Origin of the sequence: Curvibacter sp. APW13 (genome assembly GCF_032337135.1) — a bacterium.
Taxonomy (GTDB): Bacteria; Pseudomonadota; Gammaproteobacteria; order Burkholderiales; family Burkholderiaceae_C; genus Allorhodoferax.
In genome coordinates, this window is record NZ_JAVXZZ010000005.1 from 53,572 (window position 1) to 106,938 (window position 53,367).

The 53,367-nt window shown below is 58.1% G+C and carries 75 protein-coding genes (1 of these 75 only partly in view); 70 read left to right on the plus strand and 5 right to left on the minus strand.

Annotation, left to right across the window (positions count from 1 at the left end):
• From RQP54_RS17955 to RQP54_RS18095, 29 genes are all read left to right on the plus strand, one after another.
• Positions 1-305, plus strand: partial view of a hypothetical protein gene (locus tag RQP54_RS17955; RefSeq protein ID WP_315679816.1) — the 3' portion only. It extends 22 nt beyond the left edge of the window; 305 of the gene's 327 nt are visible here — the last part of the coding sequence; the start codon falls outside the window, past its left edge; its stop codon occupies positions 303-305.
• Between the two features lie 89 nt (positions 306-394).
• A complete protein-coding gene (locus tag RQP54_RS17960) occupies positions 395-913 on the plus strand; it encodes a hypothetical protein (protein WP_315679817.1) in 519 nt (172 codons plus the stop codon).
• Positions 914-1,197: 284 nt separating this feature from the next.
• Complete coding sequence (locus RQP54_RS17965) at positions 1,198-2,058, plus strand: hypothetical protein (protein WP_315679818.1); 861 nt, start codon at positions 1,198-1,200, stop codon at positions 2,056-2,058.
• A 259-nt stretch (positions 2,059-2,317) separates the two neighbouring features.
• Positions 2,318-2,656, plus strand: a complete 339-nt coding sequence (locus RQP54_RS17970; RefSeq protein WP_315679819.1) for a hypothetical protein — start codon at positions 2,318-2,320, stop codon at positions 2,654-2,656.
• Positions 2,657-2,729: 73 nt separating this feature from the next.
• Positions 2,730-3,233: a hypothetical protein gene (locus tag RQP54_RS17975; protein ID WP_315679820.1), complete on the plus strand. Its 504-nt coding sequence runs from the start codon at positions 2,730-2,732 to the stop codon at positions 3,231-3,233.
• A 73-nt stretch (positions 3,234-3,306) separates the two neighbouring features.
• Complete coding sequence (locus RQP54_RS17980) at positions 3,307-3,519, plus strand: hypothetical protein (protein WP_315679821.1); 213 nt, start codon at positions 3,307-3,309, stop codon at positions 3,517-3,519.
• 86 nt (positions 3,520-3,605) lie between these two features.
• On the plus strand, positions 3,606-3,935 hold the full coding sequence (locus tag RQP54_RS17985) for a hypothetical protein (RefSeq protein WP_315679822.1): 330 nt from the start codon (positions 3,606-3,608) through the stop codon (positions 3,933-3,935).
• A 307-nt stretch (positions 3,936-4,242) separates the two neighbouring features.
• The gene (locus tag RQP54_RS17990; RefSeq protein WP_315679823.1) at positions 4,243-4,470 is read left to right on the plus strand and encodes a hypothetical protein; all 228 of its coding nucleotides are present in this window, start codon (positions 4,243-4,245) and stop codon (positions 4,468-4,470) included.
• Positions 4,412-4,906: a hypothetical protein gene (locus RQP54_RS17995; RefSeq protein ID WP_315679824.1), complete on the plus strand. Its 495-nt coding sequence runs from the start codon at positions 4,412-4,414 to the stop codon at positions 4,904-4,906. The genes RQP54_RS17990 and RQP54_RS17995 overlap by 59 nt, the downstream gene beginning before the upstream one ends.
• Positions 4,907-5,058: 152 nt before the next feature.
• Positions 5,059-5,400: a hypothetical protein gene (locus RQP54_RS18000; RefSeq protein ID WP_315679825.1), complete on the plus strand. Its 342-nt coding sequence runs from the start codon at positions 5,059-5,061 to the stop codon at positions 5,398-5,400.
• Positions 5,394-5,813, plus strand: a complete 420-nt coding sequence (locus RQP54_RS18005; protein ID WP_315679826.1) for a hypothetical protein — start codon at positions 5,394-5,396, stop codon at positions 5,811-5,813. Before RQP54_RS18000 ends, RQP54_RS18005 begins: the two co-directional genes overlap by 7 nt.
• 84 nt (positions 5,814-5,897) lie before the next feature.
• A complete protein-coding gene (locus RQP54_RS18010; protein WP_315679827.1) occupies positions 5,898-6,701 on the plus strand; it encodes a hypothetical protein in 804 nt (267 codons plus the stop codon).
• A complete protein-coding gene (locus tag RQP54_RS18015) occupies positions 6,695-6,943 on the plus strand; it encodes a hypothetical protein (protein WP_315679828.1) in 249 nt (82 codons plus the stop codon). Before RQP54_RS18010 ends, RQP54_RS18015 begins: the two co-directional genes overlap by 7 nt.
• The gene (locus RQP54_RS18020; protein ID WP_315679829.1) at positions 6,940-7,224 is read left to right on the plus strand and encodes a hypothetical protein; all 285 of its coding nucleotides are present in this window, start codon (positions 6,940-6,942) and stop codon (positions 7,222-7,224) included. The genes RQP54_RS18015 and RQP54_RS18020 overlap by 4 nt, the downstream gene beginning before the upstream one ends.
• A 245-nt stretch (positions 7,225-7,469) precedes the next feature.
• Entirely contained in the window at positions 7,470-7,850 is a 381-nt protein-coding gene (locus RQP54_RS18025; RefSeq protein WP_315679830.1) for a hypothetical protein, read from the plus strand.
• Between the two features lie 85 nt (positions 7,851-7,935).
• The gene (locus RQP54_RS18030; protein ID WP_315679831.1) at positions 7,936-8,595 is read left to right on the plus strand and encodes a hypothetical protein; all 660 of its coding nucleotides are present in this window, start codon (positions 7,936-7,938) and stop codon (positions 8,593-8,595) included.
• Positions 8,592-9,578: a hypothetical protein gene (locus RQP54_RS18035; protein ID WP_315679832.1), complete on the plus strand. Its 987-nt coding sequence runs from the start codon at positions 8,592-8,594 to the stop codon at positions 9,576-9,578. Before RQP54_RS18030 ends, RQP54_RS18035 begins: the two co-directional genes overlap by 4 nt.
• Positions 9,579-10,342: 764 nt before the next feature.
• Complete coding sequence (locus tag RQP54_RS18040; protein ID WP_315679833.1) at positions 10,343-10,645, plus strand: hypothetical protein; 303 nt, start codon at positions 10,343-10,345, stop codon at positions 10,643-10,645.
• 1 nt (position 10,646) lies between these two features.
• Complete coding sequence (locus RQP54_RS18045) at positions 10,647-11,177, plus strand: hypothetical protein (protein ID WP_315679834.1); 531 nt, start codon at positions 10,647-10,649, stop codon at positions 11,175-11,177.
• Between the two features lie 19 nt (positions 11,178-11,196).
• Positions 11,197-11,466, plus strand: coding sequence for a hypothetical protein (locus tag RQP54_RS18050; RefSeq protein WP_315679835.1), 270 nt, complete (start codon positions 11,197-11,199; stop codon positions 11,464-11,466).
• Positions 11,463-11,642, plus strand: a complete 180-nt coding sequence (locus tag RQP54_RS18055; RefSeq protein WP_315679836.1) for a hypothetical protein — start codon at positions 11,463-11,465, stop codon at positions 11,640-11,642. Before RQP54_RS18050 ends, RQP54_RS18055 begins: the two co-directional genes overlap by 4 nt.
• Before the next feature lie 102 nt (positions 11,643-11,744).
• Positions 11,745-12,215, plus strand: coding sequence for a hypothetical protein (locus RQP54_RS18060; protein ID WP_315679837.1), 471 nt, complete (start codon positions 11,745-11,747; stop codon positions 12,213-12,215).
• Between the two features lie 256 nt (positions 12,216-12,471).
• The gene (locus RQP54_RS18065) at positions 12,472-14,361 is read left to right on the plus strand and encodes a DUF4942 domain-containing protein (protein ID WP_315679838.1); all 1,890 of its coding nucleotides are present in this window, start codon (positions 12,472-12,474) and stop codon (positions 14,359-14,361) included.
• Positions 14,362-14,585: 224 nt separating this feature from the next.
• Positions 14,586-14,978, plus strand: a complete 393-nt coding sequence (locus RQP54_RS18070) for a hypothetical protein (RefSeq protein WP_315679839.1) — start codon at positions 14,586-14,588, stop codon at positions 14,976-14,978.
• Positions 14,979-15,254, plus strand: a complete 276-nt coding sequence (locus tag RQP54_RS18075) for a hypothetical protein (protein ID WP_315679840.1) — start codon at positions 14,979-14,981, stop codon at positions 15,252-15,254.
• Positions 15,255-15,427: 173 nt separating this feature from the next.
• The gene (locus tag RQP54_RS18080; RefSeq protein ID WP_315679841.1) at positions 15,428-16,252 is read left to right on the plus strand and encodes a hypothetical protein; all 825 of its coding nucleotides are present in this window, start codon (positions 15,428-15,430) and stop codon (positions 16,250-16,252) included.
• A gap of 78 nt (positions 16,253-16,330) precedes the next feature.
• On the plus strand, positions 16,331-16,501 hold the full coding sequence (locus RQP54_RS18085; RefSeq protein WP_315679842.1) for a hypothetical protein: 171 nt from the start codon (positions 16,331-16,333) through the stop codon (positions 16,499-16,501).
• A 56-nt stretch (positions 16,502-16,557) separates the two neighbouring features.
• Positions 16,558-17,511, plus strand: coding sequence for a hypothetical protein (locus RQP54_RS18090; protein ID WP_315679843.1), 954 nt, complete (start codon positions 16,558-16,560; stop codon positions 17,509-17,511).
• A gap of 252 nt (positions 17,512-17,763) precedes the next feature.
• Positions 17,764-19,287: a glyoxalase superfamily protein gene (locus tag RQP54_RS18095; RefSeq protein WP_315679844.1), complete on the plus strand. Its 1,524-nt coding sequence runs from the start codon at positions 17,764-17,766 to the stop codon at positions 19,285-19,287.
• Positions 19,288-19,315: 28 nt separating this feature from the next.
• Here the strand turns inward: RQP54_RS18095 and RQP54_RS18100 are convergent, their stop codons facing one another.
• Genes RQP54_RS18100 through RQP54_RS18110 form a run of 3 tightly spaced genes read right to left on the minus strand, consistent with a single transcriptional unit; the run spans position 19,316 to position 21,725 of the window.
• Positions 19,316-20,395, minus strand: a complete 1,080-nt coding sequence (locus tag RQP54_RS18100) for a hypothetical protein (RefSeq protein WP_315679845.1) — start codon at positions 20,393-20,395, stop codon at positions 19,316-19,318.
• The gene (locus tag RQP54_RS18105; protein ID WP_315679846.1) at positions 20,392-20,676 is read right to left on the minus strand and encodes a hypothetical protein; all 285 of its coding nucleotides are present in this window, start codon (positions 20,674-20,676) and stop codon (positions 20,392-20,394) included. Before RQP54_RS18105 ends, RQP54_RS18100 begins: the two co-directional genes overlap by 4 nt.
• Entirely contained in the window at positions 20,673-21,725 is a 1,053-nt protein-coding gene (locus tag RQP54_RS18110; RefSeq protein ID WP_315679847.1) for a hypothetical protein, read from the minus strand. The genes RQP54_RS18105 and RQP54_RS18110 overlap by 4 nt, the downstream gene beginning before the upstream one ends.
• Positions 21,726-21,991: 266 nt before the next feature.
• On the opposite strand from RQP54_RS18110, the gene RQP54_RS18115 reads away from it, so the two are divergent.
• From RQP54_RS18115 to RQP54_RS18255, 29 genes are all read left to right on the plus strand, one after another.
• Positions 21,992-22,522 (plus strand): hypothetical protein, encoded by a 531-nt coding sequence (locus RQP54_RS18115; RefSeq protein WP_315679848.1) that lies wholly within the window; start codon positions 21,992-21,994, stop codon positions 22,520-22,522.
• Between the two features lie 3 nt (positions 22,523-22,525).
• Positions 22,526-22,804 (plus strand): hypothetical protein, encoded by a 279-nt coding sequence (locus RQP54_RS18120; protein WP_315679849.1) that lies wholly within the window; start codon positions 22,526-22,528, stop codon positions 22,802-22,804.
• Between the two features lie 28 nt (positions 22,805-22,832).
• The gene (locus tag RQP54_RS18125) at positions 22,833-23,111 is read left to right on the plus strand and encodes a DUF1294 domain-containing protein (protein ID WP_315679850.1); all 279 of its coding nucleotides are present in this window, start codon (positions 22,833-22,835) and stop codon (positions 23,109-23,111) included.
• Positions 23,108-23,767: a CFI-box-CTERM domain-containing protein gene (locus tag RQP54_RS18130; protein ID WP_315679851.1), complete on the plus strand. Its 660-nt coding sequence runs from the start codon at positions 23,108-23,110 to the stop codon at positions 23,765-23,767. Before RQP54_RS18125 ends, RQP54_RS18130 begins: the two co-directional genes overlap by 4 nt.
• A gap of 18 nt (positions 23,768-23,785) precedes the next feature.
• On the plus strand, positions 23,786-24,319 hold the full coding sequence (locus RQP54_RS18135; RefSeq protein WP_315679852.1) for a hypothetical protein: 534 nt from the start codon (positions 23,786-23,788) through the stop codon (positions 24,317-24,319).
• Positions 24,316-24,630: a hypothetical protein gene (locus tag RQP54_RS18140; RefSeq protein ID WP_315679853.1), complete on the plus strand. Its 315-nt coding sequence runs from the start codon at positions 24,316-24,318 to the stop codon at positions 24,628-24,630. Before RQP54_RS18135 ends, RQP54_RS18140 begins: the two co-directional genes overlap by 4 nt.
• Positions 24,627-25,130 (plus strand): hypothetical protein, encoded by a 504-nt coding sequence (locus RQP54_RS18145; RefSeq protein WP_315679854.1) that lies wholly within the window; start codon positions 24,627-24,629, stop codon positions 25,128-25,130. Before RQP54_RS18140 ends, RQP54_RS18145 begins: the two co-directional genes overlap by 4 nt.
• Before the next feature lie 106 nt (positions 25,131-25,236).
• A complete protein-coding gene (locus tag RQP54_RS18150; protein ID WP_315679855.1) occupies positions 25,237-26,046 on the plus strand; it encodes a hypothetical protein in 810 nt (269 codons plus the stop codon).
• A gap of 69 nt (positions 26,047-26,115) precedes the next feature.
• On the plus strand, positions 26,116-26,766 hold the full coding sequence (locus RQP54_RS18155; RefSeq protein WP_315679856.1) for a phospholipase D family protein: 651 nt from the start codon (positions 26,116-26,118) through the stop codon (positions 26,764-26,766).
• 29 nt (positions 26,767-26,795) lie between these two features.
• Positions 26,796-27,533 carry a hypothetical protein gene (locus tag RQP54_RS18160; RefSeq protein WP_315679857.1) on the plus strand — a complete coding sequence of 246 codons (738 nt, stop codon included), beginning with the start codon at positions 26,796-26,798 and terminating at the stop codon, positions 27,531-27,533.
• Between the two features lie 258 nt (positions 27,534-27,791).
• Entirely contained in the window at positions 27,792-28,070 is a 279-nt protein-coding gene (locus tag RQP54_RS18165) for a hypothetical protein (protein WP_315679858.1), read from the plus strand.
• Positions 28,071-28,246: 176 nt separating this feature from the next.
• Positions 28,247-28,519 (plus strand): hypothetical protein, encoded by a 273-nt coding sequence (locus RQP54_RS18170; protein WP_315679859.1) that lies wholly within the window; start codon positions 28,247-28,249, stop codon positions 28,517-28,519.
• A gap of 17 nt (positions 28,520-28,536) precedes the next feature.
• Positions 28,537-29,016, plus strand: a complete 480-nt coding sequence (locus RQP54_RS18175) for a hypothetical protein (RefSeq protein ID WP_315679860.1) — start codon at positions 28,537-28,539, stop codon at positions 29,014-29,016.
• A 5-nt stretch (positions 29,017-29,021) separates the two neighbouring features.
• A complete protein-coding gene (locus RQP54_RS18180; protein WP_315679861.1) occupies positions 29,022-29,423 on the plus strand; it encodes a hypothetical protein in 402 nt (133 codons plus the stop codon).
• Positions 29,420-30,544, plus strand: coding sequence for a competence protein CoiA family protein (locus tag RQP54_RS18185; protein WP_315679862.1), 1,125 nt, complete (start codon positions 29,420-29,422; stop codon positions 30,542-30,544). Before RQP54_RS18180 ends, RQP54_RS18185 begins: the two co-directional genes overlap by 4 nt.
• A 180-nt stretch (positions 30,545-30,724) precedes the next feature.
• Complete coding sequence (locus RQP54_RS18190; RefSeq protein ID WP_315679863.1) at positions 30,725-31,192, plus strand: hypothetical protein; 468 nt, start codon at positions 30,725-30,727, stop codon at positions 31,190-31,192.
• 87 nt (positions 31,193-31,279) lie between these two features.
• On the plus strand, positions 31,280-31,537 hold the full coding sequence (locus RQP54_RS18195) for a hypothetical protein (RefSeq protein ID WP_315679864.1): 258 nt from the start codon (positions 31,280-31,282) through the stop codon (positions 31,535-31,537).
• A gap of 204 nt (positions 31,538-31,741) precedes the next feature.
• A complete protein-coding gene (locus tag RQP54_RS18200; RefSeq protein ID WP_315679865.1) occupies positions 31,742-31,969 on the plus strand; it encodes a hypothetical protein in 228 nt (75 codons plus the stop codon).
• 220 nt (positions 31,970-32,189) lie between these two features.
• On the plus strand, positions 32,190-32,879 hold the full coding sequence (locus tag RQP54_RS18205; protein ID WP_315679866.1) for a thermonuclease family protein: 690 nt from the start codon (positions 32,190-32,192) through the stop codon (positions 32,877-32,879).
• A 68-nt stretch (positions 32,880-32,947) separates the two neighbouring features.
• Positions 32,948-33,793 carry a DUF932 domain-containing protein gene (locus RQP54_RS18210; protein WP_315679867.1) on the plus strand — a complete coding sequence of 282 codons (846 nt, stop codon included), beginning with the start codon at positions 32,948-32,950 and terminating at the stop codon, positions 33,791-33,793.
• 64 nt (positions 33,794-33,857) lie between these two features.
• Complete coding sequence (locus RQP54_RS18215) at positions 33,858-34,490, plus strand: hypothetical protein (RefSeq protein WP_315679868.1); 633 nt, start codon at positions 33,858-33,860, stop codon at positions 34,488-34,490.
• Complete coding sequence (locus RQP54_RS18220) at positions 34,487-35,563, plus strand: phosphoadenosine phosphosulfate reductase family protein (protein WP_315679869.1); 1,077 nt, start codon at positions 34,487-34,489, stop codon at positions 35,561-35,563. Before RQP54_RS18215 ends, RQP54_RS18220 begins: the two co-directional genes overlap by 4 nt.
• A gap of 523 nt (positions 35,564-36,086) precedes the next feature.
• The gene (locus RQP54_RS18225) at positions 36,087-36,314 is read left to right on the plus strand and encodes a hypothetical protein (RefSeq protein WP_315679870.1); all 228 of its coding nucleotides are present in this window, start codon (positions 36,087-36,089) and stop codon (positions 36,312-36,314) included.
• 135 nt (positions 36,315-36,449) lie between these two features.
• A complete protein-coding gene (locus RQP54_RS18230; protein WP_315679871.1) occupies positions 36,450-36,974 on the plus strand; it encodes a PRTRC system protein E in 525 nt (174 codons plus the stop codon).
• A gap of 8 nt (positions 36,975-36,982) precedes the next feature.
• Positions 36,983-37,180 carry a PRTRC system protein C gene (locus RQP54_RS18235; RefSeq protein ID WP_315679872.1) on the plus strand — a complete coding sequence of 66 codons (198 nt, stop codon included), beginning with the start codon at positions 36,983-36,985 and terminating at the stop codon, positions 37,178-37,180.
• Between the two features lie 179 nt (positions 37,181-37,359).
• On the plus strand, positions 37,360-38,712 hold the full coding sequence (locus RQP54_RS18240) for a hypothetical protein (RefSeq protein ID WP_315679873.1): 1,353 nt from the start codon (positions 37,360-37,362) through the stop codon (positions 38,710-38,712).
• Positions 38,705-39,439, plus strand: coding sequence for a hypothetical protein (locus RQP54_RS18245; RefSeq protein ID WP_315679874.1), 735 nt, complete (start codon positions 38,705-38,707; stop codon positions 39,437-39,439). The genes RQP54_RS18240 and RQP54_RS18245 overlap by 8 nt, the downstream gene beginning before the upstream one ends.
• Positions 39,439-40,083 carry a PRTRC system protein A gene (locus tag RQP54_RS18250; protein ID WP_315679875.1) on the plus strand — a complete coding sequence of 215 codons (645 nt, stop codon included), beginning with the start codon at positions 39,439-39,441 and terminating at the stop codon, positions 40,081-40,083. The genes RQP54_RS18245 and RQP54_RS18250 overlap by 1 nt, the downstream gene beginning before the upstream one ends.
• Before the next feature lie 9 nt (positions 40,084-40,092).
• Complete coding sequence (locus RQP54_RS18255; protein WP_315679876.1) at positions 40,093-40,908, plus strand: PRTRC system ThiF family protein; 816 nt, start codon at positions 40,093-40,095, stop codon at positions 40,906-40,908.
• Between the two features lie 56 nt (positions 40,909-40,964).
• Here RQP54_RS18255 and RQP54_RS18260 read toward each other — a convergent pair whose 3' ends face one another.
• The gene (locus RQP54_RS18260; RefSeq protein ID WP_315679877.1) at positions 40,965-41,261 is read right to left on the minus strand and encodes a helix-turn-helix transcriptional regulator; all 297 of its coding nucleotides are present in this window, start codon (positions 41,259-41,261) and stop codon (positions 40,965-40,967) included.
• Positions 41,262-41,685: 424 nt separating this feature from the next.
• Between RQP54_RS18260 and RQP54_RS18265 the strand changes: the two genes are divergently transcribed.
• The 8 genes from RQP54_RS18265 (at position 41,686) to RQP54_RS18300 (ending at position 48,175) form a co-directional block, all read left to right on the plus strand.
• The gene (locus RQP54_RS18265; RefSeq protein ID WP_315679878.1) at positions 41,686-42,333 is read left to right on the plus strand and encodes a helix-turn-helix transcriptional regulator; all 648 of its coding nucleotides are present in this window, start codon (positions 41,686-41,688) and stop codon (positions 42,331-42,333) included.
• A 152-nt stretch (positions 42,334-42,485) separates the two neighbouring features.
• Positions 42,486-42,824 (plus strand): hypothetical protein, encoded by a 339-nt coding sequence (locus RQP54_RS18270; protein WP_315679879.1) that lies wholly within the window; start codon positions 42,486-42,488, stop codon positions 42,822-42,824.
• A gap of 147 nt (positions 42,825-42,971) precedes the next feature.
• Complete coding sequence (locus RQP54_RS18275) at positions 42,972-43,319, plus strand: hypothetical protein (RefSeq protein ID WP_315679880.1); 348 nt, start codon at positions 42,972-42,974, stop codon at positions 43,317-43,319.
• Positions 43,320-43,672: 353 nt separating this feature from the next.
• Positions 43,673-45,862 carry a phage integrase family protein gene (locus RQP54_RS18280; RefSeq protein WP_315679881.1) on the plus strand — a complete coding sequence of 730 codons (2,190 nt, stop codon included), beginning with the start codon at positions 43,673-43,675 and terminating at the stop codon, positions 45,860-45,862.
• 182 nt (positions 45,863-46,044) lie between these two features.
• Entirely contained in the window at positions 46,045-46,440 is a 396-nt protein-coding gene (locus tag RQP54_RS18285; RefSeq protein WP_315679882.1) for a hypothetical protein, read from the plus strand.
• A gap of 79 nt (positions 46,441-46,519) precedes the next feature.
• Complete coding sequence (locus RQP54_RS18290; RefSeq protein ID WP_315679883.1) at positions 46,520-47,173, plus strand: hypothetical protein; 654 nt, start codon at positions 46,520-46,522, stop codon at positions 47,171-47,173.
• Positions 47,174-47,230: 57 nt separating this feature from the next.
• Entirely contained in the window at positions 47,231-47,500 is a 270-nt protein-coding gene (locus RQP54_RS18295) for a hypothetical protein (protein WP_315679884.1), read from the plus strand.
• Positions 47,501-47,512: 12 nt separating this feature from the next.
• Positions 47,513-48,175: a hypothetical protein gene (locus tag RQP54_RS18300; RefSeq protein WP_315679885.1), complete on the plus strand. Its 663-nt coding sequence runs from the start codon at positions 47,513-47,515 to the stop codon at positions 48,173-48,175.
• Between the two features lie 73 nt (positions 48,176-48,248).
• Here the strand turns inward: RQP54_RS18300 and RQP54_RS18305 are convergent, their stop codons facing one another.
• Positions 48,249-48,509, minus strand: coding sequence for a helix-turn-helix transcriptional regulator (locus RQP54_RS18305; protein ID WP_315679886.1), 261 nt, complete (start codon positions 48,507-48,509; stop codon positions 48,249-48,251).
• An 81-nt stretch (positions 48,510-48,590) separates the two neighbouring features.
• On the opposite strand from RQP54_RS18305, the gene RQP54_RS18310 reads away from it, so the two are divergent.
• The 4 genes from RQP54_RS18310 (at position 48,591) to RQP54_RS18325 (ending at position 52,560) form a co-directional block, all read left to right on the plus strand.
• Positions 48,591-49,232: a hypothetical protein gene (locus RQP54_RS18310; RefSeq protein WP_315679887.1), complete on the plus strand. Its 642-nt coding sequence runs from the start codon at positions 48,591-48,593 to the stop codon at positions 49,230-49,232.
• A gap of 12 nt (positions 49,233-49,244) precedes the next feature.
• Positions 49,245-50,204 carry a hypothetical protein gene (locus RQP54_RS18315; RefSeq protein ID WP_315679888.1) on the plus strand — a complete coding sequence of 320 codons (960 nt, stop codon included), beginning with the start codon at positions 49,245-49,247 and terminating at the stop codon, positions 50,202-50,204.
• A gap of 722 nt (positions 50,205-50,926) precedes the next feature.
• Positions 50,927-51,586: a ParA family protein gene (locus RQP54_RS18320; protein ID WP_315679889.1), complete on the plus strand. Its 660-nt coding sequence runs from the start codon at positions 50,927-50,929 to the stop codon at positions 51,584-51,586.
• A 191-nt stretch (positions 51,587-51,777) separates the two neighbouring features.
• A complete protein-coding gene (locus RQP54_RS18325; RefSeq protein ID WP_315679890.1) occupies positions 51,778-52,560 on the plus strand; it encodes a chromosome partitioning protein ParB in 783 nt (260 codons plus the stop codon).
• Positions 52,561-53,367: the final 807 nt, after the last annotated feature.

Sequence of the window (53,367 nt, forward strand, 5' to 3'; positions counted from 1 at the left end):
TCGTGCTGGCTCTGTCGTGCTGCTTTGCTGCAGCACAGGAGCCCGAATACAAACCGTACTTCGTCTCAGCCATCCTGAGGCTCACCGGCTCAGAAAACACCCTGCGCATCGTGCAGGGGATGGTGGTTGCGTCGGACACTGCCAATGCCCAGATCGTGTTCACCGTCATGGCCACCAAGCAGTTCCCGCAATACATCGTGATTGATGTGCTGCCCAGCACGTTCGAGCAGCTGTTCAAGACCCTCAGTCCTGAGCAGAAGTCGCTTGTTACCCCGCCTGCCAAAGATGGAGGCAAGCCCTCTTGAGTAGCGACCTTCTTTGGGACGCTTCAACCACCAACCCGGACGGGCCCAGCCCTCCGGGGCTGGGTCTGTTCATCAATCGAAAGAACACCATGAACAGTACCACTGTCGAAACCTCTGAAGACGTGTGCGCGAACATCGTTCGGTCGGCCTTGCAGCACTATGGCTGGGCCCCGTGCGATGGCGTAGCTATTGCCAGCAAGACGTTTGCGACGGCCGTGGGCCCCAAAGTGGCCTTGGCCTATCTGCAGAACTACGGCAAGGACACCCAGAACTACCATCTGGCCGGCGACTACCAAAGCGAAGGCAGCAACATCCTGGAAGCGCAGTTCGTCTTGCTGCCAAAGACCGCGAGCGAAAGCACGCTGAAGGATCTGGCCAAGCAGTTTGCAACCAACGTCGCCAAGACCGTCGCCGCGTCTTACGCGGGGCGTTTGCTTCATCCGTCCCTCAAACCAGGAAAATTCGGTACCGGCCCCAACGGTCTGCCAGCCATCGAATGGTGGCGCTACGGCGAAGCTGCGGTAGGGGAACCTTCCGTGGTCACCGTCGTGCGCGAGTACCCCACTGATTCAGAACGACTGCAAGCGCTGGAAGGTACTGCCTTCTGAAGTCGCTCATCCAAAAAAGCCACCCGATTGAAACCGGGTGGCTTTTTTGCTTTGTACGCGCTGAATCGATGGCATCAAGCGTTGTTTGCCTATTTTGTAGGCATCGCCACCAAAACGTTGTGTGACATAGGGTTTGCGCTATTTGCAGCCTAGTTATCCCCACCGACAGTGGATATCTTCGCTAGAATTTGTGCGCTTTCCATCCCTTCGCGGGACACTCATATCTTTCAACCCTTCGGGACCAGTTCCCGGTGGGACAAGGTTCCGTTTTTTGTGGAGCCTTTATGGAAACCATTCTCACAATTCTCGAAGCCAGCACCATGGTGCTTGGTTTCATGGCTGTGCCGGTAGTCGTCATGTTCCTGCTCGACTTGGGCGGGTGGCGTGACTTCTTCACTGGCGCGTCATTCAAAGCCAGTTCCTACATGATGGGGATTTCGCTCAAAGCACTGCGTGCCACAGGGCCCATTGCTTTGGTGGTTTCCACCATGATTGAGCAGGGAACCAAGCTCAACCAGATCCGCGCGCTGAACTGGCATTACCGACCCATCGAAGTCACCTGGTGGCTGGACGCGTTCGGGTTCATGGTGCTGGGTCTGGCCGCTTGTGCCTACGTCGTCATCCGTCGGCGTACACCGTGTCTGAAAGTGGGCAATATGGCTGTTGAATTTCATCGCGCCGATGCCTCTAAGGTGGAGGTGCATGTCAAACGCAAAAGCTGGTGGTCTTTTCATGCTCTCGGGCAGATGGCACCAGCCAATGCCGTGAACTTGTTGCCGCAGCAACTATGGAAACATCAGCTTGCACCAGCGTTGGGCGCCGCACTGCATCCGACCACTTTGTTCGACTTGCAGAATCTCGGGATCAAGCGCATTGAGATCTATTCGCCGCTCCTGAATTCACCTCGATACAAGGATCTCCAAAAGCACTTGGGGATCGTTGTAAACGGGTTCGGGGTCAGCTATGAGACATTCCGGCTTGCCCTCACGGAGTCCGTGATTCTGCTCGTTGTGTGGCCGTTGACGCGGTTTGCCTGGTTGCAAGAACACGTTCGCTGGATCAAGGACCAGTCCTTGCTTGTGGATCGGGTCAGCTTCGCCAAAGGGATTCGTCCCCAATGCAACGGGCTCGTCGTCAGACTCTGACGCCACTGGATTTCTGGTGACGCATCTGGTAAATTTGAGTTTCTTTCAGCGACTTCTGTCGCCCGCTCTCACGCAGAGCAACTCATACTTTCCCTAGGCCATAGGTTTCTATTGCCTGTCACATGCAGCCGGTTCCCCGACTGCTTCCCCTGACCACGCCTGTTCGATTCACTTCGAGCTGCCGCATGGTTTCTTCAACCCGGATGGGCATCACGTGCCCACCGGGCATTGGTGTCTTTCCATTTTTTTGGACTACACCATGACCACAGTCATCGAAATCGGTACCGTGCCGAGCAACGAAATGTCCCCAACCGGGGACATTCAGGCAGCGATCGTTGCTGGCGTATTCATGCGCCAGCTCAATCGCCAAGTTCCCCTGCAAGGCGGGATGCGCTACGTGGTCATGCAACGCATGGCCAAGAAACCCTGGCTCTCGGTGGTGTTGACGTCCAACGTCAACTCCTGGGAGTCCGCTGACATCACTATGGAAAAAGCTTCTGCTGCTTCCATGGTCGAGAAATGGGACGAAGAAGCGCTGCTGGAACTCCAACAGCACGGATTCGCCCCAAGCCCCGCTCAGACTGCAATCGCAGCCTGATTTCACCCCCCCCCGCCTTCACCCGACTCCCCGGTCGACAAGGCGGTTTTTCACCCTCGAAAGGAACCTCACCATGAAAACCGCAAAGTCTGTCATTTCCAACATCGTTTTGATGGCATTGTTCTGTATCCCGGCGCTCAGCTGGGCGCAGAACATCAGCCTCAACAGCGTGTTCGACTCTGACAACCGTCAGAGCGGCGTTTATCGCCGTAACGACGCCATGAACGAAGGGCAGATGGAAATCTGCCGAGTCGTCAAGGCCCGGACGGTGCAGCTCGAAGCCGGTAACACGGCCAAGGCAATCGCAACCGGCGCTGGTGGCATCCTCGGGGGTGCCATTGGCAGTCGCAGTGCCAATGGAATGACACCCGAGGCAACTTTGGGTGCCATTTTTGGCGCTGTCGTCGCAAACGCTGCCGTCAACAAGATCTCTTCTTCGGAAGGGCAGGAGTTCTTCCTCAACTGCAACGGTCGTGCAACGACTGTCGTACAGGAGGCTGACGGCACACCGCTGCCCGAACGCGGCACGGAAGTCTTCATCCAACGTGTTGGTGGTCGCTCCCGCGTCGTGATCTAACTACTTCATCCACCTCTGGCCCGTTACCTCATCGCAAGATGGGGGCGGGCCATTTTTTTGTCCAAACACACCCATGAAAAACCACATCGCCTACATGCTGCTGGTGGCCTTCGCGGTCAGCGCTGCAGCCCAAACCACCACGTACACCGAAGAGGGTGGCGCGGTGATCGTCATCAACCAAACCACTGGAGCCCTGGTCAGCGAAAGCAATAGCACGCGGACGGCCGCCAGCATTTGCCCACGCAAGCCAGCCGAAGACAACCACCCTGGACATCGCCCTGTGTAGACTCGGCATCCGATCAAACCCGCTATGCGGGTTTTTTTTCGTCTGTACGGTGTTTACTGTATATTCGTACAGTGCTATTCGACATGATGCGAGCGAGGCAAGATGGGGTGGTGGTGCCGCGGCATAACGCCGGCATGCTGCGTGCTGTGCGCGGCACATTCCTGCTGCGCGATGTGCGTGATACGCGGCTCAATCGGCATGTCCGTACCGCCATGTTCCATTGTCAGGATGGACAGATCCTGCGCCTGAGCGACGCTTGTCTGGTACACGCCAGCGCCGAAATGCTCGTCATCAATGGCTTTGAGCAGGGCACCAATGCGGGATGCCAGGTCGTTGACTACGCCCAGTCATGGATTTTGATGGAAGTGGAAGGGGAGGGTGCGCAGCCGTCGATGGGGCCTGCTTTCCCGAGATAGTGTGCGCGGATTTACAGCGATGCCGCGGCTCGGTAGAATCAAGTCTCTTTCAGGCGCAAAGCCTACGGCACCACACGGTGCAACTCATACAGCCGATTTGCTGGTCCTGCGCCAGCTGCGCATCGACCGACCAACGGTCTTCCCCATAACCTCTGCCCAGGGCGAACAAACGCCCACCGGGCCTGCGTTCATCTCCTTGGGCCTCACCAGGAGAAAAAATGCTGTGAAAGGCAAACAACGACCCCCATGGGTCACTGCTGCAAGGGCAACACTGGAATCTTTGTCTTCACGCGCGTATCATTGGCGCATGGAGTCCAAGATCATCCGAGCCCAACGCGGTAAACCCGCAACCAAGCACACGACCACCGACGGTGTCGTGGGCTATGTAGCGCCCGACGTGCCCACTGCGGCACTGGAAGGCCTGCTCGGCAAGCTGCTCGCAAAGGCAGTTGATCTGAAACCACAAGGAAGCTCCAATGACCACGCAACCACAGCTGGTGCGGGGTGCACTCCTAAAGTGTCTGTTTCCATTTGAGGACAAGCCGGATCTTCCCGGCAAAAGCCCTCACTACTGCCTGCTGGTTGAAAGCTACGAACACGAAGGCAAGACCTTCCTGATCGTGGCCTATGGGACATCCAAGCTCGATGCTGCGCTCCAACGCGCCCATCCTGTGCTGGACATCCCGACCAACCTGCTCAGCGGTAGCGCCATCGACGCGAACCAAGGGGTCATCCACATCCTGTGCGACCACCTGGCCATCATTCCGTTCGATAGCAAATGGGTGTACATGAACTTCAGTGCACGCCTGGGCGTTTTCAAGCCCGAACACGCGATGCAGCCTGCCCGACGAAACTTGCGTGAGCGTTTCGAAAGAGCCGAGCCTGTCATCCGTGCTGCTGCGATCAGTCTGTTGCGTGAGTTCCTTGCCACGCGCAAGGTAGGGCTCAAACCCGGCGCACGACTTCGCTGACCACTACAACCCGCCTCGCGCGGGTTTTCAATTGGGCTGCAGCTCAACCACAGGACCGAACTTCCGGTCCCCATACAACCACTGCCTGGGGCAAACACATCGCCCCACAGGCATGTGATCATTTGCCTCGGGCTTCAACACGGAGTCCTTCCATGAGCAGAACATGGATTACCCCCACCGAGAAGATCGCGCACTTGTCCAAATGCGACGGCCACCTCTACCTTGAGTTCACGCAGCATGGGGTTCCCATGACCTATGTGGCACCCGAGAAAACGGAGGAGCTGTCGCCCCAACTTCTGGAACAACAACTGCGCGAATTCGAACTGGCATGCCGCGCCGCCTCACTGGTGCTGAACGAGCAACAAACCGCCCATATGGTCGGTCTACTCAACCAAGCAGCGAAGGCCCATGAATACCGCATGGAGACGTACCGTCGTCGCGCAAACCAACTGGCGACGGAGGACATGTTCCGGAAAGCGAGTCAGGCATGCTGAATGAACACGACCTTCTTGGAGCGCTCGATCATCCAGCCTACCACCAGCAGATCAAGCTGCGCTGGTACAACGGCCGGATCAACGTCTTCCAGGCGGTGACGCCGACCGATGCCGCCAAGGTGTTGCGTCGGCTGAAACCGACATGGACCAAAGACGAACACGCGTCGTTGGCACAGCAGCATGCAGATGCCGCTGACCAGCATGAGCGTGCCTGGAGCCAACTGGTTGACCAGGCTGCCATCGAAACGTTCGGGCGCCCCTACCACATTACCGACTACCGCATCTCCGGCATCGCCTGTGATGAGTTCTCGGAGCCAATGAAGCAGGCCTTGCGTTTCGCCGCCCACGCGCGGACGTACCATCGCCAGCTGAGCGGCGCGCACGCCTGCGCTTCAGGCCAGCGCCGTCGCTGAATTGCGATAGCGACACATCAACTTCAACCCGAATGGGCACCTCTGCCCACTGGGGGATGTGCCCCTCTCTCCCCAAGGACCAACATGAACAACAAAATCCACCCAGGCCTGGGCGTGAAGACGCTCCAAGGCGAACTGGACACGGATGACCACGGCGCCGAGCGGCACACGCCGCCTGGCACCTGGGGCCACATCCAAGCCCACAACCATGGCGACCATTGGGACATCACGTTCTCCAACGGCGCATGGGTGGTGGTGACTGAGGCTGAACTGGCCGACACCACCCAGTACGTGCTGCGCCAGCCCCAAACGCTGGAAGAGTGCGCGCTGGCGCTGCAGTACGGCAACGACGTACTGCAGCTGACGATCCTCGACGATTGGATGATGCCGTTCACCCAGGAAGTCGCCGGCAACCCGCAGCAGGTGCTTTCGCTCATTCGTGAACTGAACGACACCAAGCAGCAACTGCAATCCCTGCAGGCCGCCACCGATGGCAGCGCCCAACCCGTAGAGGGCTCGGCGAATGCGTCGATGGCGCCTGCGCAGGGCAAGGCCAAGGTCAAGACCGACATGGTGTTTGCAGACCAGCCCGGCGAACACGGCATGCTGTGGGTCAACCTCTGCCTACTGGAAAACGAACTCGCCAAGCTGCTTGCTGCATCACCAGAAGGAACCCGAGCCATCAATGGGCACGAGGTCTGGTTCCTGAAGGAAGTCGATGGCGAACTCGTTCTGATGCACGGCATGCTCGATGGCGACGAGCCCAAGGAAATCACCTCCCGATTCGATTTCGATCTGGAGTGGGTGGACTATGGCGTTGACGAGCTGCAGGCCTACAACCGGGCGCTATCGGAGACGATCACGCATTTTGCCCCTCAGCCATGCTGACCAAGGAGCAAGCCCACGCGATCGCGCAGCAGTTGAAGGAGTGCCCGTTCTGCGGCCTCAAGCCGACCCCACGAATCCATGGGGCAGGTGACAAGGCCGTCAACCCTTCGGCACGCTGCGTGACACCGGACTGCATGGGTGCAAAGATGCCGTCGATCAATCTGGACGTCCCCAATGATGTGCACGGGTGGAACACCCGCACACCCCCCAACGGAGCAGGCCACCGGCCTGAATCACAATGACCTACGACGAAGCCAAAAAGCAAGCCGACGGGCTCTGGACAAGCTGTCGCGCGACCGGCAAGAGCCTCAACGATTTTCTGGCGAAGCATCCCAAAGGCCCCATGGGGCTGACACCGGATGCGGTCAAAAAGTTGCCCGAGTACATCGAGCTCAAAGCGGCCTACGACCGGGCGGCCCAGGCACTGCGCGCGTTCAACACGGTCTACCCCAAGCGGTTTGCCAAGGAGATCCGTGCAGAGCGTCGAGCCAAAGCCGAATCGGCGGCAAGTGTTCCCGCCTGAGACCTCCCACCACCCCAAGGCTCCCCATTCGGGGAGCTTTTTTTTTTGCCTGTTTACTGCCCGTGGGGGGCTGGCTACAATCAAGGCTCTTTCGGGTGCAATGCCCACTCCCCATTGGGGAACTCATATTTTTCCGGTCGCGCTTTTAGCCGACCATTCACCAACTGCCCAGGGCGACATGCTTGCCCTTGCGGCCAGTAGTCTGACTTGGGCCTTTTTCTTCAATGCAAGGACCTCGTACAGTCATGAAATCGCTGTTCAAAACGCCTTTTGGCACCTACGCTTTTCACTTCAACGGGACACCCATCACCGGGTTCCTCAACAGTGAAAACACCACGCAGCAGTACAACCCGAACGACCACGCGTCTGCCAAGATTCCCGAAAGCTACGGCTTTACGGTGGTAGACACAGGGGGGCAGTGCACCGCCTGGCACCAACCGTTCGACCTCGACGGTCGCCAGGTCTACATGCGCATCACCGATATGGATGGTCTGACCCATGCCATCGAGCCCACGGAGCGTGTACTGGTTGGCGTGTATGACCAAGACGGGCAGGAAATCGCCGGATGGGACCAGGTCAACTGGCCGCTTGACGAGCAAAACCCGCCGCGCATCTGCCACTTCTAAGCGACCCAGTCGCATTCTCTCAACCGCCCTGGGCGCAACGTCCTGAGCGGACGCGCGCCTTGGGCCTCTTCTTTTTGAAAGCCCTATGAAAGCAACAAACCCAAACCCCTGGCGTGTCATGACACGCATGGGGGCGTCTGCACAAGACTGCTGGCACACGGACGGAGATCAGGCCGCGACTTTTGCCAGTGAAGTGCTTGCATGCACCGCAGTCATTGACCATGTCGCCCGAAGCGCACGGGCCGTTGCCAAAGGCATGATGGCCGATGCGCCAGGTCTACAGGACTTCTATCTGGCACACGAAGACGGTACGGAGATCGAGGTGCTTTCCCCTGCGATGCCACACGCATCCTTCAAGGAATACACGTACTTCAATGCCGCTGGTGGAACCACGCGCGTATCTGCGTCTATCACTGCCACTCTCTACAAGGCGTTCCATGACGACGAAATAGGCTGGGTGTTCCATGGCTACCCAGTTAGTGCACAGGAGCAAGCCTTACTGCGCGAAGGCACCAACCAAGCTGCCGTGCTGTTACTCACTGAGCATGCTCTGCTGCAAAACGACGCCGGCGCACTGGTGTTGCAACTTGCACAAGCAGCGCAAGTCATCACAACACCTGACGGATTCACGTTCAAGCGAAGCGGCAAGGGGTGGAGCGATGGCGACATCACGGTAAACATCGATCTGGCAGAGTTGCAAGCCTTGGGGGCGGAAATCGACTTGCTGCAAGGGGAAGTACGGTGAACGCCGTCGTCGCAGCACATGCCCATAGGTCAATGCCGATCGGGCAGAGCAACGCAAGTCTTGCCGACGGCATGGTGATGCGTGCTGGCATTCCACAATCCGGGGGACGCCTGACGTTTCACGCCTTTGACGAAGGCTATCCGGTGATGGTCTCTGCCAGTGCATTCTGGAATCCGTCCAAGGGGTGTTTCCGCATCCCGGAGGCAACCAATTTGTACGAGCTCGACCTGGCACTGGATTCGGCCGGATTCACCGCCATGAAGCTTTGGAAGGAGAAGGGCTCGACCAATGGCATCGGCAACGTGTTCCCGTGGTCGTTCAGTCAGTACATCGAATTGGCCTGTTCAGTAGGTGCCAATTGGTGGTCCCAGCCCGACCTGTGCTGTGAGCCCGAGATAGCCTGCAGTCAGGAAGAGATTGACTACCGCGTCAATGCCACAGCAACCCTGCTTGAAGGGGCGTTGCGCGTGGTTTACCACTGGCAAAACGAGTTGGCCAAGACGTGTTCACCTTCGGTGGTTGGCAACATGATTCGCCCGCCCGTTCCTATCATCCAAGGATGGAGCGTATCGGACTACCAGCGCAGTCTGGATCTGCTCATGCAGGTTTGGAGCCGCTGGGAGCCTTGGCTTGCAACGCCGAAGCTCATCGGAATTGGCTCGGTATGCCGGCGCAGCCTCAAACATCCCACCCATGGACTGCACGCGATCCTGGCCGGTCTGGAAGGCCAGTTACCAACTGGTTCACGGCTTCATCTTTTCGGGGTGAAGGGTTCATGCCTGTCGGAGTTGAAGATGCTTGACTGGGTGGCCAGCGCAGATTCAATGGCTTACGACTTTGGCGCGCGGGTCCAAGCCCACCGGGGCGGGTTTTCGAACTCGGTGCAACTGCGTACCCAAGCGATGACGCGATGGATGCAAACGGCGGCCGACAAGTTGTTGCCCGCAGCGGGTGATCAATTCCGGCTCCCAATGTTCAACTGAACCAGTAGGTTCGACATCAAACGCAAAAGCCACCATTCCCTGCAAGGGGAGCGGTGGCTTTTCGCATTTCTTGGCTTTGCGGAAACGCGTCTATGCCACTGGTCAGCAGAACGTGGCGTCGCTACAATGAAGCTTCTTTCGGGCGCAATGCCCAATCCCCATAGGGGAACTCATATTTTTCGGTCGAGCGCTAGCCGACCATTCACCAACTGCCCAGGGCGAAACAGTCGCCCGCCGGGCCTGTTTCATTCCTTGGGCTTCTTCCAACAGGAGAACCAAGATGTTTCAACGTCTAATTCGCAAGGTGTTCGCCACCCACTGCCAAGAATGTCACGAAGTGGCAGTTCCTTTGTGGCGGCCAACATGCGCGTTCTGTGACCATGGAGAAGGGCGCATTCAGCAATGATTCCCCGTATTCAACAGTCCAGAGAGCCGATGCCGGACTGCGCACACATCGGGGAACTTCCCGGCGTCTATCTAAGACCTGAACGGCATTCCGCAGTTCAGTTCCCCTCCATGTTGCTCAGCCAGCGGTGTTTGCACCAGGCGGCAAACGCATTGGAGGCCGCACTGAGCCAGCTATACGCCAAACACAGCATCGCAAGTGTTGATTGGTATATCGAGCGCAGCCTTGGGCTCGATGTGCAGGGCCGAATCGCCTGGTGCAACCAGGACATCACGGACGCCGTAGTCCCATAACCATCAACCCATGAGGGGCCACGCTGCCCTCTGGGCAGGGCTCTTCGAACTATGAAAGCACTGAAATGGAATCAATCCAAGAAACACCTCGCCGCATTGAAAGTGGCATGAAATCGCGCTGCCCGCAGCGTGGTCAAGTTGAACGTTTGTACGCTGAACGGGAGCGCTATATCGATAGTTGCGATGCGCGCGGGCACTTCAGCCTTGAGAACATTCACGAACTCGATCGTCTGGGCCGCGTCAAAGTGGCTAGCGACCATTGGGAGCTTTGCTCGGAGGATGCTCGCGCCGCTTTGCGCAACGATCCCCACCATCAGGTGCGGTCAAGCGCCTTGATCAGCGCCAGCTCCAAAAGCGGAGGCCAATGACATGAACCGGTACAGCTATCTCATCTTGGTCGAAGTGCCTGCCATGGGAACAATGCAAGACATCGTGGCAGCCCTGCAAAGAGGCTACGACGACGGGCATGCAGAAGGGCAGTTCGAGGTCATTGTGACTCACGAACCGGGCTATCTGGTTACCTTCCTGCGTTCAACCGCAGAAGATGACATGAAATACCTGCAAGATCGCATGCGCGAAGGCGCTGAGAACTTGAGCCAGGCCGCTATGCGCCAACTCGGTGCCGAGCTCAATGGGACGGTGGGAGACTCTGCCAAACCGATTGTGGAGGCGTTGCTCGAAGGGGATGCGCAGATCATCGACTTCAATGGCGTCTTGAAGCGCGTGCCGATCGTCAGCATCTGTGGCGCCAAGTCGATCAGTGACGATGATCTGTGCGCGACCTGCAGCCACTGCACCTATCGCCCTGGTGAATTGAGCTCCTGCGCCTTGAACTGGCCAGGGTTCGAAAATAGTGATGGGTATGTGGAAGAATGCCCATCCGCTGACCCAAAGGGATAAAGGGAGAGATAGAGCAACGATGAGCAATCACAACGACAAGACCTGGTGGAAGCCCATTGTCCATTTCGTGACCCATACGTTCGTCGGCTCAGTGATCTTCGTGATCATTGCATTGCCGGCCTATGGATTGGGTGAGTTGGTCCATTGGCTCAAAGCCCATGGATCGTCGGAATACGTCGTGGGTGTACTCACTCTACTAGAGTATGGTATCGTCACTATAGACGCGATCCTGCTGTTGTGGCACTTGGTCACCACAGGGATTACTGCCATGAAGGAGGCTGATCAATGAGCAAGTTTCTGCGAGAAGTCCAGTTGGCGGCCCGCGAGGCGCCGCGCGTGTATTTTGCGCCGCTGGTAGGCGCGGCCAAGGAAATGCAGCGCCAGGTACGCCTGATGTCCGCTGCGCGTCGCCTGCCGACACACCCCAACCAAACGCGAAAGAACGTGACGCACAGTCACGGCTGACACACTGTCTGAAAAGCCTCCGCACCGAAAGGGCGGAGGCTTTTTTTTTGCCTGTTTACTGCCCGTGGGGGGCTGGCTACAATCAAGGCTCTTTCGGGTGCAATGCCCACTCCCCATTGGGGAACTCATATTTTTCTGGTCGCGCTTTCAGCCGACCATTCACCAACTGCCCAGGGCGAACATTCGCCCATCGGGCTTGCGTTCGTTGCTTGGGCTTCTTCAACAGGAGCAAGAACAGTGGACCTCAACTCAAAACAGTCACTGGCATATTGCCATCTGGACTGGCCCAAACGATTGGCGATCATGAATGATCTGGAATCCGTCAATTCGGTCATGTATCAAGGATTCGTCGGCGATGGGTTTACCGCCGCCATCGGAAGAGGGGCGTTGGCTAAAACGAATGAGCTGATGGAGAAGCACGGCTTTGCGCCGCGCCATGCCGTCACATTTCCGCTTGGCAGCGACCAACCAGCACAGCATCTGCGCCATGACGGAGTGCATGCCAAGGCCTGCAACTGGCTGCTGTGCACCTACACACCAATTTCCTCTGCGTTGCCAATCACCGATCGGTGATGCGGTAGGGGGAGTCATCAAATCCGCCCTGAGGGTGAACATTGCCCAACTCGGGTGTGGTTCATACCTTGTACTCGCAATACAGGATCACTATGAGACTCAAGAAATTCGAGCTGACTTGACTCGCGAAGCCGCCGCCTAGCGCCGCCCGCATCACGGCGAACTCTTTGACGCACGCCGTTCGGCGCGCGCCGACTTATCACCCCAACGGGACCAGCATCCCGAGGGGTACTGGTCCCATTTTTCCAATGGAACCATGGACTATCAACACTACCCAACAGGCGAGCACACGGCCGCCAGAATGTGGGCCAAGTTTCAGCGCCCAGTGCGCCATCTTTGTGACCCCAGCGCAGGCAGGGGCAACCTGATCCGTTACGCCCGCGACGGTTTCAGTGGTCTCAGCGACGAGCAAATTCCTTGGGTTGCAGCGACTGAGGACACTGAAATCTCAGTGGGCCGCTATCGTGAACGGATTCGCACCTACGCGAGGCAAAAATTTGCAAACCTCGACGAAGTGTCCGCAATCGAAATTGATGTGCAGCATCACCCGGCACTGAACGAGCTGGGCCTAAAGATTCTGGGCTACGACTTCATGGATGTCCGTTCACTGGCCACAGTGAGCCACGTCATCATGAATCCACCGTTCGCCTATGGCGCAGCCCATGTGCTGCATGCTTGGGATTTGGTGTATGACGCAGAGATTGCGGCCATCATCAATGCTGAGACCATTCGCAATCCCTACAGCCAAGAGCGCCAGCGCCTTGTCAAACTCATTGAAAAGCACGGCTCGGTCGAGTTCCTGCAGGACCAGTTTGTTGACGATGTGGAGCGCACTACCACTGTAGAAGTCGCGCTGATCTACCTGGACAAGACACCGGTGCGCTACATCGACATCGAAAGCATGACGGCGGGTCTGCGCGAAGGCGACAACCAGTTTGAGGCGATCGATGCTGGAATGTGCACAGCCTTGGCGTTGCCATCCAACTTCATCGAAGACACCTGCTTTCGTTTCAAGGAAGCGGTCGTTGCAGCACGGCAGGCCAGTGAGGCGCAAGCCCTGGCCGACCGTCTACGCGAAGGCCTGGGCATGACATTGGAGGATATGCAAGCCAAGGGCGTAGGCAACGATGTCCGCAAGGAGATCGCCACCGTACGCGATGCGGCCAACAAAGACTTCAAGACACGCTATGACGATCTGAAGAAGAGAGCGTGGGCGCAGATCATCCGCTCGTCCTTGCTCACCGACAAGCTCAGCAATCAGGCACGCAAGAAGCTTGAAGCCTCTGCGCAGGACATCTACAAGTTGGAGTTCAGCGCGGCCAACATACACGGCTTCCTGCGTGGCGTGATTGAGTCCATGGGGGCGATCTACACCGATATGGTGTGCGACCTCTTCGACACCATCATGGAGCGATCTTCCGACAACGTGGTGTTCTACCGCAGCTGGAAGTCCAATCAGAAGCACAAGATCGGCATGCGCATCCGCAAGACGCGCTTCATCATCCCGAGAATGCGCGTCGGCTTCGGCGGTGGTCTGGATTACGACAATGAGCGATTCCTCGCTGACGTGGACAAGGTGTTTGGCTACCTCCATGGGATCAATGGTCCCTACATGGATGGCCTGGTGCCTGCGCTGCGACAAGCAGAGTTGCGACGCAGTGATCGCATCCAGTCGCGCTTCTTTGATGTGCGCTACTACAGCGGAACCCAAACCATGCATTTCTACCCGAAGTCAGCCGAGGTGGTCGAAAAGATCAACCTCTTCGTGGGGCGGATTCGGCAATGGCTGCCACACGATGCGCAGGAGGCCAACGAAGACTTTCAGCGACAGTATGACCAAGGCGAGCAATTGACCAAGGAGTACATGGAAGCCTACCGAAATCGGCGCGGTCAGGATTGCCCAGCATGGAAGCTCCTCAAGGAGATCAGGGGCACAGATGATGGTGATCACTTTGACCTCGACAAGTTCGATGCAGCAATGGCCAACATCCATGCAGCGAAGAACATCCACTGTGGGGCGGCCATTGGGACCAACACCAACAAGCACCTTCCGATGATTGCTCTGCAGCCGCACACCGAACCAGCATCGATTCCAGAAGCTCAAACACACTTTGTGTACGACATTGAGCCTTTGGAGATGAGCTGAAGCCACTCCAAATGGGCCCCCACGGGGGCCCATTTTTTTTGGCTGTTTACTGGCTGCAGGGGGCTGGCTACAATCAAGGCTCTTTCGGGTGCAAAGCCCACTCCCCATTGGGGAACTCATATTTCATCGGTCGAGCGACAGCCGACCATTCACCAACTGCCCAGGGCGACTTGCTTGCCCCTGGGGCCAGTAGTCCGTCTTGGGCCTGAACAAGGAACCAACGGATGGAAAAATTCACCCCACAAGGCAAAGCAGCTATCGAGACGATTCTGCGGTGCATGCAAGAAGCTCATGCTGCGTTTAACAACCTCAGTGCTGTTGAAAACAAGGCTTGCTATGACTTCCACAATGAGGGGGCCTCCCTCAACCACTGCATACGCTGGGGACTGTCTGCCGCAGAAGAGATTCATGCGGCTATTCAACCTGGCGTCAACACAAAAACGTGGTCAGTCAAACTCCTCATGGAAGACCAAACGGAATACCAATGGTCTGGAGAAGCTGATGACACCGATCATGCTGAGGGATTGGCAATCGCTGAAGCGAATGCGAAAACCCGCCAACAGGTTTATGAAATTGTTAGCGTCACTTCACCTGATACGGAGCGGGCTTCGGTCTGAATGAAAATGCTGGAAACGACACAGAACACCATCAAGGCAATCGAGGGATACCTGGCTAGCAAGGCAGACAGGGGCGATGAAGTCGCCGCTGGCTTGCACAAGCTGTTGACGCCTTTGCTGAATCCTCACCAGTTTCTTTCTGAGCTTCGCAGCGAAGGGTATGCGGTTGTTGTTTTCTCGCCTGACGAACTCGGAACTGCAACCGCAAAGAGCCTGGAAAATCGACTGGCCGAACTCGGTAACGAGGTGACCACTGATTTGCAGGAACCCTCTTGAAGTAGATAGCCCGGATGGGTACCTGGTGCCCCTAGGGTGCAAAGCCCACTCCCCATTGGGGAACTCATATTGCATCGGTCGAGCGACAACCGACCATTCACCAACTGCCCAGGGCGACTTGCTTGCCCCTGCGGCCAGTAGTCCGTCTTGGGCCTGAACAAGGAACCACGGACATGAAAAATCAACCCAACCCTGCTCTGGCAGGCGTACCTTCAGAGCAGCTCAAGCAAGCTGTACTGGAGCAGGTCTATGACACCAAGTACCTCCGCATGCTTGCTGGTTACCAGCTGCTGGCGGCCGTGCACGGCACCACCAACGTCGGGATCTACGTTGTAGATGGCAATTTCGGGCGCGAGCACTTCAAGCACGCGATCCAAGAAGCCAAGGCTGCAGGGATCAACGCCAGCCGGGTGTACGTTTACGGGGACACCGCCACGTACTCTGGGCAGGCGATCAGCTTCTCCAAGTTCGAGGAAATCGGCTTGAAGCGACCGATTGTGCCGGCGCAACTTGCGACGGAGCCGAACACCCACCCCGATGCTTCGAAACCCATCGTGACGCTCAAGTGCACCTGTTGCGGTTCCCGCTTCCAAGGCCGCCAGTTCAGCGGCCAGGACACTGGTTGGGGACTCGGTAATTGCTGCGTAGCGTACTGCAGCAAGGCAGAGAACATGGCGAGGATCTTTGGCATCGACGGCGTTCACTACAACCTGCCGCAACCAGACCAGACGCGCAATGTCGAAGGTGATCGCCTGTTCTCAGGCGTCTACCCCACCGGCATCGTCTATGCAGACCGTGCGCGGGAGGTCAACGGCGACTATGCCCGCTTGGCCTACCTGAACTTTGGCACGCTGACCCTCCAAATCGAACGCAACTGCCCCGCAGACCTGCGCCAACGCATCGAGGCCGACGCAGCTGAAATTCAGGCCAGGCGCGGTGAGCAATACCGCATCAGCACGTCAAACCAAAACGTCCTTCTGGGGGCGGCGGCGGCCTGACCTGACTGACCAAAAAACCAACGGGCATCCGTACGCCCGACATGGGTGAGGGATGCCATCCACATCAAGGAGCACACCATGAGCTACTACGTAGTTCGCTATCGCAACAACGAAACCGCCGTGATGGCGGGGCTGGGCCGCAACCGCGGCACCTGGGACACGGCACACACGCGACGTACCGCACAACGGCATGCACGCACGCTGCGCCTCCAAGATCCCGCGAGCACCTACAAGGTTGAAACCCTGTAGCCAGCCCATCATCAACCATCCTCCTGGCCACGACATAGACGCGCATGCATTGCGTCGTGGCCAGCATTCTTTCCCAAAGCAAAATGCAAACACCCATCAAACCAACTGGCGCCGTTCTGGCCTACCTTGAACTCGTGAAGAGCGCGCAAAGCGCCGTAGCCAACGGCGTGGATTGTTCATACGTCGGCATCGCCGAAGCGAATGGACAGCCGCACAATGAAGTCGCGTTTTTCTCCGGCGTCACCGAAGGGACGGCCCATACCTACAAGCTGACCGAGGAAGGAATCGCCAAAGGTCGGTGGCAGGGCGACATGTTCTGCTGCCCCGATCATGAAGGCAATGACACGCGGATCACGCTGTTCCAAAAGGTTGCCATCGTCCCGACGCGCTGCAAAAAGTGCGCAAGCCTACTCGATCATCTGGGCCTCTGCCGGGATGAAACCTGTCCCTACAGCGACTGGCCGCAAATCGTCGATCGCGCCGATCTGGAACGCATGTTCACCCACGAGCTGCAAGCAAAGTACGGCATCGCAAAGCGAACCATCCATTCTGCCGATGATGACCTGCAGCCGCATCTGCAAACCGTGCGTGAACGCTTGATCGGCGCAGCAACCCACCATGAGGGCCCGCTGGTGCGCACTATCCGGGTCTACAGCCAGGATGAGGAAGAGCAGGCAGCCTACGTCAAGATGTGCGAAGCCACGTTTCTGATTGGCGAAGCACTCTTGGCCCAGCCCCGGGGGACATTCCTGTCCAACGACCAAGGCGGCTACTGGCTTTCGGACGCCGCTGGCCAACTGGAGCTCTACATGGAGTGGGGAACCGATCCCGCCTTGGACGCATGCAATGTGCACACCGCAACGTATTGCGAAGCCATTGGTGCCAGTGACATGCTAGAAATTGCCGCGTGCATTGAGCAATCGCTTGCTGCACCTGTGTTCAAGCACGAATCGGAGCCGGGCTTGCTCGATGCCCTGGTCCTGCGGGACTTCGGCGGACAGACCCGCTGACAACTGCGCTAACGCGAACCATCAAAGCCACCTACGGGTGGCTTTTTTTTTGGGCCTTCGTTGATAAGGCAGCGCCGCTGTACGGTCGACGGGCGCAAGTAGTTGTGCTATCTTTGGGGCAGGTTTCCGTCGCCTGCCGCACGCGCCCTGATGGGCATGGTGAAGACGGAATGATTCAGGACCAACTCCCATTCGTGAAATCCATGGGCGGCCCGCAAAGCGTGCACCGGCTTTGACGCCCAAGGAGTCTTCATGAATGTCCAGCAATTGAAACTGTTGGCGGGGAGCCTGCGCGGCTATCTCGACCAACGTGGTGTCGCCGTTCAACACGGTCATGCACTTGATCTCATCACCGCAATACCAGGTCTGCGCGATTGGAATGAGGTTGCCGCCTTTCCTGACCGTGTTGAGAAGAGCGTACTTGAGCCATCAACGGCAGCACGGTTGGCTTTTCGCGTTCAAAAGCGCCATGGACTGGAAATCGAGCCAGCGGACCTGCTGCAGGCGTTGATGCCACCCAGTGCGGGCCCCATTCAGCGGGCGCCTGTGATCTGGCCAAGTGGCCCACAGCCGGGTGTCTATATTGCAACCACGCAGTCAGCCATTGATGCCTTGCTGCAGGCATACGAGGATGCCACCGATGGAGAGTTGGTGTATGCGCAACGTGCCGCCAGTGACTGGCGCGGTGCCATCGATCTCGGAGAAAACGGGCTGTGGGCGCAAGGCATGGAGCGCGTACCCTCCGGCACACTGCTGGTGCTGGGGCCCATGGTCTTGTGTCAACAAGAGTGGGAGATGCACGCAAATACCTTGGAGGCGGCGTGTCTTCATGCATCGGTTCACGGGCACCGTGTAGCAATCTTGGTGGATTCACCAAATCCTGACCTGGTACGGACGGATTTGGAAACCATGATCAGGTGCCATGCCCCAGACTATCCAGAGGATACGCAGGATCTCGTCGGAATCGTCACGGAAAGCGGAGCGCTACAGCCATTCCCAAATGCATCCACAAAGGTACAGCTTCCAGCCCCGGCCCCATACAAGGCGGATGTAACCGCACTGCCCAGCCATGTAGTGCCATTGCTCAGAGAGGCACTTGCACAGCGCCCCACCGGGCTGCTCGCACTTGGTTCAAGCACGATTCAGGATCATTCGGCGATCGAACTCATCAATGCGGTGCTGTCGATGACGGAGGGCCTGGGCCCCGCTGCGAGGATCAAGGTACGAAACAGATCGACGCCAGCCAAGGACTGGTTGGTGCCCGATGCGGTCAAAGCCTTGCCGATGATGCCTTCGATACAGATTGCCCATGCGTACGGATTCAAACGGATCGTCGTCGATGGGTACTACGCTGAGGCGGATGTCTTGCTGCCCAGATTGGGAGATTGCCTGTTCATCACCGGGAGCTACTCTTGCAATGCTGCCGACACACTAGTGCGCAGCCTATGTCACTCCAGCAGTGACCTTGAAATGGATATTTTGCAAAAGACGGTTGCCGCCTTGGCAGTGATTAAGGTGGGGGCCGATGGTAAGGAAACGCTGGTGCCTGACCTCTATCTGGGTCAAGGCATGATTCCAACCGGGGCAAAGAGGAAAGACGTCTTCGAATACGTCGAAGCCAATCGAACACTACGCTGGGAGGATGCTGCCCGCGCCGCGCTGGACGCAGGAGAGTTCACGATGGAGACGATCAAGGAAGCGATGGGGCGCGGAGCCGATCTGAGTCGACTTGCTGCGCCAACGCGCAGGAAGAAGCTACAGAAGGGTGCCGCGTAGCCGCACCGAGCTTCGAAGGCGTGCCGGCTCACCCAGCACGCCGCCACCCGGGCACTACCGCCATCGCCCGCGCCACCGCCATGATGGCGCTGCTGTCCAGGTGCGGCTCGTTGTGGGCCATGGCCGCCAGCACCAGCATGGCCAGCGCGTAGCGATCGGCGTCTTCGACCGGAACGCGCACATTCTTGGTGGCATCGCGCACGTGCACCAGCAGCCCGTGCTCCTGGTGTGCGATGTGCAGCGACTTTTTGTTGTTGGCGCCGTGGAACTTGAATTCCAGCTCCGAGGTCCAGCCCATCAGCACGGCCAGCAGCTGCGGCAGTTCGCGCTGCGTGCACATGAAAACCACCTTCTTCCCCGGTGACCAATCAAAATGCCCGTCGCCGGTGGCCAGCGCCCCTTCGACCATCACCGTACAGCGTGCCGTACTGGCATGGTGCTCCTGCTCGCGCACAGGCGCAATCTCCAGCGTCAAAGCGCCACTCTTGCCAAACACCTTGGCCTTGCGCCGGATCACGGCCTCGGCCGGCAGGGCAGGGGAGCAAGCGTCGTCTGCAGGGCCGTCATCGTTGGCCGGGGCGCGGACACTGGTACGCAGTGGGGGCGGGGTGCCGTCGGGGGCTGGCGCGGCGGAAGTCGGCGTTCCAGCGTCCTCGTGCGGCAGCGCCGGCAACTCGTCGTCGACCGGAACACCGCCACACCAGGCGCGCAGCTTGTCCGCCGCAGACAGGCGAGCGGCCTCCTGCATGCTGGACAGCCCCGCCAAGGCTTGTGAAAGCGCATCGCGGGTTGTTGCCATGGTGGCCATCTCGAACAGCACATCCAGCCGCAGCGCGATGCCGGCCGCTCCCAACTGCGCGCGCAAGCTCGGGCTGCTCAGGCGGCGCAGTGCCGCCGTCAGTTCCATGAGCGACTGCTGGTCGTGTCCCTTGGCCATGTCCTGTACCGCGGCCTCGATCTGGTCGTACTGGTCCTGGCGCAGCAACGGCAACGCCCAACGCAGATCCTCCAGGGTACAGCGGATGCCTCGGTCATTGAGTGTTTGGCAGATGAAGCCACTCATGCGCAGGGCACGGTTGGTGTCCACCAGACGGGAGGGGGCTGTCATGCTGCCACCCCCTGGGCGGCGGCGATGGCAGCTTGCGCCTGCTTGGCCAGCGCGCGGTAGGCGTTGAACACCGGCAGTGGCGTGCCATAGGGGCCCACATCCACGGCCCTGGGGTCGCAGTTGAATTGGGCATCGGCCAACACCTCCTTGGCCTCATCGAGCGTCAAAGTGCAGCGCCCCTCGTTGAGCTTGTCCAGCGGCAAATGGTCGGGCTGACGGTTCGCGTATTCATTGTCAATGCATGCGCTGATGCGCAGGACCACAGTCACAGGTTCGTTCATGGGTTACCTCCGGGGTGGTGGATGGCTACGACGTGCTGGCGCAGCCGACGCAGCGCCTGGGCATCCTTGAGGCCTGCGCGCTCCAGCACTTCCGAATCGGCCAGCCCGGCATCCAGCCAGCGCACGATGCAGGAATTGCGCAGCGTCATGGGGCCGGTGTGGGCCAGCGCATCGACCGAGTGGCGCTGCGCCAGGCTGTGCCGGATATGCGCATGGGCCAGCAGAAAAATCGACTTTTCGGACAGGCGGGACTTGCGCTTTTGGGAGACATACAGCGGCGCGTCAGCAGCCAGACCAAAGCGCTCCTGCAGGCGCACATGCAGCCAGGCGAACAGGACGGTTTCATTGGGGTCGGCCAGCACCAGTGTGCGCTGCTGGTGCTTGCGCGCGCCGTTGATGGTCAGGCGAACGTGCTGCGCGGCCTGCGGCTCCCACGGCAGGAACGGCAGGGCCAGATCCGGGCGGCCATCGCTCCAGGTCAGCCGCGGCGACTGCACGCTGGCCAGGTTGAGGCTTCGCAGCTCGGCCACAGTGAGCCCGCACTGCATCATCATCAGCAGCATCGAGTGGTCGCGCACGCTTTGCCACGGTGTATCGGGGGCGATCACCTCGGAAGGGGCGGGCAGGCTGCGGAAAAGCTCGCCCCAGTCGTTGCGGTTGAACACCAGCGAATCCATCTGCTCGGTGCTGGCCACCTTGGCATCGTGGTCGAAGGGGTTGCGCGAGAGCCAGCCGTTGGCCACGGCGCAGGCGTAGATCTCCTTGAGCACGCGGAAATAGCGCTTTTGGGTCACGGAGCTGACGCTGGACTTGGTCGGGCTCGATGGAGCCAGGTTCTCCAGAAACACCCGCGCGTCTTCGCTGGCGGCCGTGTCCCAGTCGTGGCCATCATCGGCCAAGTAGGCCAGCCAGCCATTCCAGACAGAGCGGTAGGCCTTGATCGAGTCGGGCGAGAGGGTGCGCAAGGCGATGGCACTGCGCATGCCCGCCCAGGCCGCAAACACCCGCTCCGCTCCGATGCCGGCGTCAGTTTCAGGAGTAGTCGTCATAGTTAAACGGAATGTAATCTACATACAAGCCCAAGTCAACCCAACCACAGCAAAGCGACACCTGTTCATCCTGCCAAGCCGGTATCCCTCCTTTTTCCTTCCTTCGTCCTCCCTCCGTCATTCCTCACACGACGCGCCGGGGCTGGCTCGGGGCGGTGGGAGGAAGGGGAAAGGCTGAGGCAGGTTAATCAGGGAGGGGGCCGGGGCGGGCGAGGGTGGGGTGTGAGGGGCTTGTATGTAGATTACATTTAATGTACTATCGTGCCATGCAAATCAGAAATTACGACCCCGGGGCGTCGGCCGCTGACAGCGGCATGCCCGAGCCGCTGCTGGCAGAAGACGTGGTGCGCCACTGCGTCGACGCGCATCGGGACTGGTACCAGCTCAGCACTCCGATGACGCTAGTGGTCTGTCTCCTGTGGGCGGGCGTATCACTGCCACTCATGCAGTGGCGTTTTACTGGACTGAGCCTCATCCTTTGGCCGTTCATAGGCTGGTCCAGCGCATTCATACTGCTGCTCGTGCTGCAGGGGCTGGGCATCGCGCCTTCCATGGAAGGCGAACACAGTCACTGGCGCAAGTTTGCGCAAGCCCAACACCTGCGTACCATGGAGCTCGAACTGCCACAGACAGCGCATGCCCTTTGGAACGCGCGATTTCGACAGCACATCACCAAAGGTGAACCCGTGACCGTCAAGAATCTCGTGGAATTCGCCAACGAGCTGGAGCGCGAGCGCGTGAACCAAAACCACCTACGCGCCCAGCAGATGATCATTGACCAGCACCACCCCGGCTAAGCCATGCCCGAAAATCCACCCAACTTCATCCAGATCCTGTGGATCATGGGACTGATCGTCCTGCTCAGCCGCCAAGTGCGCATCTGGTGGCGCAGCCGCCAACAGAATGCCTGGCATGCGTTCAACGCAGCCATGAACCTGATCGCCATCTACGCCTTATGGAACGTGTGGCCACAGGCGATGCTGCTGGTTCTGTTCGCTGTCGCCACCGAACTCGCCCGGACCAAGCTGGCCGTGCGCTTCTACCGGTCCCGCGCCAACCAGGACAAGGACCGCAAATGATCAGCGCCCATTGCCCCCTATGCTACGAATGAGTGCGCTCGCATGGTGGTATCTCGTGGTCAATGTGGTCGTGGCGCTGGTGCTGATCGCCGACAAGGCGGCGGCGCGCGCCGGCACCCGGCGCGTCCCGGAAAAGACGCTGCATCTGCTGGCGCTGGCCGGGGGCTGGCCCGCCAGCGCGCTGGTGCAGCGCCTGGTGCGCCACAAGACGCGCAAGCGTGGTTTTCAGGTAGTGTTCTGGTTGTGTGCAACCGTGCACTGTGCAGCAGTCTATAGCGCCTATCTTTGGCTGCATCCAAAGGCGTGAACACAAGAAAAGAGTCAACGATGGAAGGCAAGGTTTCGTTTTTCAACCCGACCAAGGGCTACGGTTTCATCAAGACCGACAGTGGCGATCACTATTTCCACGGTTCGGATGTGCAAGGGATCAACGTGCTGCGCACCGGCGACCGTGTGAACTTCACACCGGTACCAGCACCGCAGCCCGGCAAGAACCCACGCGCAACGAAGATCACGCTGATCGAGTGGGGCCCCGACAACCAGCCGCGCACGGATTACCCCGCGCCCAAGGCAGCAGCGACCAATCAGCAACGCAGCAATGACGAGCGCGAGGTGTGTGGCTCCTGCGGCAAGCGCATGGTGCCGCGCATGTCGTTTCGCAACAGCGAACCCTATCGCTCGTTTTGCCCCTACTGCGGCGCGCTGCACAAGGATTTCACCGCCTGCTTCATCGCCACAGCCGTCTATCAAGATTCGATGGCACCCGAAGTGCAGGCGCTGCGGGCTTTTCGCGATCAGTCGCTGATGCCCCATGTGCTTGGCCGCGCTTTCGTCAAGACCTACTACACGGTGTCGCCCCCGATCGCGCGCTTTCTGAAAACGCGCCAGGCGCTGGCCAGACCCGTGCGTCGGGTGCTGGACGCGCTCGTACGCAAGCTGCAAGCAAAGTCGCAACACCACTAACCAACCCACACTACCACCATGGGATTCAAGCAAGTCGTCACCGAACACCAGCAACAACGCAGCCAAGCGCTCGCAGCCCAAGCACTGGACATTGCCTCCAGCAGCTCCCAGCTAAGCCTGCAGATGCAGCAGAACATTGAACGAGCAGACCCCCTGCTCAGGCCGATCTTTGAACGCTACGTCCACGAAGCCCTGGAACTGGACTACGCAGCTGATACCTCTGAAGTCTTTCGGCAAGAAGGGCGTGCGACCTGGTCTTTTCGCTTCGTCCCATCTGCCGGTGAGGCGCCTTATCGCGAACATATAAGTGGCATGCACAACGAAGCCCGCGCCTTCGTGCGCATCTATGCGGACAACCATTGCACCCTAGAATGGGCCCCGCCGTCCAACTTCTACTCCGAGACGTTCAGCCGTGACGCTCTGCAGCGCACGATCCCCATCGCAGAGTTGTCCGCCCAAGCCGTCGAATCCTGGCTGGACGAATTCGTGAAAACCATGATCGAACGCCGCGAGCGGCAGGACGCAAAGCGCTCCGCAGGGGACCGCCGGTGAATCGCGCGGAATACCTGCTGGTGCAAGCCGGCTCCGAGTGCAATGAAATTGCGCACCGTGCTTCCAAAGCATTGCACTTTGGCCTGCGAGAAGTTCAGCCCGGGCAGGAGGCAAGCAACGCCCAGCGCCTGGTAGCCGAGTACATCGACTTGCTGGCAGTCATGGAAATGCTGGAAGAGGATGGGCTGGTACACATACCCACCGGGACGGAACTGCGCGAGCAAATCGCGGCCAAGAAAGCCAAAGTGGAAAAGTTCATCCGCTTTGCCGCCGAGCAGTGCGGTACGGTGCAACTGGAGCGCTGCGCATGATGACGCGGGACACGCTGTTTCGCATCGTCGTGCCCATGGCACTGTACGCCGCGCTCGGCTGGTGGGTGGGAGACAAGCTGGCCTCCTATCCCGGCCTGGTGGCGTACAAGTTCTTCAACACATGTGGCGCGACGATGTCCATTCTGGGCATGGTGGTGCTGTCACAGCTGGTGGTGGAAAATCCAAAATACAAAGCCATCATCCTGGAGCACGTAGCCGAGCAGTTTTTGCTTTTGTTGACAGTGGGCGGAGGCGGTCTGCTGATCTACGCCATGCATTGGACACAAGGGCCGTCGGCCGAGGTGGTCGAAGGGCTCGGCCCACGCTTCTACATGTACTTCGTATTGCCATCGATGGTGTTTTTGAACATGTCGGTCAATGGTGTCGAACACAAGCTACCTTGGAGCGAAAAGACGCGCGTAACGGCATTTGGTGCCTACTTGGCCGGTGGCGGCATGCTGCTGCAGCTATACGCCGCGATCAAGGACATGTGGGTGTAGTCGTTCGGCGACCACAAAGCAACACAGTAACGATCCCATACGACCAATCAAGCCCCGCGACCGGATCATCAACGCTCAAACGAGCTCATAAGCGCGCGCCGAAAAAATGAACAACTCACTCAGAACCGAAGCTGTCCGACAAGCCATCGCATCCAAGCTGGCCGACTTCCGTGATACGGCGGCATTGGAAAACACCGCTACGCACACCAACGAAGCGCTGTTGACGCTCGCAGACCAACTGCTGGGAACCATAGAAGAGGCGCAACTCCAACGGCACTGGAAGGACCGCGAAGTTCCGGATGTCGCACGGGCACTTCTCGCTTTGGAGGTTTTCGAGAAGATGGTCTTTGGGGGACTCTCAACGTCACAGGCCGCCAGTCACTTCAACATCCCCGCAGTCCATATCCGCGCCTACTTCAGCAAGACGATATCGGCTCTTTGCCTCATACCTCCTGAGCTCGATACCTACGATTGGCACACGGCAAAGAAGATTCGCGCATCAGACACCGCCCAATGGGCACAAAGAGTCGGCACCTTCCGCGACCACCTCCAAGCTCTCCAGGCCGAGCGAGAGCACGACCGGCAGCGAATCACATCGCTGGCGGGAAAAGCCACCGACCAGGAGATCGCCACCGAGGTAGGTGTCGATGTGCGCAGCGTCACCATGCAGCGGACACAGCTTGGAATAGCGCCGCATCCCGATGACCATGATTCCTGCTGGGAACTTGATCGTCACCTGGGGAAAGTCAGCGATTCGACCTTGGCAATGGCGTTTGCCATGACGCCACGATCTGTTCAGAAAAGACGCGTCTACCTGGGTATCGACACTGCAAAGACGATTGATCCGGTGCTTGAGCGGGCCCTGAAAGCGAAAAGACGAATGCTGCCAAAGTGGCAGTCACCAGCAAGTTTGTGAAACGCTGGAAAACGATAACGCCTGATGTATTTTGGATGTGAGTCTTCCATCAAACACAAAGGGCTTCACATGCGATCCCACATCAACGCAAAAACCATCGTCATTGCCACTGCAATTGCTGCTGCATCACTCGCCACATCCAACGCCTTCGCCTGGAGCGCCGCCAAGATCATCGCAAAAGCCGTGGCCGAAGTGAAAAACGCGAACTCGACCACCGTAGCAGCGACTGGAACGGTCGAGGTGGCGTTTTCACCCGACGAAGGCGCCGAAAACCTGGTCATCAAGGTCATCAACTCGGCACACAGCTCCATCCACATGCTGGCCTACAGCTTCACCAGCGCCCCGGTAACCCAGGCTTTACTCGATGCCAAGCACCGCGGGGTGGACGTGAAGCTGGTGGCCGACTACGAGAACAACCTGGAGGTCGACCGCAACGGCAAGTTCAAAAGCCCCAAGGCCGTGGCCGCGCTGTCTGCACTGGCAACGGCTGGAGTTGATGTGCGCACCATCAAGGTCTATCCGATTCATCACGACAAGGTGATATTGGCCGACCAGCAATCGGTGGAGTTGGGCAGCTTCAACTACTCGGATGCAGCGGCACACCGGAATTCAGAAAACGTCCTCGTGAACTGGAACAATCCCGCCCTGGCCAAGGTGTACGAGGGGCATTTTGAGCGCAACTATGCGCGGTCCCAAGTGTTCGTCAATCCGCGGTACTGATCGCCTTCATACAGGGTTGCAACATGCCAATGCCCGATGACAACGATCCGTCTGCCCCGGATGGCATGCCCATCGAGGTCACGACACCGCCAACACTCACCACCATGCACAGCCGAAGGCTGCGATCGCTGTGGGGGTACGGCCGACCCGTCATGGTGGGGGACCTCGGGGGCGTTGATCTGGATCTGCTGGTGCACGGGTTCGTGAAGGTAGGTAGTGATAGCACCACCACCAGCCTGACGGTGACGCGCCAAGGCATAGCCCACATCAACGAAGTGCGCCAGGCTCGAATTGCCATGCAGAGCGGGCATCACGCGCTCGGGCACCGCCTGTGCGACTACCTGCGCGAGAAAGGGATGTTCACCTGGGAGAACGTCGAGTTTTGCAATCCGGCCCCCGGGGAGGGTAGGAGTTGGGGCGTAGTTCGCCCAGACGTCTTTGCCTGCATGCCAGTCCTGCGGGCACGCAATGCCGCGCCAACCATCTATGAAGTCAAGGTGAACCGCGCCGACTTTCTGGCTGATCTGGCCAGGCCCGAAAAGCGTGGCGCGTATGCCGACCTTGCCGAAGCGGTCTACTACTGCTGCCCGGCGCCGCTGATTTCTCGCACCGAAGTACCACAAGGATTCGGGCTCATCTATGAAATGCCATCAGGCGGGTTCCAGATACAGAAGAACGCGCGACGTAAAAAAGACTTCACAATAGCGCCAGACACGATCATGACGCTCATGGTCAAACGCCAGATGCCGCTTGGCGATCTGGAGTGAAGGAGAGGACATGAAGGATACGACTAAGAACGGGCGGCAATCGAAGCGTCAGGCGTTTTACGCACGGGCTCGCCACAGGCGCCACACTCTCCAACTGGGAAAGATGGTGGTGGATGACATCCGCCACGCCGCGTCACACCTCTATGGCCATACGCCCCGTAGCGCCGATTGCGCAGGGCTTGCATCGATCCAGGACGAGTGGGATGTACCTACGTCTGCCTTCAGAAATCCACTTGCACGACTCGTTTAAGAATCGATATGACCCGACTATCAATTCCCAGCATCGAGGCTTTGCCAGGATTTGAAAAGATCGACGACATAGCAGTCGACGGGGGCCGCCTGAAGTTCCGCATCGTCGGCAAATCGCCGACCTTCGGTAGTGCGGCTGCGAACAAGTTCGTTGAACTGGGACTCGTGGCGATTGTCGATGGCCGCGAGTCCCATCTGTACCGTCCAGACGTGAGCCACCACACTGACGGATACCACTGCACCGTTGCGTGCGACATGCCACGCTTCATCGACAAAGGCAAAGAATGACTTTTCAAATCCCAATCGTCGCCCGGGACAAGTTCGAACCAGAGGAAGAGGGCCATTTGGCCATCCCCTGTTGCTGGTGCAAGCACCGGCACGGCACCGATCAGGAAGAACCCTGCCGGACATGTGACCACAACGCCACAGCGGCCCCCGACTAGCCAGCCCCATCCAGACATCTAATGGAACGCGACATCCATCCAGCCGAAGTGGGACTGTTCACAGCTGCGGCATTGCGTGGCTATCGACTGGAGAATGGCCCCAATGACACCTACCGCGTCATTCAGGTGAAGGATGCGGTGGAAACGCTGATTGCGGATAGCGCCCACTTCAAGGATGTGGCCAACCTGCTCGGGGCGCATGGAAAGACCACACTCAGACAAGCTGCCGAGCGCGATGGCTTCAAGTGGCCTGCCTCTGCGCAAGCCCATCTGGACACCATGAAACGCATCTAGCACGCCACGGAACGAACATGGAAGAACTCTTTCCCGATGACGCCGCAGTGCATCACGAAACGCTGAAGCTGCTCGCCGAGGCTGCCGAATACCTGGGGCGCTTGCCACTCAGTCATCCGACGCTGCAGCTCAAGTCTCGCCTTGACGCCCATCTCCAGCGTCCTGGAGCAAAGGTGCACCGTGACCGACTGGAGAACATTGCCAAGGATCGGGAGTGGCGAGCCAGATTGGAGGCTGGCCAGTATTTCCACGGTACCTCGCGCTACACACCTGAGGGGCTACCGGTAGTGGATTGCCTGGTGATCAGAGGCAACGTGTACTTGCGTTCGCCCGCTTACGCGGATTTGGCCACACAAGGAAACAGCCCAAAGGCCACCCAAATGGCCGAAACCATCGCCAGGGAAATAGCTACTGGCTCCAACATTCAACTCACCTCTGTTGGTAAAGAGCGCGACCATCTCCTGATGCGTAACTGGCAGGACATTCCACAAGGATGACATCGATGCAATTGCCCAAACCCAGAACTGCACAAGAACTTGACCCTTCCGAAGTGTTCGCGAGATTGGACGCCGACCAGAAACTCTGGGCGCAGCGCGCCGTAGAAGCACAAGCAAAGGCCGCGCATGCCTATGCCCGCCTGATCGACATCGCTTCCCAAAGTGATACTGGGCAAGCTGCTCGGGTCGCTGGATTCGTCGCAGCCACTTACAACGGTCACGCGTACGCCTTTGACCTCTTTGATCTGCGCGCACTGGACATCGCCATCAGCGACGACATGCTCATCTGCCTGGACGCGTTGCGCTGGGGTAAGGCTGACCTGTACACACTGGTCCCGGACGGTGACGCAAAGATCAAGCGTCTGCTGAGCCGCTGGAATCCACGCAAACTGCACCAGCACGAATGACCACGTACGCAGCCGTCGATGGCGCCGGCCAGATTCGCTTCGTGGGCGACGTGGCAAGGGGAGCCGCGTGTGCCTGCTTCTGTCCCACCTGCCGCAGCCCGCTTGTCTCCAAGCAAGGCGAAAAGAACGCATGGCACTTTGCCCATGAAGCTGGTCAGGAACGCCCCGAGTGCTTGGTGGGAAGTCTGAATCTGTTGCGACGACTGGCGATCGAACGGCTGTCGACCATGCCCGGTGGGATTCCTTTGCCGCCGGGGAACACTTTGGTATCGATTGTGGAAGGCTGGAGGCGTTTCAGCGAGGCGCTGGAACTGCGTTGGCCAGTGCAACATGTCCATCCTGAAGCCTGGAACTTTGAAGCTACCACCAACGCCTCGGTCGCAACCTTTGAGATCGATGAAGGCCACACCCAGCATCACATAGGCCTATTCGTCCAGGTCGGTGCCGAAGCACATGGACTCGATGATGATGCCTTTGCGGGCAGTTTGGTCTTTCGATGCGCCCCTCCACAGGAAGGGCAGATCAAGTCCTTTCAGGAAGCCGTGGAATACCTGAGCAAGCATGGTGACCTTTTATGGGACAAGCTCCCAGACCTAGGTGGTGCGCTATCCAGAGCAAGACGCAGCGTCGATCACCAGCGCCAGCGCTTTATTCTGGAAAACGAAGCCGACCGGTTGGCGCGGGCCAGCGCCTTGGCCCAGGCCCACGAAAGACTGCAGGAAATGAACCGGCTCAAACAGGAGAGCTTGGCTGCCAAGCGGGCCGCAGAGGCGATACCGACCGATCTACCGACCTGGGCCTTGTGGAAAAAGCCGAATTCCTCGTTCTTCGCCTACGGAATGGGGCCCGGCGAATGCTGGGTCATCATGGCCGCGCAGGACTTCGCCGGCTGCTACATCGTGCCGATCCCCTTTGCCTTCGAGGGCTGGGACGAATACTTGCCGCCGGGCCTGGCCAGCCCCCTGCCGGCACGCGAGTGCTACACCAGCAGCCTGCCAATGAGTGAAATCACAACCTGGTTCGTCAAACGCGCCAAGGCGGGCAGCCGAATTGACAGCGACGCGATGGTGATCGAGCGCTTTGCCCAGGATCTGGCCAACGAAGACCCCAGGGAGCCCTGACACCCACTGGACTCGCCCATACAACCTGGCCTAGAATTCAGTCACTTTTCGCCCAGCACCAGCTGAGCACTCATACCCCTTGGTTGGCAGCCCTCGCGGCGCCATCCTGTCACCACTCCCGCCATGGCGCACTTTCGCCATGGGCGAGGTTGTCATGGCGTTTTTCTTGAAAGACCGACCATGCAAGACAACCCCAGCATCGCCGCGGATCTGATTCAAACCGTCTTCTTTGACATGACGAATCGGCAGTTCGTGGATCTGGTTAATCCCAACACCAAACTCGGCGTCTACAGCCACAAGACCCTCAACGAATTGGCCATCGAATACAAGGCCGAAATCGTTGAAATGGACCGCAAGAAGGCCTACCGCCTGCAGGATGAGAAGCACATCACTGCAGTGGAAGAGGCCACTGGCGAATACTTCAACGAAATGCTCAATGTGCTGCCTCCGTGCCAATGGCGCCGTGACCGCGATTTCGAGCACTTCTTCCTGAGCGAGCGCATTTCCGGAAGCATCGTCTTGTACCTGGTGCGAGCGGGCGAGCGCTATTTCAAGTTCCAGGACCGTGAACGCATGGAAAGCGCCGATATTCGCAAGCGTATCGACAACTATCTGGCGACCACAGCGCAAATGCTGCAGGCCGCTTAACCACACACAGGCCACAAAGGCCTGCCATCAACCCTCACGGGGCATCTAGCCCCCAGGGGCAGGTGCTCCACACACTAGGAAGTTGCCATGAGCACCAATCCCCCCGAATCAACGGAAATTCACTTCTACGACACCGAGCTGGCCAAGCGCCATCCAGAAATGCTGGCCGCTGTAACGCGTCGAGCGATGGAATTTGTAGGTTCCTCGATCCGCGTCATCCCTGCCGAACGCAGGATGAACGGGTGGCTCGAATGGTCGTTGCTGGTCAGGTATCTGACCGGAAACGAACTCTTCATCGCAGCCATCCAACGCCGTCCAGACGCAGAAATCGAATTCTGCTCCTGAGCGGCCACTGGATTGCACGATCCAACAATTGCCTCCTAACGCGCAAGCGTCAGGGGGCTTTTTTTTTGGCCCGTCGTCCGGTAAGATGCGAACACCTTTCGGCACGCGCGTTCTGCGCAGCCAACTCATACAACCCGCTCGGGATGCAAATCCCGCAGCCGCGTGGTTTCTTCCCGTGAAATTTCAACCCACTGGAGAACCACAATGCTTCAAAAGCATCTTCAATTCATTGATTCCTCAACAGACACCCAACTGGCCGATACCCGCGCCAGGCTGGAAAACCTGCTGCCCACCCTGCGCGACCCCGAAGTCCGGCGAGACACCCAGCAACTGCTGCGTGCTATCGATCGTGAGTTTCTGGACCGCGTGATGGTTCAGGCGAATCAGTCTGCACAAGCCCCAATCGGACTGCCGGCCGCGAAAGCTGCCTGAGCAGCTCGGGAAGTTTGTCGGGATCGCTGAATACAGCATCCAAGGCGCTGCGCTCCAACTGCGCACGCCTGCCCTCTATGACCTGAAGTGTCGGCCTTTGCGCCGTTCCACCTTCCGGTTGTGAATCATCAATCGCCATGCCTGACAGTGTGGCACACGTCCCAAGCCTTTCCAACGATTTCACACATACGTGCGAAAGGCCACTCCCAAGAGTCTCACCATGAAAAAAGCTATCGCTTTGGTGGCGCTGCTCGCAGCCGCCACGTGGGCGCACGCCCAATTCACGTTCGAACTGGAAGGCCAGGTCGCCTACATCGATGACGGTGACACCATCATCCTGCACCCCGGAAGCCAACGCATCCGGCTCGCGGAGATTGATGCGCCTGAAACCGACCACGGCCCCGGCAAGCCCGGACAACCCTACGGCACCACCGCTCGTGCAGCGCTGACGGCCATGATGCCTGTGGGCAGCGAGGTCAAAGCTCAGTGCTACGAGCACGATGCCCATGGCCGCGCCGTGTGCCGGGTGATGTACCAGAACGTCGACATTTCGCTTGAAATGGCGCGTCTGGGCCATGCCCATGCCTACAAGGAATACGTCCGAGACCCGCGCATCATCGGTGCTGCGGATTACGCCAAAGCACGCCAACTCGGCCTGTGGAATGCCGGCAATGCCGTGTACCCACAGACCTGGCGTCGCAGCTGTTGGACAGAAGGCTCGCAGCCACTGTTTTGCAGCACAGGCGAATCCAGCAATGCCCAGCCGGTCCTGGTCACCCAGCCAGTCCCCTCGGTCACGCCGCACCCCACAGCCACGACACAGCAAGTTCGGGCCCGTGAAGTGATCAACGGTCTTACCAAGTACCTGGCTCTCGCCTTCGAACTGCTCAAAACAGTTCCTCTGCCTTAACCCCCCTCACCACCCACACCGACTCCCCGGTCGGAGGGTGGCCATTCACTCCCTCGAAAGGAACCGCGATGTTTCAAACCTCTGTCTCCCCCCTGTCTCTCCGCCATGGCATGCGCAACGGCATCGGCAATGGTCGCAAGCCCCTGAGCGACGACCAGATCCGCCGCGTGGCTCCCAGCGTTTTTGCCGAAACGCCTTGGACTGCCATGACCAACAAGTACCTCTTCATCCCCACTGGCGAAATCGTTTCGGCGATGCGCAAGGAAGGGTTCGAAGTGGTGCAGGCCTTGCAGGGCAACACCCGTATCGAAGGCAAGGGCGACTTCACCAAGCACATGCTGCGCTTTGCACTCCCGCAGGCGCAACAAGTCAATGGCTCCGTCCCCGAGCTGGTGTTGATCAACAGCCACGACGGCACAACCAGCTATCGGCTGATGATGGGCATCTTCCGCATGATCTGCCAAAACGGCCTGCTCGTGGCCAGCAACGTCATCGAAGACCTCAAATTCCGCCACAGCAAGTCGCTCGCCGACGAAATCATTGAAGGCACGGGAACCCTCGTTCGCGAGGTGCCGCGCGTCAATGACCAGATCGAGCGGCTGTCCAACATCCAGCTTCGCCCGCATGAAGCCGCAGCATTTGCTTCGGCGGCCCACCAGCTCCGGTGGGACGGGCATGCCCCTGTCGAACCGGCAAAGCTTCTGGACGTGCGCCGCCACGAAGACCGTGCACCAGATCTCTACACGACCCTCAATGTCGTGCAGGAGAACCTGATTCGTGGTGGTCTGAGCGGACGCACTGCCACCAACAAGCGCACTTCGACCCGTGCTGTGCAAGGTGTGACGGAAAACGTTCGCCTCAACCAGGCATTGGCCGTCTTGGCCGATGAGCTTGCCAAGCACAAGGCGCACTGAAGCCTTTGCTCTCCATCGAAAGCCCGCTTGTCGGGCTTTTTTTTCACCCAATTCAGGAGGAACCATGTCGCTCCAAAACATCGAGGTGATCCGCCCAGGACACCCGCTCTACCAGACACATGATGTTTCACCAAACACCATGGACGTGATCAATGCCGCCTTGCAAAAGGACTGCGTTGCCCGCCGCATTCAAGCAAAGGGGATCAGCCCCAGAAGCGGCGATCCTGTGGGAGTGCGACTGAACATCAACGTGCTCAAGCACACAGGTGTCGCAGTTCACTCCATTCACAAAGCAACCAGCCCCGACGGACACACCCGGGGCAGGGGGCTGTACAACAAGGAGGTCATCAGCTACCTCAACGTGGTCCAGCTGCACGACGCCTATTTCAACGTCCACCAGAAGGAGCGCGAGAAGATCGCACTGGGCGGCGCAAAGGCACCCATGGCCAGCGTGGATGGCCGGTTCTCCCGCATCGACGGTGAACCGGAATTCGGCGGACTCGAAGTGTCATTCAATCCGCATACGGTGCACCTGTTCGTTGACTCTCGTGGCTACGCTGTGCGTTACGCCGAAGAAGTCACGATTCTGGGACACCGGGTCTACGCAAGGGGAAAGGTCGAGTTCTACACGCCTGACACCGCGCCAGCCCGCGCAGGTACGGCCCACTCGCTTGCTCGCCTAGTGGGGGAGCCATGAGCGCAGTCACCGCAACGATCCCTGAAAGACAGGCCCGCCGTGTTTTTCAACTCGACCTATTCAATGCAGACAGTGTTGAGTCACCGGCACCGGTTACGCTGACACTTGCGCAGCTTCTGACCTACGACATCATCTACGTGGGCTTCAGTGGGGGCAAGGATTCACTCGCGTGTGTTCTTCATCTCCTGGAGCTTGGGGTTCCGCGTGAGCGGATCGAACTTCACCATCATCTGGTGGACGGTCGTGAATCCGAGCAGATGATGGACTTCCCTGTCACAGAAGCCTACTGCAGGGCAGTAGCTGCGTACCTGGGCATCCCGATCTACATGAGCTGGAAGGTCGGAGGGTTTGAAGGCGAAATGACCAGGCTGAATCAGCCTACCGGGCCAACACGCTTTGAAACGCCGGATGGCGAAGTCGTTCAAACAGGTGGCGAGTCCAACAAGGTAGGCACTCGTCGGAAATTCCCTCAAACCAGTGCATCCTTACAGTCGCGGTGGTGCTCCAGCTACCTGAAAATTTCCGTATGCGCAGCAACAATCAACGGTCAGGACCGCTTTCTGAACAAGCGAACCCTGGTCGTCACTGGAGAGCGTGCACAGGAATCGTCGAGCCGAGCCAAGTACGCAAACTTCGAGCCGCACCGCACCGATGCAAGGGCAGGGCGCCTCAAACGCCAGGTCGATCACTACCGTCCGGTGCACGCTTGGACGGAACAAGAGGTGTGGGCCATCATCGAGCGCTTCGCCATACGCCCACATCCTGCCTATGCCGCAGGGTACGGGCGTTTGAGTTGCGCTCTGTGTATCTTCGGAAACCGCAATCAATGGGCCACCGGACGCCACATCCTTCCTCGTCAGTTCGAAAAGGTCAGGGCGTATGAAGCGGAGTTTGGTGTGACCATTCACCGAAAGCACGATGTGCTCACATTGGCCAACGAGGGCACGCCCTACAGTACGGCCACACCATCACTGATCGATCTGCTGCGAATCGCGAATTACGACTTGCCAGTACGGATGTCACCATGGGAATTGCCTGCGGGCGCCTACGGCGACTCCAATGGGTCCCCATAATCCCCCCAATCAAGCCAGGCTCAATGAGCCTGGCTTTTTTTTGCTCTTTTGACGAACACTCGCGAAAGCGCAACGAATTTGCAAAACTTTGCACAATTTAAGACCGCTTACTACTAATTTTTGAAGAAAGAAATACAAATTTTGAACAAAGTAAATAAAATTGACACTGACAAGGAAGTTTTCTTTAGCAGGACTTGTTCCTCACTGGCGAGTTACGCGACTCATACTCCTTACTTGTCACTCAGCGATCGGGTTCGGTCGTTTAGCTCTTCGGGGCCTGAGTCTTCCTGTGCAATCCGGGATCGAAACACTGCGATCACCAGCCCGGACTGGCCGCAGTACAAGCAGGCGCTAGTGGCACAGCACGGCGCACACAACCCCTACCTGGGCCCGGCTTCGGTCGGGCCTTTTTTTTGGCCCAGCTATTGGCAAACCACTCGGTAGGGCTCTACAATGGCGTCGTCTTTTGACACCTGCGCAAGCAGCTTTCAAGGGTTCTACGACCCCACTCATACCCCTCACGATGATCTTTCCGAATCCCAACAACAAGGGAGTAGGCAAGCTCACAATTGCCGAACGTTCCAACCTCGGTTCAACGCTCGAAGAGCTCGGCCTCGATCCCAAACAAAATCTCGCTGCAGACGATGTCATGCAAGCAATGCTGCTCAATGCAGCTAAAGCGCATGATCAAAAGCATCCCGGCAGCAACCAGGTTCAAGCGGCACGCAATTTCCGCAACAACCGAAAGTAACCCCGTTCCCCGGCGCCGCCCACGTCACACGACCTGAGCGACGCTTTCACATCGGCTCGTTGAGAGCCACAAGCAATCGCAAAGACCTTCCCCGAGGTCCTGCGATTTTTTTTCGTTCTCGAAAGGAATCCCCCCATGTTTTTGAAAACTTTGTGCGACCTCGCGATGGTCGCCGACTCCGTGCAACTGCACGTGATGAAGATCCAAGGAAGTGACCAGTTCCAGGTGGTGATCCAGCCCAGCCTCGCGCTGGCTGAAAAGCACCCCGCTCTGGCCCAGCCCCTGATGGTGACCGAAACCGCAGACAAGCTGGAGGCGGAAGTCGTCACGGCGTTGACGCAGTTCACGCCGATGGTTGATACCGCCAAGGCCAATCTGGCACAGATCCAGAGCAGTCTGGATGCAGCTCTTCAAGCGGCCCGTGACAAGGCAGCCAACAAGAAGCCGACGGCCCCCGCCACCAAAGCTGGAGGCGGTACGACTACCAGTGCGGTCAAGCCGACAACCCCCATGCAGAAGCCCACGGAAAGTGCGCCCGACCTCTTCGGGCCTACGCCATCCGCGAGCAGTACGCAACAGGACGCGGGGACATCCGAGCCAGTGATGGCAGGTACCGGTGATGACGATGATGACGATCTCCCCGGTTTCCCCGGAATGTGAGGTGCACGATGGCAATCACGACTGCAAAGCGCACCATCCAATTTGAAGGCCGGAACCTTCAAGACATCCCCGGCATGAACGCTGAGCAAATGCGCCAGCACTACGCCAACATCTACCCGGAACTGTCCACCGCCACAGTGCAGGAAGAAGTGACACCGCAAGGCATCACCATCACCTACACCACTGGCTACAAATCCAAGGGCTGAGACTCAACACCCCATCCCTTCAAAGGCAAGCCCCAGTTCGGGGCTTGCCTTTTCTTTTTGGAGCCCACCGTGGACAAAAAAGCCTTTCAACAACTCTGCCGTGAGCAGCTGCAACAGCCCCTCACAAAACGTGCCCCTATCGGGGTCGCAGGTATCAAACCGACAAAGGACCACACCCAATGTCTGAAGAAATTGCAACACTTGCTCGCCCAAAGCGCAAGCGACTACAGCCCGCGCGTCAGCCTGCCCAGCGGCATGCTGCCACCGATGCCGTACTGACACAGCCAGCGCGCTGTGCCATCGATCTGCCAACCCTGGCACCGGACATCCCACGTACCATCACCTTGGCTTTGGAGACCAAGGACACTGGCTGCCTGACGGACGCCATGCTCAACCTGGCCTTGCTGGGAAGCGCCTTGCCCGACTTTGAACTGCACCAGGACAAGACATTCGCACAGAACGTCATCCTGGCTGCCGACCACCGACTGCACCGTGCCATCGCCCCTCTCCAAAGCAGCATTTCGCTGCGCTGGTGGGGAAGTGCCGCGGCAGCGGCGAGCGGTACCAACCCAGTCGATCAAGGCTCAGACACCAAAAGCGTTGACGCCGATCAGGAACCCCACCTCGGCGCCCACGCCGTCATCGAATTCGATCTAGAAAAGGATGGCGACGTGCATCACGCAGCCACCCTGACCAACAGCTCGAAGCGTCTGATGCAATGCGAGACCATTTGCCCCGGATTCACGCACCTGCTGTACACCGTACTCGATTGCGTCAACGACGCCGTCTGGCCCATCTTCACCCCGAGAACCCTCTGGAACTATCAACAGCTTGGTATGGACGGCTGGTTCATGGCAGACAAGATGTGCGACGCAGAGATCGTCAAGAACTGGATGCAGGAATACTGCTACGAAGAAGAACTGGCCGAGAAATATGGCACCGGTGCGATTGAAGACATCGATCCCGCCAATGCCCTGTCCATCTACGCCGAAGAAGTAGGGGGTGTCCTGCCCAGCGACTACATCCGCTACTTTGGCCGTGCGGCCATTGGTGAATGGCGTCTGGACCGGACTTCTCCCCACGAATCCATACCAGACCCCAAAGACAGGATCGCAGCCGACCTGTGCTGTGCCATGGCCAGCGTGGAAGCACGCCTGGACTGGTGCCCGGCCGCTGCCTTTGCGCTGCGTCAACTGCAGGCCATGCATTCCATGGTGCGCAGGATCGACGCCGGCGCCCGCCTGGCGCAAGGGGCGAACAATTGCTGCCAGCCCAGCTGGGCGGCATTGCAACTTTTCCGGTTCGGCAACGGTCGCGAAAACGAGCACTTTGGCCGCCTGCTGGACGACGCATGCCGCGGCGCTCAGGAGTCCGGCGACACCGTCGATGTGGCCGGTTGGCTTAACGCCAACCTGTCCACACCTGACAAAGCCGCCACCGTCATCAACAACATGGAAGAGGGTATTGCAGTGCTTCGGAGCACCTGCACGCTGATCCTCGACCTCTTCTACGACCCTACCCAAGATGAATAACTCAAGCTCTTTTATGTCGGAAAGCAATCCGACACCTCAACTGACCCATGCCATGCTGGTATGGACGCTGAACGACGGTCACGTCCCCGCCTATGCCAGCATCAACCCCGTCAAGGATGGGGTGGTGCAACATCAGAAGGACGCTGTGAGCAGCAAGCAATTGCTGCAATTCAGCCAGGATCTGATCGCGCCGCTGGCCAAGAACGCCCTCAAGGACCGCAAGGTCGAAATCACCCCGTCCACGGTGCTGCTCAGCGATCCGATCAACGATCTGACCGTCTGGTGGCGCCCGGGCCGTCCCACCCCGCAGTTTTTCGATTGCGATGAGTTGGGGACGATTCAGGGGGTGTGCCATATGCCCGGCCTTGTGTTCGCCCAAAAAGGGCGCAGTCTGTCGATATGCGCCGTCGCAGGAAACTACCGGCCACTCAATGAATCGGCCGTCTTTCATGCCCCGATGTTCAATACCGGAAATAGGGGCGATGTGTGTCTCGGAGGTGTTCGATTGAAGCCCATTCAACAATGGGCCGACATCGACACCAACGAAACAGCGTTTCTGCGTGGCATCAACACCCACCCCAACGGAAACCACGTCAAGACCAGCTATCCCACCGGACTGTTTGCTCTGTGGCGTGACCTGATAGGCAATCCCCAGATGGAGTGGGACGATGCATGGCTCACCCCCATGAAAACGACCCTCCAGCAATGGATCAAGGGGTGCCTGTGATGCAGATCGATTCCGCCATTCTGGATGCGTCTTTGCGTGCACAGCTACCCCTGTTGGAGATCGGCATATACGCCCCTTTCCAACCCCTGCACGAACCCGGCGCGCGATTGCTGCTGACGGCCCACGGGCTGATGCTGGAGTCGTGCAACGGCGTCGTTCACGCCGTAACGCCTTTGGGCAGTTACGACTCGCCCATCCGACTGCCCTACGGGAAAGTCGAAACCGGCGTGCACGTGATCGATGAAGCCAGCTACCGCGAGCTGCAGGCCTTCACCAAGGAGTTCGTAGACATTGCTGCACGTCATGCGCCCAAGGAAACCCTGATGCTGGTCGTCAAGGCACCCGGGCGGCCGATGCGCAGCATCCGCGCCTCGCTCAATGAAACCACCGCTTCGCTGGACTACCAGGATTGGGTACACATGGAAGAGGGCGAGCAGATCCTGCTCGACATCCACAGCCACGGTAGCCACGAGGCATTTTTCTCACCGACGGACGACCGCGATGACACCCGCTTTCGCGGGCACCTCAAGCTCAGCTGCGTCATAGGCCATGCGGACACGTCCCAGCCGACGCAAGCGCAGCGCTGGGTCAGCCGAGGTCATGTTTTCTGTCAAACCCAACCCGCCCGCGTGGCGTTCAACTAGGAGGGCTTCATGCTCGTTCATCAATTCAGGACCAGCGTGGGCAAACCGCCCGGCCTGGTCATCACCTATGACACCATTCACCTCATCGGTGCAGGTGGCAACGGTGCCCCGATGCTCATGCGCTTGCACAAGATCCACACCACCCTGCGCGCCCTCGGGCGCTCGGGACTGAAGGTCATCGTGTGGGACATGGACACGGTGTCGCCGTCCAACATCGGCCGCCAACCCTTCTACCCGGCAGACATTGGACGCAACAAGGCCGATGTTCTGATCTCCCGGCTCAAGATGATCGATCCGTCGATCCATCATTGGCAAGCGCGATCAGAAAGGTTCACGCAAGACTCCGAAATCGGCAACACGCTGATGGTGATCACTTGTGTGGACAACAAGGAAGCACGGCGCGCTGTGCATCGGGCAGTTTTTGAAACTGAACGCGCACTGTACTGGCTCGACCTGGGCAATGAAGCCGATTCCGGCCAAATCGTTCTGGGGGAGGCCAAGCATTTGAGACGCACGCTGCGCCTGCCGGTGGTTACCGAGCTGTATCCCGAGATCCTGGACGAATCCATCCCGGAAGATGATTCGCCCAGCTGCTCGACGGAAGAAGCCATCCGCAAGCAGGGCCTGTTCGTTAACGAAATCGTGGTCGGCCATGCCGCAGATCTGATCTGGGAGGGCTTGCACAAAGGCACGGTGACAAAACCCGTGATCTATGTGAGCACCATGCGCCACACTGTCAACAGTGTCGGCATTGACCCCGAGTTCTACAAGCGAAAAGGCTTCAAGCCTGGTCGTCGCAACAACCCGCTCATCATCAAGGTGTAGCGCACTTCCATCTGAAACCACGCCGACCCAATCGGCGTGGTTTTTTTTTGCCCTGACTAACCCCAGGGCCGCCCGAATCCAGCGCATTCAGCGCGAACGGAATCGAGCAGCTCATCCAGCTCGTCCAAGCTAGATGAGTAGGCCATCGCTAACAGCGTCAGGGGTTGCATCTCCAGGCAATCCGCCAACTGATCAACTTTGCTGAGGGTGGGAGACTTCAAACCTCGCTCAAGCGTGCTGACGTAGGTCCTACTTGAATGAACGCTGAAGTCTTCCTGGCTCATTCCCCTGAATTGTCTGGCCCCCCTGAGAGCCTGAGCAAAACTGCTCTTATTTTTTGTGGTCTTGCGCATAAGCTCTATTAGCCAACGCCGAACCCAATAGGACTACAATCTATAGTGTTCGTTGGAATCGACCGCGGCAACATGAAGGTTGCAAGGTTTGACGATGCACCCGATAGCTCAGTTTGCACATTTGGCAACGGTCTAGCATTAGAATGTGTCAACCATGTAACGGTAGACACACAACTTGACCGGGTGTGAATAGCACCCGACGCCTTCATTCAACAAGAATAGCCCGGCATGGTTCTGGACTGGAAACAGGTTTCAACCTGTGGAAAGCCCAGCTTGAAGCTGCACCCCTGATTGGTACCGCGTCCATCGATTGGACCATCACGAGTGCTTTGCGTATATCGACCTATGAGTCGAGACAGTCAAGTTGAGGGTTCGGATCTTGAGCGGGACGGATTTTGTCGATACTGAAGGACGTGTAGATTCCGTGTTCACGGAAATCGAAGTCGAGTGCTTGCCGGAATTCCTGGCGCCACTGCGAAACCATGGCATCGAAGCCTTGGTGGTACTTGGGCCGGATGTCAATTGCAAGAAAAATCGAGGGCGCGCATTACGCACAATGCACCCCTGGAACATGCACCGGGCAGCCAAAGCTTTGTCATGCTGCGAGACGGTTGCTGACATCGAATTTGAAAGCGCACCGCTGATCACTCGCGAGTGCCTGCACTCGGGTAACTTTGCGCGGACGAACTGGGCTCCCCTGTGGATCAAGCAGGGCTTCAACAGCCTGTATATCGTCAAGATTCCAATCGCCATGGACCGCCATTTCGAGTGCCTACTTTTCTCGCGCAGGGAAGGGAGCTCGCAAGCCGAGGCATCGGCAATCGCTTTTCACGTCCTGACTGCCTGGCCGAAGATCAAGCACGAGATTCTGAGCAAACAGCAGCTGCTGACTCGGGCCGAGCAATTGGTATTGCGCCTGTCTGCATTAGGGGACACTTCGCAACAGGTGGCAGTCCGAGCCAACATGTCTGAACGCATGGTCAATTTCCATATTGGAAGCAGCCTGAGGAAGCTCAATGCCTCCAACAAGACCTCGGCGATCCTTAAAGCGATCATGATGGGCATCCTGTAACACTCGGCGGCATCCACCAGGGCCTATTGTGGCCAGCTGGAGGATGCCGTAAAATTGGTTTACTTTCTTGCTGCAGCTAGCCTGTAGCCACTCATACAACCCCTCGGGAGCACATCCCGTACGGTTGAGCTCCTGATCAACAGGAGTCAACCATGATCTATTCCATCCTTGCAGATGGGAACAAGGTCGGGATCACTACAGCACCATGTGAAGCACTGGCCTTGCGTCAGGCACTGCGTGCGCTGAGTCGTCCGACCAATTCCAAAGACAGTGATTTTCCGGACTACACCAATGTCTGTGTAGTTCCCTTTACCGCGGTGACACCGGCACCTGCGAACGTTCATGTGCGGCACACCTGTGGTGCCACACGACCGCATGACGACCACCGAGCGCTACCGCTCCGACCTTTCGAGGTAGGAGCCAAGTATCGATCGGGTGTTGTCTGTGGTCCGGCTGGCCGCAAGGGTCAGCCTGCAGCACAGCCAGCCTAATCCGCTGGCGAAAATCCACACGGGTGCTTCTATGGCCGTCTACGGACCCTGATGTACCCACTTCTGGCGGGGCGACGCAAGTTGCCCTGTATGCGTTTCGAGGAACGCATACAGGGCGGCTTGCTCGATCACCTCTAGGAGTTATCTATGACCTCGATGTACACCACTGACATTCATGCTGCCAACGAGCAAGCTCCGGTGAAACCGGGCGATGCTGTTTGGCTGTATTCGATGCGCAACTCTGACGTTCCGTTGGCTCCCGGTTATCTTGCGATGATGGGTCAACTGAAAGAGCAGTTTGCCGCGTTGGACCAGATGCAGGCTAGCAAAGCTGCCGCTCGCACAGCCCCCGCACAGCCTCAACCGAAGCTGAGCGCGGGGATTCCTGCGGCGCCGCGCCAGTTGCTTGATTTAGCCAAACGGCAACACAAGCAACGCCTGGATGCTGCCATCGTTTCCTGGGCGAATCACTACAGCCATGTGGCGGCAGTGTGAACCCAGATCGACCTTCACAAGGAGACCTCTTCGGAGGTCTCCTTTTTTTTTGGCCTGTCGGCACCAACCGAACTGCGTGCAACCCTTAGGGGGGGTCTTACATGAAGATCCGGTTGCAGCACAGTTAGGCTCTGTGACCGCAGGGACAGCGACAGCAGGACTTGAACGAGCGACTTCCGGCGACCTGGCCTGAGACTTTCGGGTCCATCGGCCTTATTTAATTCATGCGTTACACTAAGTATTATTAGGATGATGTAAACTTAATACTACTAGAACCAGGATTCTTAATTAGATGAGAGTCCAGCCAATGCGAACGATACGCATTCATTACATAAACCATTGATTCCATTGCCATGACAGACCTCGAAATGGACGCCCACAGCCGCGACACACCTGTGCCGGCACCCAGCCGACGCGGTCGACCGGTTGGCTGGCGCATGCCGACACTCGCCGCAGCCGATGGTTTGACACTGGAGGACTTTTCCTTCGTCCGTGGCGTGATCAGTGGCATGAGCCCCATCGAATCATTCAAGAAGTTCTACGCCAATCGCCACTTCGACGCCAAGGGCGACCCCATCATTCCCCACGGTCTGGTCGTCAACAAGCTGGCCCAGGACCTCGAAAGGCAGATCCTGCTGGCTGCGCAAGCCTCGTTGGACCAAGATGTGAAGTCCGCGGCACAGACCTTTTCGCAGGAGCTTCCAGCGGATGTGGTGAGCGAGCCGGTCAAAGTCCTCGCCCACATGGATTTCACGACCTGGTACGACTCCATCGACCCGGACATGTACCGGGAAAACGAGTTGCCTGCGGCGTACCAGGAATACCTGGAGAGCGTTGGGGCGACGGACGCGGCGATCGAACAGGTCAATGTGATCTCGCGCGGCCAGGCCATCGAGCACAAGATCAAGGCGCTCAATTTCCTGCAGACGCAGCTCGCACAGAGCCCCAAGAGCGACCAGGCCATCGAAATTTGGATTGCACGATCCATTACCAGACACCTCAAAGCCATGAGCGTTTCCACCATGGGTGAGCTGGTGGCGTTCATCGGCAATGAAGGTCGCCACTGGCACCGGCGCATCAAAGGCCTGGGCCCGGGCCGGGCAGAACGCATCGAGGGCTGGCTGGATGATCACGCCCAATCGCTAGGTCTGATCGCTCGCCATGGCCCGCAGTGGGAGTCCGCGCCAGAGTTGGCTACCGCCCTACTCCCATTGCAGCGCGTGCCCGAATACCAGCCGCTAATCGCCCTGCCCGGCTCGGCTGTGAGCGCGCCGGCAAATCCTGCCTTGCAGCGTCGTTTTGGGATTGCTCCGCTGGAGTTGCTGTCGGTCCCCAACGAGCTCGATGGTCGCACCGGCATGTTCCGCACCACCACACCAAACCACTTGGGTGCCCGCAATGACTATGAGGCACTGCAGAGTTGGCTGGGGACTTTCCTTGCCGCCGGCAAAGTACGCACGCTGGAAGCCTACCGCCGCGAAGTCGAGCGCTTCTACTTGTGGTGCCTGCTGGAGGCCCGCACCCCTTTATCCTCTGTCGCCCTGAGTCACGCGCAGGCCTACCAGGCTTTTCTGGCGCACATTCCAGCCCACTGGATCAGCGACAAGCGCGTTGCCCGAGAACATGCAGACTGGCGGCCTTTTCGGGGTCAGCTGCTGCCCAAATCCCAGAACTACGCCCTGGGCGTGGTGGAACAGATGTTCACGGCCTTGCACAGAAACGCCTACGTCACCGGGAACCCCTTCGCGAGTATTAGGCCGAACAATGCCGGCGTGAAGCTACGCGCCATGGACACCACGCGCACCTTGCATGCGGGGGATCTCGCACTTGTACGCGAGTACATGGACAAGTTGCCTGGCCTAGCTTCCAAAGACCCGCGCACGGCCGCGCTCGCTCGGCGCACTCGCCTGATATTGCACCTGGCTGTCACCACAGGCCTGCGACTGAGTGAAATTGCCAGCACTGATCTGTCCACGCTGCGCCGCGCGATCATCGACGGGGCAGAAAGCTATGATTGGATGCTGACCGTCATCGGCAAGGGCTCCAAGCCAAGGGACGTTCCCATCCAAGCGGTAGTTCTGCAGGCCATCTATGACCACCATGCGGACTGGAAAAACCTTCTGCCGCCGATGGCCACCGTTCGGGCCGGGGCATTCGAGAAGGCCCCTCCCCTCGTCGCGGTGTTGCAGGCACCGGTGCGCAGCAACACCCAGACCATCACCGACATGACTGTACTGGCCAATGACAATGCCGCATTAGGCAGTGCCGGCGTTGCCAGGGCGCTAAAAACCTTCTTTCGACAGATGGCCAAGACCGTTGAAGAACCACGCCAGCGCGCACGCATCCTGCGGTTCAGCACCCATTGGCTGCGCCACACTTTCGCGCATGAAGTGTTGCGTGCCAATGATGGTGACGAAGGCCTCAAGCTGGCGCAACAGCTCCTGGGTCACGCCTCGATCGCCACGACCGCTGAGTACATGAAGCAGGACGAGACAGCCAAGGTCAAGGCAGCCCGCAAGGTCAACCCGCTCGGGCTGGCTTGACCGGCCACGGCAGCGCCCTACAATTGGGGTTCTTTCAGGCGCAATGCCTAAGCACCCCCAACGGTGCACTCATACCCCGCATTCACTCCGATCGGAGCTGGATTTCACCAACTGCCCAGGGCGAACTCTCGTCCTGTCAGGGCGGTTTTCCATGCCTTGGGCTCTCTCACGAGCAACAAAACATGGAACCATCACGCGATCATCGCTCTACCGGGAATACTGTTGCGAAACAGTGCACGGTACTAGCAAACAAAATTCGCATCATCAGTAGCCTCAACCACGCCGCTCGCATTCGCCGTGCAGTCGCAGAATTGCTTGGCCAATCGGCCATGCATGTCGAGGACGTGATGATGCAAGACATCGTAGGCGATTACGACACGCCGGACACCGTTCCGGAGTGGGCATGGGTTGAAGCCCATGCCAGCTACCGGCACCGCCATAACGGCGAGGACGGCATCTGGGAATTCATCGTCAACCTGGCACGCCATTTCGATGACGTTCCGGAAAAACTGCGTCCGGTAATCCAATCCGCGCGCAAATCTGGCGCAGCCTATCTGGTGTTTCACCAAGGCACCTGACTTTTCTCACTCCCCTGCCCTGGGCATGCACCTGCCCTTGAGGGTTATGCATGCCGTGGGCGTTTCACCCGATAACACCATGAACACCATGACCCATCAACCCAACAAGACCTGCCGATTCTTCGAGTTCGGCACTGCACCGCAGGCCGGCGCACTTGGCTACTACCTGGCCAAGACGGAATGCGGCACGGAACAGGAAATGCAAGAGAAATTCGCTGATCAAGACGTGATCCTTGTCTGTGGCGCATCGCTTGCATGGCAACCCGGGGGCTTCGAATACGCCGTATTCGTCCCGGCACCCCGATACCGCGTGCTCGGCTTGCACAAAACAATCGGTTGGTACCAGAAAGCAATCGACGCAGGCTTGTGGCCACGCGGTGACAAGGGGCAGTTGTCTGAATGCATTTGGATCATCCAAGATGCGAAGGTCAACCGCATTACGCTGACGCAGCACAAGCTGCGCGATCTACCCCTGGACACCTCGGGGTTTGACGCCTCACAGCATGCGATCGCAGCCGAATTGGCTCGACTGGGTCTGTTGGAGCGCATCGATGCTGTTTCCCAGCAGGAATTCGACCCCTCTGCATCTTTCGAGAACCCGCGTCAGGCCATCGACCAGATCCTCCAACAACCTGATCCACATCAGGCCCTCATGGCTGTGGTCGAAACCAACGTTCGCGCAGGCGAAACAGGTTTTGCTTCCGAACTCATTGCCGAGTACGGCCGCACCTGACCTATTGCCCTCGGTTCAATTCCGAGGGCTCCACCTCTACCGACAAGGACAATCACCATGCCCATTCCCGTTATTCGTGGATCGAAATCCACCCGTCCCACCGCCGACCCAGTAAAGGCTTTCTTGCAACGCTCGCCCAATGGCAGCGTCAATGCGCAAGTGGATGCAGCTGTGGTGGATCGCTTCAAGAAAGCAGGCCTGCTTGGAGAAGCACTGGTGCGCAGCATGTTCAACCTGCTCGCGTCATCTACCCCAAATGTCCCGGCATGCAAGCGAGCCAAGGCCAAGGCCTACGCGCTTCTGCAAAGCCGTGAAGCAGCTACCTGATTGGGGTGCACCATGCAAGCTAAATCGTCTTTCCGCTTCGAATACCGCCGCCCTGCCGGTGTTTGCCCAGAAGACAAGCGCACCGGCTTTTTCACGATCGATCTGTCGCAAGATGAGTTCGAGGACTACCAGGCTTTGAAAGCTCGTGTGCACCACGAGCTCGACGTGATCGGCATTCCCCAGCATGAGTCAGCCTACTGGGTGGAAGCTCCTCCATACAGCCTTGACCAACTGAAAAAGCTGGCCATTGCATTCGGCTCTGGAAACGCCACACTGATTCCCCATTACGCCCACGGCTGGCACTACAACCACTACCACCAGGCGGTCGTTGACGGTGTGCGCTATCGCTACATGGGCTTTCAGGGGGGCGAGTTCATCAAGTTCGCGCCTGACATCGAGCAACCCTCCCCTCCCCTACCGATGGGCACCCTGTTCGATGGACCGGTGAGGCTGCACGATCATGGGCACATCCAGACACCGGAGCATGCTGCGCTATTCAAGACGGGTGAGTTGGATTTGCCCGGCCAACCGATTCAGCACGTAGCAGTTCGCTTCTGCAACTTCGCGTTCAACGCAGCACAGAAACGTGCCGACGCTGTATTCGAAGCCTTGGATACCACCGGCCAGCACCTCGGCCACTACTTCGCCTCTGCTTTCAAGACCTTGGTTCTGTAAGCAAGCAAGCACTACAAAACCCGCCGTTCCTTGCGTTCGGCGGGTTTTTTTTCGTCTGTCGAATGCGTGGCCCCTACTTATGAGGGGGGATACGTTTGCCTGTCAGGACGTAGTACATGTCGAGCCCCAATGCATGGGCCTTGTTCACGTATTCAAGCGAAGGGAAGGTGTGGTTTTTGTCGTCATTGGGCTTTTCGTATTTGATCTGGGTGTATCGGGATACGCCTGTCTGCATTGCCATGGCATCCTGAGACAACCCGGCAGCATCGCGCTCTTGCGCCAACCGCTGCCCCATGGAGTCCAGTTCAAATGGGAGTAAAAAAAAGTCTTGCATGTCAAGAAATGTTGACTATAATTGTGTCAAGAATTATTGACATTGTACTTGGGGCAAGTTCCAAAGCAAGGAGTCCACAAAATGAATCAGAGTGAAATTTCGGTCGGCAAGGTCTACACCAACGTAACCTCGGAAAACCGCCGAGTAATCGAAATCCTCACCATGGAGGATGGCAAGCAGATGGTACGCTTCCAAGCCATGCCTTGGACGATGAACCCGGATCTGTACCTGAAGCATTTCAAGCATCTGGCCCCCCTGCCCTCCCCTACTGAGTTCCGCAACAAGTCTCGTATCGCACCGGGAGTGCTGTATGGCGAAGTGCCTCTGCTCGCATTCGCTCGCTGGGCAAAACAGGAACGCACTCCGAACCCGAAGCTCAATGCTCCTGGTCGGACCATGGCCGCGCAGATCATCGAAATCGTGATGCGCAAGCAGTACACCAGTCGCTCGGCTGAACGCACCTTCTACAGTGAATGCTCCACTCGCGAGCAGTTCTTCACCCCCGGCCCATCGGCGATGCACTGGGTCTACACCATGCCGGACGGGTCCCGCATTGGCTTCATGGCGCCCGTTGTCATGGCCGAACTGGACGACATGGGCAAGCCTATCTTGACCAGTCACCATCAACTGGATTTGAACCAGAGCTTTGCTTTTGGCGATATTGAAAGAATCACTCGCGCAGAAGAGAAACTGTGGATCGAAGCCAATCGCCCATTTGCCTGAGAATCATTGACCATGAAAAGACTCACCATGCCCGTACATTCCGGCCTGATGTTTACTCTCGGCTGCTTAGCAAGCACCGCCACTCTGGCGACTGACCCGCTAGCCGCAATCAACCTTTCCGACCCAGCAACGGTGCAATGGCGCATCGTCGGGCGCTGCATGGTTAGCCCACGTGTCGAGCACTGGATTCCCTTGGCCTGGGTCGAAACCTCACCATCCGGGCAACACTCATTCATTGACGGAACTCCTACCGCTGACGGAAAAACCAGCGTCCTGCGTTCATCCGGTCTCGAATCGTCAAACTCCGCCCGCATTCTGAACTTCACCAACAACCTCTGGAGAGCGTCAAACATTGCAAACTCTCTGCAGCAACAGGTCTGCAATGTGTGGGACGCCTCACTACAAGCACCCCCTGCATCAACATCCGCAACCGCAGACTGCGAAAGCAGCAGTGCAATTGCAGTCGGACTAAAACAGTTTGACGACCTCTTTCGCTCGGTGACCACCCCGCTCATGACCCTCGCATACGACAGCACCCGCGATAGCGGATGGACAAGTGGGTGTCGCGACAAGACCTTGATGGAGCAGGCCACAGCTTCAAACATGCGCTGTGATACAGAAATGCTTTCACCCGATCTACAACCAGGCGGCGCAGCGGCCAGTGCTGCCGCCACCAAGTATTGCGTTGGACGATGGGGATCACTCATCCCCCGCCAGTCTCGGGAAATAGGACTGACTGGTCCCGCAGCCAGCGCCAAGTCAGCGTATCGAGCCATGTCGACAGCGCGAAACCATCTCAACAGATTCCCCTACCCGGTAGACACCGCCGGCAAGATGCAACTCGCCGCTCCAAACCCAAGCCCGTCATTTACACCTGGAGATCGCCCATTGCCCTCCAGCATTCAACCCAACGGTGCAAAGGTATACGCCTGGATCTACTGGCGGAAAGTCACGTGCTGCGTTGGTGATTAAGCATCACGCTCAATTGTGCCGGCACAACCATTCCAAGCGGCCTCCTCATTGCGAGTCAACGCCAGCACCATTCATCGCACCATCGCCCGCAAACAACCACACCTCCGAGAGAGGATTCACCACACCAAGCCACGACAGGGCACCACTGAAACATCGGTTGTGCCGGCACAACCCACTCCCTCACCACCGACCACGTCAAGGGCAACAGATCCCTCATTGACCTCAGAGGATCGGGTTTGTCAATCCGCTGCTAGCGCCAAGTCAGCCCATCGAGCCATGTCAACAGCGCAAAACCACCCCATCAAAGCCCCCAATCCGCTCGCCAACTCAGGATGCGCTGCCTCCCCACCCGCACTCAACCCAGCGACCAAAGGTCTGCACCAGAATCTACATAGCGAAGTCCAAGTGCGTGCTGCGCCAACGAATTGAACCGCATCATCAATTGTGCCGGCACAACTCATTTCATATTCAGACCGGAAGGCTAGTTGCAACGAGCGCCCGAGCAAGTGCCGGCCATCAGCAAAAGCCGCAAATTGTGCCGGCACAACCAGCCATCTAGGCACAGAGCGAAAGAAGAGAAAAATGATCGACAGATGGTAAGGCGGTATCGAGACCTACCACACTGGATTTTGTGGTGCAAATAAACTGCTTACATGAAGATAAAAATAGTGACGCCCTGGAGAGTAATGACTATACTTTGCAGTTCATATGGAGGTTAAGTCATGATCATCTTGGTAGGAAATGGGAAAGGCGGCGTCGGAAAGTCTCGCCTTGCAATTCACCTGGCGGCCCTGGCTGTCGCCGAAGGCGTGGACACTGCGTTGCTTGATACCGACGTGATTCAGGGATCGTCTGCTTCGTGGTCGCGTATCAGAAACGAGGAGGGGATTTCGCCCAACGTTCCGGTGATGCTCCTGCCGCAAAACCCACTCGTTGAATTGGCTAGTCTCTCCAACAAATACGATTTGGTAGTTGTTGACATCGGCGCACAAAACTACAAAACCATGGTTGAGTGCGCTGCCGTGAGTGATCTCGTCCTGGTTCCTTGCGGCAATGATCAGCAGGAGATGGAAGCGACCATGCTCGTCTTCAAACACCTTGAATCGATAGGCCCCAAACACAAAAGCGGTAAGGTGCCAGCCTACGCCGTACTCAGCAGGGTAAGCAGCAATGAAAAGGCGAAATCCACACAGGATTTGCGCGAAGTCTTCGAGAGTAGCGGAATCCCCGTGTTGAAACAGGTGCTTCCTTCACGCACCGCATGGGGCGCAACGGGCAAGACTGGCCGAGCACTGCACGAACTTCGAGGTAAAGACAAGTCCGACAAAGCGACCGCAGAAATGCGTGCGTTGTATGAAGAGGTCAAAGAACTTGCAAACTAAACGGGGAATTTATGGTAACAAAGTTTCGTCGAACCCCCATTGACATAACAAGTCTCGGGGCAATCGCACACGCAGCACAAGGCGTTCCGGCCGGTGTGACGGAGGCAATCGCACAACTAAGTAAACCGCCCGCCCCAACCACGACAGTCAGCAATCCAGTACTGTCCTACGTGGTCGGGCAGGTGTACGACGTGCCACTGCATCTGATCGAATCAAACCCTCTCAATCCACGTGTTCTGTATCCAGCCCAGGACGTGGATGCGATGACGGTGCTTCTCCGCGAGGACGGCCAGCGTATCAGCGCCACCGGTTACGTCGGAGACAATGGGACAGTTGTACTGATCGAAGGAGAGACGCGACTGCGGGCATCGCGTGCTGGTGATCGCCGCACCCTCAGAATTGAAATCAAACCCAAGCCAGCGGACGAGAAAGCGCTATACGAGGAGGCTCGCTCAGCCAACATCGACAGGCGCAACCAAACACCCCTGGACGATGGAATCAAGTGGAACGACCTGATCAATGTTCGCCGCATCTACTCATCGCAGAAGGAACTGGCTGAACGATTGGGCATTGAGGAAGATGTTGTCAGTCGATCCATCTCGCTCACACGGTTGAGTCCCCGCGTCTTGAATACGGTGGCCGAGTACCCAGACATGCTCAATCTGCGAATGCTCATCGCGATACGGACTTTCTGGGAGGCGACAGGAGACGAAGACACACTGGAGCTCATTGCCGAGATTGCAAAAAACGGTCTGGGCTCCCGCGATGTCATGGCTCGGGCCAAGACTGCGAAGAACGAACCCACCCGCAAGCCACGTTCTGCTTCCGAGGAGGTCAAGTACCTTTCGGGGAAGGGCGTTCTGAAATCATTCCCTGATCGTGTGGAGCTATCAATCACAGGCCTAAAGCCTGAACATGTACCAGCACTGACCGAAACGATCCGTCGAGCGATTGCTGAGCAAGGGTCGATATAGCGCCTTGACCAAATCGGCCTGGAGCATTTCATCCAGGTTCTTTGTTGTCCAATCAGATATGCCCGCTCCAGCGGGCATTCTTTTGTGGCATTGCTGCGATAGGTGGAAGATGCGTTGAACTCAAACGCCAAAGTAGCCATTTATGGGGGCGTCGCTGCAGTTGGACAAACAGAAAGACAAAAATCCCCAGTGTCGATGCAACGAAACGGCTGAATTGGCCACAAGGTTGCTGATGGACCATGCCCTAACGCGTTCTGGACAGCACACGACTGATTCGTCGTCCCATAGCCTTCCACCTATAGCGCTTCCCACAAATGGTAACTTGCGCCAACAGTGCTAAGAAGTCGACTGCACACAACCCTTACACCGCGACCAGGTTGAAGCACATCAAGCACCGCGACCAAGCCGGAGCCCCCCCACAAAAGGTCACCTAAGCCCAATCCCATAGACAGTAACCTTCGAAGCTGCAGTTGACAAAGCGTCGCCCCATAGCTGGTCACCCACTTTTCACAGCAACAGAACACCATCCCATAAAGAGACACCTATGAGAGTGAGACCAGCGGTACCGCAAGAATTTGCAACCCGAAAGCGCCCCATAAACAGTCACCCAAGGCGGGCAATCAACACGACATTCCCCATAAGCTTCCACCTTAGTCGGGCATTCAAGCACCTATGGCGGCCCAAACAATCCCATGAACGTACACCAAAAGCACCATGGGGAATCCAAACACTCCCATTAGTGGTCACCTAAAGCCCTCTACCTCGAATCTGCGCCGCTTCTTAATCGAATACGCCTCAAAGCAGGGC

Excerpts from the sequence above, each read along its gene's own strand:
- RQP54_RS17960 (WP_315679817.1), top strand. The coding sequence starts at position 395 with ATGAACAGTACCACTGTCGAAACCTCTGAAGACGTGTGCGCGAACATC.
- RQP54_RS17965 (WP_315679818.1), top strand. The coding sequence starts at position 1,198 with ATGGAAACCATTCTCACAATTCTCGAAGCCAGCACCATGGTGCTTGGT.
- RQP54_RS17970 (WP_315679819.1), top strand. The coding sequence starts at position 2,318 with ATGACCACAGTCATCGAAATCGGTACCGTGCCGAGCAACGAAATGTCC.
- RQP54_RS17975 (WP_315679820.1), top strand. The coding sequence starts at position 2,730 with ATGAAAACCGCAAAGTCTGTCATTTCCAACATCGTTTTGATGGCATTG.
- RQP54_RS17980 (WP_315679821.1), top strand. The coding sequence starts at position 3,307 with ATGAAAAACCACATCGCCTACATGCTGCTGGTGGCCTTCGCGGTCAGC.
- RQP54_RS17985 (WP_315679822.1), top strand. The coding sequence starts at position 3,606 with ATGCGAGCGAGGCAAGATGGGGTGGTGGTGCCGCGGCATAACGCCGGC.
- RQP54_RS17990 (WP_315679823.1), top strand. The coding sequence starts at position 4,243 with ATGGAGTCCAAGATCATCCGAGCCCAACGCGGTAAACCCGCAACCAAG.
- RQP54_RS17995 (WP_315679824.1), top strand. The coding sequence starts at position 4,412 with ATGACCACGCAACCACAGCTGGTGCGGGGTGCACTCCTAAAGTGTCTG.
- RQP54_RS18000 (WP_315679825.1), top strand. The coding sequence starts at position 5,059 with ATGAGCAGAACATGGATTACCCCCACCGAGAAGATCGCGCACTTGTCC.
- RQP54_RS18005 (WP_315679826.1), top strand. The coding sequence starts at position 5,394 with ATGCTGAATGAACACGACCTTCTTGGAGCGCTCGATCATCCAGCCTAC.
- RQP54_RS18010 (WP_315679827.1), top strand. The coding sequence starts at position 5,898 with ATGAACAACAAAATCCACCCAGGCCTGGGCGTGAAGACGCTCCAAGGC.
- RQP54_RS18015 (WP_315679828.1), top strand. The coding sequence starts at position 6,695 with ATGCTGACCAAGGAGCAAGCCCACGCGATCGCGCAGCAGTTGAAGGAG.
- RQP54_RS18020 (WP_315679829.1), top strand. The coding sequence starts at position 6,940 with ATGACCTACGACGAAGCCAAAAAGCAAGCCGACGGGCTCTGGACAAGC.
- RQP54_RS18025 (WP_315679830.1), top strand. The coding sequence starts at position 7,470 with ATGAAATCGCTGTTCAAAACGCCTTTTGGCACCTACGCTTTTCACTTC.
- RQP54_RS18030 (WP_315679831.1), top strand. The coding sequence starts at position 7,936 with ATGAAAGCAACAAACCCAAACCCCTGGCGTGTCATGACACGCATGGGG.
- RQP54_RS18040 (WP_315679833.1), top strand. The coding sequence starts at position 10,343 with ATGGAATCAATCCAAGAAACACCTCGCCGCATTGAAAGTGGCATGAAA.
- RQP54_RS18045 (WP_315679834.1), top strand. The coding sequence starts at position 10,647 with ATGAACCGGTACAGCTATCTCATCTTGGTCGAAGTGCCTGCCATGGGA.
- RQP54_RS18050 (WP_315679835.1), top strand. The coding sequence starts at position 11,197 with ATGAGCAATCACAACGACAAGACCTGGTGGAAGCCCATTGTCCATTTC.
- RQP54_RS18055 (WP_315679836.1), top strand. The coding sequence starts at position 11,463 with ATGAGCAAGTTTCTGCGAGAAGTCCAGTTGGCGGCCCGCGAGGCGCCG.
- RQP54_RS18060 (WP_315679837.1), top strand. The coding sequence starts at position 11,745 with ATGCCCACTCCCCATTGGGGAACTCATATTTTTCTGGTCGCGCTTTCA.
- RQP54_RS18065 (WP_315679838.1), top strand. The coding sequence starts at position 12,472 with ATGGACTATCAACACTACCCAACAGGCGAGCACACGGCCGCCAGAATG.
- RQP54_RS18070 (WP_315679839.1), top strand. The coding sequence starts at position 14,586 with ATGGAAAAATTCACCCCACAAGGCAAAGCAGCTATCGAGACGATTCTG.
- RQP54_RS18075 (WP_315679840.1), top strand. The coding sequence starts at position 14,979 with ATGAAAATGCTGGAAACGACACAGAACACCATCAAGGCAATCGAGGGA.
- RQP54_RS18080 (WP_315679841.1), top strand. The coding sequence starts at position 15,428 with ATGAAAAATCAACCCAACCCTGCTCTGGCAGGCGTACCTTCAGAGCAG.
- RQP54_RS18085 (WP_315679842.1), top strand. The coding sequence starts at position 16,331 with ATGAGCTACTACGTAGTTCGCTATCGCAACAACGAAACCGCCGTGATG.
- RQP54_RS18095 (WP_315679844.1), top strand. The coding sequence starts at position 17,764 with ATGAATGTCCAGCAATTGAAACTGTTGGCGGGGAGCCTGCGCGGCTAT.
- RQP54_RS18100 (WP_315679845.1), bottom strand. The coding sequence starts at position 20,395 with ATGACAGCCCCCTCCCGTCTGGTGGACACCAACCGTGCCCTGCGCATG.
- RQP54_RS18105 (WP_315679846.1), bottom strand. The coding sequence starts at position 20,676 with ATGAACGAACCTGTGACTGTGGTCCTGCGCATCAGCGCATGCATTGAC.
- RQP54_RS18110 (WP_315679847.1), bottom strand. The coding sequence starts at position 21,725 with ATGACGACTACTCCTGAAACTGACGCCGGCATCGGAGCGGAGCGGGTG.
- RQP54_RS18115 (WP_315679848.1), top strand. The coding sequence starts at position 21,992 with ATGCAAATCAGAAATTACGACCCCGGGGCGTCGGCCGCTGACAGCGGC.
- RQP54_RS18120 (WP_315679849.1), top strand. The coding sequence starts at position 22,526 with ATGCCCGAAAATCCACCCAACTTCATCCAGATCCTGTGGATCATGGGA.
- RQP54_RS18125 (WP_315679850.1), top strand. The coding sequence starts at position 22,833 with ATGAGTGCGCTCGCATGGTGGTATCTCGTGGTCAATGTGGTCGTGGCG.
- RQP54_RS18135 (WP_315679852.1), top strand. The coding sequence starts at position 23,786 with ATGGGATTCAAGCAAGTCGTCACCGAACACCAGCAACAACGCAGCCAA.
- RQP54_RS18145 (WP_315679854.1), top strand. The coding sequence starts at position 24,627 with ATGATGACGCGGGACACGCTGTTTCGCATCGTCGTGCCCATGGCACTG.
- RQP54_RS18150 (WP_315679855.1), top strand. The coding sequence starts at position 25,237 with ATGAACAACTCACTCAGAACCGAAGCTGTCCGACAAGCCATCGCATCC.
- RQP54_RS18155 (WP_315679856.1), top strand. The coding sequence starts at position 26,116 with ATGCGATCCCACATCAACGCAAAAACCATCGTCATTGCCACTGCAATT.
- RQP54_RS18160 (WP_315679857.1), top strand. The coding sequence starts at position 26,796 with ATGCCCGATGACAACGATCCGTCTGCCCCGGATGGCATGCCCATCGAG.
- RQP54_RS18165 (WP_315679858.1), top strand. The coding sequence starts at position 27,792 with ATGACCCGACTATCAATTCCCAGCATCGAGGCTTTGCCAGGATTTGAA.
- RQP54_RS18170 (WP_315679859.1), top strand. The coding sequence starts at position 28,247 with ATGGAACGCGACATCCATCCAGCCGAAGTGGGACTGTTCACAGCTGCG.
- RQP54_RS18175 (WP_315679860.1), top strand. The coding sequence starts at position 28,537 with ATGGAAGAACTCTTTCCCGATGACGCCGCAGTGCATCACGAAACGCTG.
- RQP54_RS18180 (WP_315679861.1), top strand. The coding sequence starts at position 29,022 with ATGCAATTGCCCAAACCCAGAACTGCACAAGAACTTGACCCTTCCGAA.
- RQP54_RS18185 (WP_315679862.1), top strand. The coding sequence starts at position 29,420 with ATGACCACGTACGCAGCCGTCGATGGCGCCGGCCAGATTCGCTTCGTG.
- RQP54_RS18190 (WP_315679863.1), top strand. The coding sequence starts at position 30,725 with ATGCAAGACAACCCCAGCATCGCCGCGGATCTGATTCAAACCGTCTTC.
- RQP54_RS18195 (WP_315679864.1), top strand. The coding sequence starts at position 31,280 with ATGAGCACCAATCCCCCCGAATCAACGGAAATTCACTTCTACGACACC.
- RQP54_RS18200 (WP_315679865.1), top strand. The coding sequence starts at position 31,742 with ATGCTTCAAAAGCATCTTCAATTCATTGATTCCTCAACAGACACCCAA.
- RQP54_RS18205 (WP_315679866.1), top strand. The coding sequence starts at position 32,190 with ATGAAAAAAGCTATCGCTTTGGTGGCGCTGCTCGCAGCCGCCACGTGG.
- RQP54_RS18210 (WP_315679867.1), top strand. The coding sequence starts at position 32,948 with ATGTTTCAAACCTCTGTCTCCCCCCTGTCTCTCCGCCATGGCATGCGC.
- RQP54_RS18215 (WP_315679868.1), top strand. The coding sequence starts at position 33,858 with ATGTCGCTCCAAAACATCGAGGTGATCCGCCCAGGACACCCGCTCTAC.
- RQP54_RS18220 (WP_315679869.1), top strand. The coding sequence starts at position 34,487 with ATGAGCGCAGTCACCGCAACGATCCCTGAAAGACAGGCCCGCCGTGTT.
- RQP54_RS18225 (WP_315679870.1), top strand. The coding sequence starts at position 36,087 with ATGATCTTTCCGAATCCCAACAACAAGGGAGTAGGCAAGCTCACAATT.
- RQP54_RS18230 (WP_315679871.1), top strand. The coding sequence starts at position 36,450 with ATGTTTTTGAAAACTTTGTGCGACCTCGCGATGGTCGCCGACTCCGTG.
- RQP54_RS18235 (WP_315679872.1), top strand. The coding sequence starts at position 36,983 with ATGGCAATCACGACTGCAAAGCGCACCATCCAATTTGAAGGCCGGAAC.
- RQP54_RS18240 (WP_315679873.1), top strand. The coding sequence starts at position 37,360 with ATGTCTGAAGAAATTGCAACACTTGCTCGCCCAAAGCGCAAGCGACTA.
- RQP54_RS18245 (WP_315679874.1), top strand. The coding sequence starts at position 38,705 with ATGAATAACTCAAGCTCTTTTATGTCGGAAAGCAATCCGACACCTCAA.
- RQP54_RS18250 (WP_315679875.1), top strand. The coding sequence starts at position 39,439 with ATGCAGATCGATTCCGCCATTCTGGATGCGTCTTTGCGTGCACAGCTA.
- RQP54_RS18255 (WP_315679876.1), top strand. The coding sequence starts at position 40,093 with ATGCTCGTTCATCAATTCAGGACCAGCGTGGGCAAACCGCCCGGCCTG.
- RQP54_RS18260 (WP_315679877.1), bottom strand. The coding sequence starts at position 41,261 with ATGCGCAAGACCACAAAAAATAAGAGCAGTTTTGCTCAGGCTCTCAGG.
- RQP54_RS18270 (WP_315679879.1), top strand. The coding sequence starts at position 42,486 with ATGATCTATTCCATCCTTGCAGATGGGAACAAGGTCGGGATCACTACA.
- RQP54_RS18275 (WP_315679880.1), top strand. The coding sequence starts at position 42,972 with ATGACCTCGATGTACACCACTGACATTCATGCTGCCAACGAGCAAGCT.
- RQP54_RS18280 (WP_315679881.1), top strand. The coding sequence starts at position 43,673 with ATGACAGACCTCGAAATGGACGCCCACAGCCGCGACACACCTGTGCCG.
- RQP54_RS18285 (WP_315679882.1), top strand. The coding sequence starts at position 46,045 with ATGGAACCATCACGCGATCATCGCTCTACCGGGAATACTGTTGCGAAA.
- RQP54_RS18290 (WP_315679883.1), top strand. The coding sequence starts at position 46,520 with ATGAACACCATGACCCATCAACCCAACAAGACCTGCCGATTCTTCGAG.
- RQP54_RS18295 (WP_315679884.1), top strand. The coding sequence starts at position 47,231 with ATGCCCATTCCCGTTATTCGTGGATCGAAATCCACCCGTCCCACCGCC.
- RQP54_RS18300 (WP_315679885.1), top strand. The coding sequence starts at position 47,513 with ATGCAAGCTAAATCGTCTTTCCGCTTCGAATACCGCCGCCCTGCCGGT.
- RQP54_RS18305 (WP_315679886.1), bottom strand. The coding sequence starts at position 48,509 with ATGCAAGACTTTTTTTTACTCCCATTTGAACTGGACTCCATGGGGCAG.
- RQP54_RS18310 (WP_315679887.1), top strand. The coding sequence starts at position 48,591 with ATGAATCAGAGTGAAATTTCGGTCGGCAAGGTCTACACCAACGTAACC.
- RQP54_RS18315 (WP_315679888.1), top strand. The coding sequence starts at position 49,245 with ATGAAAAGACTCACCATGCCCGTACATTCCGGCCTGATGTTTACTCTC.
- RQP54_RS18320 (WP_315679889.1), top strand. The coding sequence starts at position 50,927 with ATGATCATCTTGGTAGGAAATGGGAAAGGCGGCGTCGGAAAGTCTCGC.